The organism is Rhodococcus cercidiphylli (assembly GCF_033042225.1).
Classification (GTDB): Bacteria; Actinomycetota; Actinomycetes; order Mycobacteriales; family Mycobacteriaceae; genus Rhodococcoides.
Map to the genome: position 1 here is coordinate 521,986 of NZ_JAWLKE010000002.1, position 57,671 is coordinate 579,656.

The window sequence follows — 57,671 nt, forward strand, 5'->3', positions numbered from 1 at the left end:
CGCTGCAGGATGCACGTAACCTCGTCCGTTACGCCGGAATGCGCCCGGACCGCGACATCATCCAGGTCGATCCCGCACTGAGCTACGGACTCACCGAGTACCTGCGAATCCAGAAGATGCTCAACGACCATGGCTGGTCTTCACGCCAGTGCATTCCGCATGGCGGACACCAGTTCTCGTTGCACATCGCAGCAGCGCTCAAGCTCGGTGGCAACGAGTCCTACCCCGGCGAGTTCCAACCCACCGGCGGATTCGCCGACGGGGCGGTGGTCGAGAACAGCCGCGTCGGACTCACCGAGACCCCCGGCATCGGGTTCGAGGGCAAGGCTGCCTTCTACGAGGTACTCCGCAAACTTCACTGACCGAATGTAGCTCCACGCGGCAGAGCTACTCCGGCAAAACCGTAGCTCCGGGTAGCTCTGCCAGCGTCCCGAAACTCGTTGTCTTGCTGTAACTTCGATCAAATTCTAACGAAGCTGCGGCGCGTACCGCGGCAAGAATGCTGTCTCAGGCCTCGGTCGACAGCTGCAGGCAAGACCGGGGCGATGAGTGCTGGCGCTTCAGACCCCCTTTCGAACCGCGAACTATTTCGATACAGGCCAAGGAGGGCCGCGACCGTGGGAACAATCCTCATCACCACCGACTATCTCGCGCCCGGCGATCAGGTGGACGACTTGCTACGGGCCGCCGGTCATCGAACAGTGCACAGTCCGGCGATCGGTCGGCGTCCCGAGGGCGCGATGGCTGATCTGCTGCTCTCTGCCGACGCGGCGCTGATTGCCGGCGAATCGGTCACTGCTCAGATGCTCGAAACAGCGACATCGCTACGCGTCATCGCGCGCAGCGGCGTGGGATACGACTCGATCGACGTCGCTGCAGCGACTGCCCGAGGGATTGTTGTGTGCAACACCCCCGGTGCCAACAAGAATGCCGTCGCAGAAATGACCATGGCCCTGTTGCTGATGTGCGCCAAGCGCATCGGTGAAACTGTGGACGGCGTCAAGAACGGCACCTGGCCCCGACACGACACCCGAGAACTTCGAGGTGCCACCCTGGGCGTCATCGGGCTGGGGCCCAGTGGTCGAGCAGTGGTCGAATTGGCGCGGGCATTCGGCATGTCCGTTCTGGTTTCTACTGGCCACCCTGCCTCCGACCTCGACGTCGACTACGTCGCCAAAGACGATCTCCTGACGCGATCGGATTTCGTCACATTGCATGCACGAGCGCAGTCCGCCGGTGCGCCGATCATCGACCGAGAAAGCCTTGCGGCGATGAAGTCGTCGGCGTACCTGATCAATACAGCTCGCGGTTCGCTCGTCGACGAACCCGCACTCATCGACGCTCTACGGTGCGGCGACATTGCGGGTGCCGGGCTCGACGTGTTCGCCTGCGAACCCGTCGACGTCGACAACCCCCTCCTGAAGATGCCCAATGTTGTGTCGCTATCCCATCTGGCGGGTCAAACCCGCGAAGCACGCGCCGAAGCAAGCCTTGCCGCCGCACGCGACATTGTCGCAGTGTTGGATCGCCAGCACCCACAAGGCGCGGTCAACACCGTCGAGACGGCAGCGAGGTGATTCGAAGCCGATCGCAGCCCAGAGATTCAGCGTGAACGGCGCGGGAAGGCCTAGCCGTCGGCAGGTTTCCCCAATCTTCGTGGGCTGCCACAGAATAGATAGATCGGTGTCTTCCGTGCCGGAATGAACTGCTCTGGTCCGACGATTTCCCTGGCGCGTGTGAGTATCAAGAACGCACATGCGTACACCTTGGACACTGGAATCGTAAAAGACCGGTCATTGAAAGAATTGGCCCACCGACTACGCCGCAGCCTTTTCCGGGCCGGATGAATCTTTGTGGGGCGTCCCGCATCCGCCGTGGCAAGTCCCGTGTCCTGCTGAACGTTGCGCGCAGCGTTCATGCAAGCAATTTCGTGCTCTACATCCACCGGACCGTGTTTCGAGTGCCGCTCGCGAACGTTCGGTGAATGAACGCAACCACCTAGAAGGGTAGAACATGTCAGCGTATTCCGCGAAACGGGTCTGGGACGAACTCTGGGAGTCCCATCGGCAAGTCAAGAAATTCGTAATGTTCTCCGTCGGTCGGGGCTCCTACAGTTCCGAACCGGTCGGGGCGCGGTCGGGTGGAAGCTCGCCGGCTTCGATGTATCGACCGGATCGACCTCGCAGTGAGGAGCAAGCGCCGAAGAGCGGGCCTCCCGGCGGCTACACCACTGCTCGGCTGGTCGGCCTCGCTCTGGGTCCGCTCCTGTTCGTGTTGACCCTGCTGTTCTTCCGGTCGGAAGGGCTCTCATCAGGAGGCGTCGCTGTTCTGGCCTCCACGTTGTGGATCGCAACATGGTGGATCACCGAGGTCGTGCCGATTCCGGTGACCTCACTGCTGCCTGTGGTGCTACTTCCTCTCACCGGAGCGGTCGATGGAGACCTTGTTGTCTCCGCGTACGGCAACGACATCATCTTTCTGTTCCTCGGCGGCTTTTCTCTGGCCATCGCCATGGAGAAATGGAACCTCCACAAACGGATCGCACTGACCATCGTCGCGATGATCGGTACGAGCCCACGACGGATCATCCTCGGATTCATGGTTGCCACCTCCTTCCTCTCCATGTGGGTTTCCAATACCGCGGCAACAATGATGATGATTCCTGTCGGCCTCGCAGTCGCTTACCAAGCTGCACAGGCCCTCAAAGACGGTGAATACGTCGATGAGATACCGAAGTTCGAGAAGTGCATCGTCTTCGCCATCGGTTATTCCGCGACCATCGGGGGACTCGGCACACTCATCGGCACTCCCCCGCTGGCTGTTCTTGCCGCCGTATCCGGGGAACTGTTCGGGCAGACCATCAGCTTCGGTGCATGGATGCTTATCGGCGTTCCGATCGTCATCCTCCTCCTTGCCTTCACCTGGTTCTACCTGACCTTCGTCGTGTACCGCTTCGGGTTTGCCGAACTCCCGGGCGGCAAAGATGTGATCCTGCAAGAAAAATCACTGCTCGGAAGACTCTCCACCGAAGAAAAAGTAGTTCTCGCAGTCTTCGTCAGTACGGCGTTCATGTGGATCACTCGCGGGTTCATTTGGGATGACCTGTTGCCCGGTATCAGCGATGGAATGATCGCAGTCACCGCGGCCATCGTGTTGTTCATGATGCCCACACGCAGCAACAGCGGCGAAACGCGGATCCTGCAATGGGAGGACTCCAAGAAGATCCCGTGGGGAATTCTGCTGCTGTTCGGCGGCGGGTTGGCCATCGCTGCAGGGTTCATCGACACCGGGCTCTCGGAGTGGGTCGGGGACCAGCTACTGGTGCTCGACGGCCTCAACATCGTGCTCGTAGTGATCGTCGCGGCGGCGCTAGTTCTTTTCTTGACGGAGATCACCTCGAACGCTGCAACGGCGACCATGATTCTTCCCGTCATGGCAGCCTTTGCTCTGGCTTTGGGTGTCCATCCCTACTTGCTGATGGTGCCCACCGCGATGGCCGCAAACTGCGCTTTCATGTTGCCCGTGGGCACACCCCCGAACGCAGTCATGTTCGGAACCGGGAAAATCGCCATCATGGACATGGTGCGAATCGGGTTCTGGATCAACCTCGCTGCGCTTTTCCTCCTCGTGGCAGCAACGTTCTTCTTCTTACCTCACGCCTGGGGAATCGACCTGTTCACCGCGCCACCCGAGTTCCAATAGCAGGCTCCGATGGTCCAACTGCTCGACGACCCGGATGCTCGGTGATCCAGCTCGCGTGGAGCGTGTGAACCGGAAAGTCCGATAGACCGATCACGGCCGACCGGTGGCACATAGCTGGACAACGGAGGCAATCGGGCAGTCTCACTGGAGGATTCACCGAGATCGGATCGGTGGCTCCAGTGAGACTGCCTGTCTGGGCAAATCGATCAGTACGAATCAAGCGCTGTCACATGTCGCCAGCCTGCAACGAGAACGCTTCGTCGGCAGCGAGGTGGTCGTCGAAATAGTCTGCGTGCAAACAGGATCGAGTTCCCGGATGCTCCGAGTGCATCAGAGCGTCGATCCAACCGGTGCCACCGGCCTCCAACTCGGCCACATCACGCCGCGGCCCAATTCCTGAGTTACCAACCAATTCAGAGAAAGGTTAGTCAGTGCGCAACGATTTCGGGGTAATCGCACTGCCCCGGCCGACAGCTGACGTATGGGACTGGCAACTGAAAGCCGGGTGCCGCGACCACAGCACTCGGACGTTCTTCCCGCCGCACGGTCTCAGGGGACGTTCTCGCGCACGGGCCGAAGACGCGGCAAAACGAATATGCCAGCCCTGCCCCGTACGCGATCAATGCCTCCGCTATGCACTCGAGAGCGGTGAACCGTATGGGGTGTGGGGAGGCTTGACCCCGATCGAACGGTTTCGGGTGCGTAGCCCGTCCCAGTCGGCCTCACCCGTGGAACGCGCGGAAGAACCCAACACCCAGAGCCAAGGTGTCCGTCCGTTTGCACCGCACTCGATCGGAATGCCGCGCAGGCCCTATCTGAGGCCAGCGCGTGACCGAAGCGCCGTTCAGCGCTGAATGAGCAGGAGCCGGTCGAGGAGCGTCAACAGCAGGACGTGACATCGTCCGGTGCGAGCGTCACGAAACAGTGGAAAGGTGATCGCAATTGCGACAGGCACGGAGAGATCACACGATCCCGAGCGCATCCGTGCGTGTCCGGCCCTCCGGACCGCGTGGGAAGTCGCTCGTGAGGTACGAGCTTCGCGCCAAACGCCGGCGCTGATCGTCTAGTCAGGACCGCATGTCTCGACCACGCTCTCGGCTCTACGGCATGTGTGGACGAAACCCGACCCAGTCCGGCCGTACTGGAACCCAACGCGATCCCGACGAGAGAGACCGGTAACCGAAGCAGTAACTGAATCGTGAATGTGCCCGCACTCCCTCGTATCGAGTGCGGGCACATTTGTTGAGGCCTTGGACGACAGGACTATCCGGCGGTCACCACGTTGCGGACGGAGCCGATGCCATCGATACTCACTTCGATTGTCTGGCCTTCCGTCAGGTACTCGCGAGGTGTTCTGTTGTGACCGTTGCCGGCTGGCGTTCCGGTGAGAACCACGTCACCAACCTCGAGAGTCATGAACGTCGAGATGAGTGAGATCAATTTCGGCACCGAGAAAATCATCTGGTCGATGCATCCGTCCTGCACCAGAACGCCGTCGATCATCGTACGGATCCGTGCATCGGGCGAAACGTCCTCGTATGGAACGATCCACGGCCCCAACGGAGTGGTGGAATCCCAGGCCTTGCCCTGCAACCACTGTGCGCTCAAACTTTGGAAGTCACGCACGGTCACGTCGTTGGTGACCGTGCAACCGAGAACATGATCTATCGCGCTCGATTCCGGGATGCGCCGGCCGCGGCGACCGATCACGATCGCCAACTCGCCTTCGGCATCCACCGCCACCGACTCCGAGGGCATCTCGATCGGATCGTATGCGCCGACCAGACAGGACACGAATTTCGTGAAGAAGACCGGGTAGGCGGGGGCTGCAACGCCGACGGGGAGGGCATCGTAATAGTTCATGCCCACGCCGATGATCCTCGATGTGTCGGTAACCGGGGGAAGCAGCCTGACATCGGCTGTGGGCACAGATCGGCTGTATTCGGGGTGTGAAGTGCCGCGACGCAGATCGCCTACCGAACCTGCATCGAGGGGGAAGATCGTCGTGTCTCGACGCCACCCGACCGATACCTCGCCGCTGTATTCGTAACGAACGTAAGCCATTTCTCAGGTGCTCATCGGATGCATTGGGGTCACCGAGCCGGTCGTCAGCCGGATCAACTCTCGGGTGATGTTGTCGCCGAGGGTGTTCGTGGTGGCCGATCCGCCCATATCGGGAGTAAGTGAGTCTCCTCCGTGGGCGAGCACGCTTTCGATTGCGCTCATCACCGCTGCCGCCGCCTCGGTCTCTCCCAGATGATCGAGCATCATCGACGCACTCCAGATCTGCCCGATGGGATTTGCGATTCCCTGTCCTGCAATGTCCGGCGCCGACCCGTGAACTGGCTCGAACAGACTCGGGAACGTCCGCTCGGGGTTGATGTTGCCGCTCGGGGCGATCCCGATGGTGCCGGTGCATGCGGGACCCAGATCGGAAAGAATGTCACCGAACAAGTTGCTTCCGACGACCACGTCGAACCAATCCGGGTGCATGACGAAATTGGCCGCCAGGATATCGATGTGATACTTGTCGACGCGGACGTCCTGGTATCCGGTGGCCATAGCTTCGACCCGCTCGTCCCAGTACGGCATGGAGATGGAAATTCCGTTGCTCTTCGTCGCCGACGTCAGGTGCTTCTTGGGGCGAGTCTGTGCAAGATCGAACGCGTACTTGAGAATTCGGTCGACTCCCGTGCGGGTCATCACCGTTTCCTGGGTGACGATCTCGCGATCGGTCCCGTCGAAAATCTTACCGCCGATAGACGAGTACTCACCCTCGGTGTTCTCACGTACGACGTAGAAGTCGATATCACCGGGCTCACGGCCAGCGAGCGGGCTCGGCACTCCGGGTAGAAGTTTGACCGGCCGTAAGCTCACGTACTGGTCGAAGTGACGGCGGAACTGGAGCAGGCTCCCCCACAGCGACACATGGTCGGGAACCACTTCTGGCCACCCGACAGCACCGAAGAAGATCGAGTCGAAAGACACGAGCGTGTCGAACCAGTTGTCGGGGAGCATCTGGCCGGTCCGCAGAAAGTAATCGGCGCTGGCGAAGTCGAAATACTCGAAGTCGAGCGAGAACTCGAACACCGACGCAGCAGTTCGAAGGACCTTCAGCCCTTCCGGAACTACTTCTTTTCCGATGCCGTCACCGGGAATGACAGCAATGCGATGTGTTGCGCCCATAAGGGGATCTCCGTTCGTGGAAAAGCTCGATCAGACTGATTGAATGCCCAGTGCACGTGCGTGTTCGATCAGGGCCCGTGCTCGCCCGAGACGGGGCGGATCGCTTCCGTCGCGTATCACCGACCCGCGGGACTCGAATTCGGCGAGGAACTCCGCAGCCCAGGTCAGATCCGCGGAGGCGGGGCTCATGGACGTGTTGATCGTCGACAGGTGATCGATACTCACGCACAGCTTTCCCGTCATACCCAGCGCTACGGCGAGAAGCGACTGCTCCTCGACCTCGGACGATTCGACCGAGACCGTCGGCCCGTCGATCGGCCCCGGTAGTTTGCCGATTCGACTGGCAACGACCAGTTTGTTCCTCGGATACGACATCGCGCTGTCGTGTGCGCTTGCACCGGTATCTCGGCGGTAGTCACCACTGCCGAAGGCCAGCCGGAAGGTGCCTCGTGCGCAGGCGATGGCCGTCGACTCCTCGACACCGAGCGCGGACTCGATAAGGGCAATCACGGGGATACGCCCACCCAGACGATCGAAGGTCTCCGACACTTGGGAGCAGGCCTCAGTCTTGGCCAGCACGACTCCACTCAATCCCGGCAAGTTGCGAAGCTGATCCACGTCATCCGACCAGTGCTCCGACAACCGATCGTTGATGCGAACCCATGCGCAATTGTGGCCGAGCCAGTTCGTGACGTGGGTGCGTGCGATCGACTTGAACCGTGTGTCCACGGCGTCCTCGACGTCGAGGATGATCTGATCGGCCGACGCCCGCGCCGCGTCATCGAAGGCATCGGGGCGGTTGCCGTTCACCAGCATCCACGACCGCGAGCGCTCCGAGCTCACCCGTGACTGCACACCACTGTGCTGCCGCATCGTCGTGACCTACTTCCTGTCGAGGCCGGATCGGCGAGGTCCGGCCTCACCCGGTCCTGCGCTCCACTCATCTGAGTCACCGTATCGAAGTAAGTCTTGCATCTTATAAGAACGTCCGCAAGGGGCACCGCTGCAATATCGAACCGTGCTGAGATCGTGTTTCGAACGACACGGTGCGCGAAATGCAATTTACGTTGACGACTTCTGAGAACGCTTCGTCGGGACGTAACTCTTGTCAAATCACCCGCCTACCTGCCAAGCCTGTTTCAGCTCACCCTTTTCGACTAGAGGAACTGAAAGGTCGCGTGTGCCGAACAGGTCAGACAGTCCCAGTTGTGACAGCCTCGTGACACCGAGCCACCCGCAGAGACGAGCATTCATCACGAAAACCGACCCTGAGCTGCACGAATGCGGAGACACTACGACGAAGCATGTAGTTCCCGCGCGGATCTGAAATCCGCTGCCTAAGTAGTCCACTCAGATCCTTGGTTGGCCGCTGACGTCCACGCTACCACCCGAAAAGCACTGTCCTAGTCCAGAAATCTGGATCCATATGGACTCCGGTGCCCCCAGTCGGACTCGAACCGACACTTGACGGATTTTAAGTCCGCTGCCTCTGCCAATTGGGCTATAGGGGCCACCGCCGGAGGTTCGCTCCGGCGGTGATGATCATATCGGGCTACTACGGGGCCGGGATGACCGGCGGGACGAACTCGGAGGTCATGCCGAGAAGCCACACGAGCAGCAGGACCACCGGGAAGTGAAAGATGAACTGCAGGAACGTGAATCCGATCAGATCGCGCGCTCGCAGTCCCAGAACCGCCAGCAAGGGCAGCATGAAGAACGGGTTGATCAGGTTCGGCAGCGCCTCGGCCACGTTGTAGATCTGGACGGTCCATCCGAGGTTCATCTGCACGTCGGTCGCCGACTGCATCACGTACGGCGCTTCGACGAGCCACTTGCCACCACCGGAGGGAACGAAGAGTCCGAGTACGACGGTGTAGATCGCGATGACCACCGCGAAGCCTCCACCGGATCCGATCTCGGTAAAGAAGGTCGCCAGATGCTCGGAAATCGTGATGCCTCCCCGGCCCTCCGCTTCGGTGAGCATGGCCGCCATCGCGGCGTAGAGCGGAAACTGCACCAGGATCCCGGCAGTAGCGGGCACCGCTTTGCTCACGGAATCGAGGAAGCGCCGCGGGGTGCCGTGCAGCACGAGCCCGAGCATCAGGAACACCAACAAGTAACCGTTGAGGCTGCTGACCACCGACAGCACCGGTAGCGTCAACAGCTGGGAGACAAGCCATCCCAGTGTCATCGCGCCCACGAAAAGGGGAAGAATTCGGCTGTACTCGAGCCACTCCCCTGGTCGACTGCGCGGAGCAGGCTCGGTCACGGTGTCGTCCAAATTGACGTTCATGTCCTCGGCCGTTTTGATCGCCGCGCCCTTGGGCGCCGAGAAGTGCGCGATGGCCACGGTGAGGACGATGATGATCACGCACATCAGCAAGGACTGCCACGTGAAGATGGTGGTTCCGAAGTCGAGTACACCCGTCACCGAAAGCAGCGTCGCCGGAAGCGAACTGGCCGTCGCCTGCAGCTGAGCAGCCGAGGACGACATACCGAGTGCCCATACGGCTCCGAGCCCCATGAATGCCGCCGCCCCGAGTGCGCGGTAGTCCGTTCGCAGATCGTCACGTCGCGCGATGGCTCGGGCCAGGAGACCGGCGAACACCAGGCTCAGTCCCCAGTTCAGGAAGGACACCGAGCAGGACAGCAGCGCCACGAAACTGACTGCGCTACTGGAACTCTTGGGCACCTGCGCCAATCGTGTGATCAATCTGGCGACCGGTGGAGATGTGGCCACGACGTAGCCGGTGAGAACGACCATCGCCATCTGCAGCGTGAAGGCAGTCAGGTCCCAGAAGCCGTTTCCGAACGCGTCGACCACATTCTGCGGAGACGACCCGTTGGCGAAGGCAGCGACAGCAACGACCACCACACCGACAAGCGCGAAGATGTACGCATCGGGGAACCACTTCTCGGTTCCCCTGGCGAGCATCTGCGCGACACGCGCCAGACCTTTCTCGGCCGGTGCCTGGTCGGGTGGGGCCTGCTCGGCGCGTGACGTCATCGGTGGTCCTCACCTCGAAGGAAGCCGTGACGTGGGCCACAGCGCCTGTAAGGCTTCACCGAATCACGCAGCGATGCAACCTACATCGCCGCAGGCCGCATCTGCAGAATTGCAGATCAGATCTTGATCGACATCGCGATTCCGTCGAGGATGTCGTGCTCACTGACCGTCAACGAGCTCACGGCACCGCGTCGCTCGAATTCCTCGGCCAATACGCTGCACACAATTGCACCGCCGCCGATGACGTCGACCCGACCGGGATGCATGGGGCCCAACGCACTTCGCTGCGTATGCGTCATGCCGATCAGTCGCTCGCACACCTCGAAGAGCTGATCGAACGGCACTCGCGAGAGGTGCACGGCGTCGGCGTCGTACTCGGGTAGTTCCTTGGCGATCGCGGCGATGGTCGTCATCGTGCCGGCCACTCCCACCCAGCTCGACGCGTCGCCGATCGACACTTCCTCGAATGCTTCCGCCAATTTCTCGCGGGCATACTCACGCGCACCGTTGATTTCGTCGGCGGTGGGCGGGTCGCTGTGCAAGAAGCGCTCGGTCAGTCGCACACAGCCGATGTTCGCCGAGAAGGCGGATTTCACGCCTTTCGCGTCGCCCAGCACTAGTTCCGTGGAGCCACCGCCGAGATCGACGACGAGGAAAGGCCCTGCAGCAGCATCGAGTTCACCGACGGCACCGGCGAAAGACAACCGCGCCTCTTCGTCACCGGTGATCACCTCGGCCTCGGCACCGGGGATGACCTTGCCCAACACCTCGCGCACCATCGAGAAGAAGTCCTCCCGATTGGACGCGTCGCGGGTAGCCGACGTCGCGACCATCCGCACCGCGGTGGCCCCGGTCTTGCGAATGATCTCCGCGTACTCCACCAATGCCACCCGGGTGCGCTCGATCGCCTCGGGAACGAATGCTCCGGTGGCGTCGACTCCCTGGCCGAGTCGCACGATGCGCATCTCGCGTGCGACGTCGGCGAGAGATTTGCCGTTGTTGTCGGCGACGAGCAGGCGGATCGAGTTGGTGCCGCAATCTATCGCTGCAACCCTGGTCATTGTTTCTCCGCACGTAGTTCTTCGATGGTCGGCCAGTCGGCCGGAATAGCTTTGCCGCGCAACGAGTTCTCGGCGGCCAACGCAACCGACTCATCACCCAGCGGGTTGACGCCCGGACCCTTGGCCAACGAGTGCGCGATCAGCACGTGGAGGCATTTGACCCGATCGGGCATGCCGCCACCGGTGAAATCGGTTCCGAGAGATTCGATCTCGTCACGCTCGGCCAGATAGGACTGATGGGCGCGCAGGTATGCCGCAGCCAATTCCGGGTCGGTACCGAGACGTTCGGTCATCTCGCGCATCACGCCGGCCGATTCCTGCCGGCTCGCCTCGGCCGTCAGCCGCGGGTCCGTCAAATAGAACAGGGTGGGAAAAGGCGTGCCGTCGGGCAGCTTCGGAGCGGTTTTGACCACACCCGGCCTGCCGTCCGGAGATCGGTACGCGATCTCGAGTACGCCACGTGGTTCACGTCCGAGCTGCGATGCGACCGCATCGAGATCTTCCTGCGAGACTGCCGAGGAATTCACCCGACCGGTCCTCCTTCTGGTTCTGGCACCGGCGGCACGGCCGGTGCGGGTTCTGGCTGTACGAGAGGCATCGGTGCAGACGTCGGCTCCGGGGGCTCGTCCGATCCCTGTGGCTGGACCGCGGTGTTCCACAATTCGGTGTACCACGGTCCCTTCGGAGTGTTGTCCACTGCGAGGTCCTCGGAGCTCGGTGAGTAGTCGCCGGGCAGCTGCACCTGATAGGGCGTCTCCCCCGGCATGACGAAACGCAGACGTTCGCGAGCGTCGGCCGCAATGCGGGACGGCTCGTCGAGTTGAGACTTCTGAACCTGCAGGCGGCTGACGTCGTCTTGCAGCGCCTGCCGTTCGGCCAGCACGGATTCGAGCTCACTGCGTTGCGAGAAGTAGGTGCGCAGCGGCACCGCCAGCGTCAGTGCCAGCGCACACACCACGACACCGAGAATGACGGCTCGTCCGGTGGACAGTCCGAAGAACGTCCGCTCGGGCATCTTGGGACGGCGAACACCGACGCGTCGGGGCGCAGCCTTGCCGCCGACCACCGCGTCGCGCACCTGCTCGGAGGGTTCCGGTGGGGTGGCCTGTCGGCCGGAGGCGTTCGCGTCACGCGAGACGCCCCCGGCCTTGGACCGACTCGAAGAGGAGGAACGGCCGCGGGGTCGGGGATCACGTCCACCTGGACTGGTCCCGGACCTGCCGCGCCGTGCCATCATTCACTCTCCACTTCGTGTCATACGAGCCTGTTCGCTATCCCTCGTAATTGAACCGGGGGAAAGACAACTCGCCGGCGTAACGCGCCGCGTCGCCCAGAGCTTCTTCGATACGCAGCAACTGGTTGTACTTGGCGACGCGCTCGCTTCGAGCCGGAGCACCGGTCTTGATCTGGCCGCTGCCGACGGCAACTGCCAGGTCAGCGATGGTGGTGTCCTCGGTCTCGCCGGACCGGTGGCTCATCATCGTCTTGTAGCCGTTGCGGTGCGCGAGATCGACTGCGTCGAGGGTCTCGGTGAGTGTGCCGATCTGGTTGACCTTGACCAGCAGTGCGTTGGCCGCACCCTTGACGATGCCGTCTTCGAGACGCTCGGGGTTGGTGACGAAGAGATCGTCGCCGACGATCTGCACCTTGTCGCCGATGGCCTCGGTGAGCGCAACCCAGCCGTCCCAGTCGTTCTCGTCGAGCGGATCCTCGATGGAGACCAGCGGGTAGGCGTCGACGAGCTCACCGTAGAACGCCGACATCTCCTCGGCGGACTTGGTCTCACGCTCGAAGGCGTAGCCCGTGCCTGCGGTGTAGAACTCGGTGGCCGCCACGTCGAGAGCGAGCGCAACGTCCTGACCGGGCTTGAGGCCGGTCTTGCCGATAGCCTCGAGGATGAGATCGAGGGCAGCCTTGGTGCCGGCGAGGTCGGGAGCGAAGCCGCCCTCGTCGCCGAGGCCGGTGCCCAGGCCCTTGGCCTTGAGCACGGACTTGAGTGCGTGGTAGACCTCCGCGCCCCAGCGCAGCGATTCCTTGAAGGTGGGTGCGCCGATGGGGGCGATCATGAATTCCTGCACGTCGACGCCACTGTCTGCGTGCGCGCCACCGTTGATGATGTTCATCATCGGAACGGGGAGAATGTGCGCGTTGGGGCCGCCGAGGTAACGGAAGAGTTCGAGTCCGGTGGACTCGGCAGCGGACTTCGCGACCGCGAGCGAGACACCGAGCAGTGCGTTCGCGCCGAGGCGAGACTTGTCGGGCGTGCCGTCCAGATCCAGCAGGGCCTGGTCGACGGTGCGCTGCTCGATTGCGTCCAGGCCGATGACGGCCGGCGCGATCTCGTCCAGCACGGCATTGACGGCCTTCTCGACACCCTTGCCGCCGTAGCGGTCTCCGCCGTCACGAAGCTCGACAGCTTCGTGCTCACCGGTGGATGCACCGGAGGGAACGGCGGCGCGACTCAGCGTCCCGTCGTCCAATGCGACCTCGACCTCGATCGTGGGGTTGCCACGAGAATCGAGGATTTCGCGCGCTCCGACCTGCTCAATGATGGCCACGAATGCTTCTCCTATAAACGGGTACCGACGGACTGTGCCGGGTGCAAGACTAGCCGCTCCCCTGCACTGCCCGCGATGCATGGAGGTCCTACGGCCTGGTGCCCACCGAGTACGCGGCCGCACGATCGCGCACATCCCGCAGGTACTGACCCGACAGGTTGTAGGCCATCAACGCCGTCTCCCAGCCCTGCGCGGTCCGCAGATCACCGCCGCGGGCGCACAGGTATCGCGCCGCGGTCAGTGCCGCGTCGTCGATGTTGTCGGGATCGGCGACGCCATCGCCGTTGGCGTCGACGCCCCATTTCTTCCACGTCTCGGGAATGAACTGCATGGGGCCCATGGCCCGATCGAACTCGGCGTCACCGTCCATGACGCCGCCGTCGGTGTCCGGAATCTCGGCGACGCCCGGTCCGCCGTCGAGAGGAATCCCGCGGATCGGCGGTGCGACGAGACCGTCGGGCGCGACCGACGAACCCTGGTAGGTGCCGTGCCGACTTTCGATGTAGCCGATTCCGGCGAGCGTCGTCCATGCGATTCCGCAATCGGCATCCGTCTCGGTCATGATCGCGGCCGCGTGCCCGTACGAGGCCAACGCGGTCACCGAAATGCCCAACGCTTCGGTCTGTGGTTCGGCCCAGGCGAGCAACAGATCGGCCGTCCGCCCGGGCGCGTTGAAATCGATGGCCGGCACTTCGGTGCCGGGTCCGGGCGGGATGCCCTCGGGAATCTCGCGCTCGGGTTCGCCGGTGCCGCACGCCGTCAACGCGAGAAGGACCGACGCTGTGGCGAGCACGCAGATACGGGAGATCACCACTCCATCCTGCACACGCAAGGTAATAGAAAGCTAAAGACGGAGATAACCCCTGGTCAACGCGTATTCGAGCCGGGTTGCAGGGTGTATGTTCTGGTCAGCCCTTACGCCTGAGGGTCGCCTACCCTTTGCGAGGGAAGGCGTACCAATGTTCGACGCACCGCAGGAGCCTGATTCATGCCAGTTCTCGCCGCCGCAGGCTCAGCGCCGTCGATCGCCACCCAAATGTTCGGCAGTGGCTTGATCGGCCTGCGCGAAGGGCTCGAGACCGGCATCGTCGTGATGATCCTCGTCGCGTTCCTCGTCAAAGCCGATCGACGTGACGCGCTCAAGTGGGTCTGGCTCGGAGTAGGCCTTGCCGTCGCCATGGTCGCCGCCATCTTCTTCGTCATCCACTACGGCACGTCCACCGTCACCGGATTGACCGCCGAGATCATCGCCGGAGCGGCGTCACTCGTTGCTGTGGTGATCGTGACGGCGATGGTGCTCTGGATGCGCACCGCCGCGAAGAACATCTCCGGAGAACTGCGGGCGAACATGGAGAAAGCGCTGACCGTCGGGCCCGCCGCAGTGCTGACGCTGGCCTTCTTCGCGGTCGGCCGCGAAGGCGTCGAAACTGCGTTGCTCATGGTCGGGTACGCCGAGAACACCAACGGCAGCCTGTGGCCACTGCTGGGACTGCTGCTCGGAATCGTCCTCGCCGCTGTCCTGACGGTATTCCTCTACTTCGGTGCCGTGCGCGTCAACTTCGCGGTGTTCTTCAAGTACACCGGCATCTTCCTGATCGTCGTCGCCGCCGGGATCCTCGCCTACGGCATCCGCGCACTGCAGATCGGTGGAGTCCTCCCCGGCGGCAGCACCGTCGCCTTCGACATCACCGCACACTTCGACGCCTCGAGCTGGTACGGCACCGTGCTCGCCGGCATCTTCAACTTCCGGCCCGAACCCACTGTGTTCCAAGCGATCGCGTGGGTGCTCTACATCGTGATCGTCCTCTACCTCTTCCTCCGCCCGGTCCGCGTTCCCGCGACACCCGAGCCTGCTCTGCAATCCTCCTGAAAGGCACCACCACCATGCGTCGTACCACCTACGCTCTGGCCGCCGTCGCGGTTCTGCCGATGGCTCTGGCCGGATGCACCGAGAAGTCCTCCACCGAGGCCGCGTCGGGCGATATCGCCGTCACCGCGACCGACTCCTCCTGCGACGTCGGTGCTTCCGAGGGCACCACCGGGAACTCGACGTTCCAGATCACCAACAACGGCAGCAAGGTCACCGAGTTCTACGTCTACGGCGAAGGCGACCGCGTCATGGGCGAGGTGGAGAACATCGGACCCGGCCTGACGCGTCAGCTCATCGTCGCCCTGCCCGATCCCGGCACGTACCAAACCGCGTGCAAGGCAGGCATGGTGGGCGACGGCGTTCGGGCCGACTACGTTGTCACCGGCGAGTCGGTTCGCACCGCAGGCGAGGACGGACTCCTCACCGAGGCTGCGGACGGCTACAAGCGCTACGTCGTCAGTCAGATCGATGCATTGCAGGACACTACGGCGTCGTTCGTGACCGCAGTCAAGGCCGGGGATGTGAATGCGGCCAAGGCCCAGTTCCCCATCACGCGAAGCTATTACGAGCGCATCGAGCCTGTCGCCGAGAGCTTCCCCGACGACCTCGACCCCCGCATCGATCTGCGTGAGCCCGATGTGGAGCCCGGAGCCGAATGGACCGGCTTCCACCGCATCGAGAAGGACCTGTGGACACAGGGACTGCAGCCCGACACGAACGCGATGGCCGATCAGCTCGAGGCCGACATCACCGAGCTCGCAGACAAGATCAAGGCCGAAGACTTCACCATCGACCCGATCCAGGTGGCAGGCGGCGCACAGGGATTGCTCGACGAGGTCGCCAAGACCAAGATCAGCGGCGAAGAGGACTTCTTCTCGCACACCGACCTGTGGGACTTCCAAGCCAACGTCGACGGCTCGCAGGCCGCCATCGCCGCCGTCCGCCCCATCCTCGACGAGCGCAACGCCGAGCTGGGCACCGCGATCGACGCACGCTTCGCCGAACTCGATGCCGAACTCGCCAAGTACCGCAACGGCGACGGCTTCGTCTTCTACGACACCGTGACCGAGCCGCAGCGCCAAGAACTGTCCAACAAGATCGACGCATTGTCCGCCGAAGTGAGCCAGGTGCAGGGTGTCGTTGCAGGACAATAAGACCGGCCAGTTCTCCCGGCGGCGCCTCTTCGGTGCCGTCGGCACCGGTGCTGCACTCGTCGGAGTCGGGGCCATCGCGGGACACGCGACGGCGTCGGGTGCCGAGGTTCCGACATCGGATGTCGTCGAATTCCGCGGAGAGCACCAGGCCGGAATCGTCACCCCGGCGCAGGATCGCATGCACTTCGTCGCCTTCGACATCACCACCGACTCCCGCGACGAATTCGTTGCGCTGCTGAAGAAGTGGACGCTGATGGCCGAGCGTCTCACTCGCGGAGAGGAGACGTTCGACGGCGGTGCCGTCGACGGCGGCGAATACAACCCGCCCACCGATACGGGCGAAGCTCTCGGTCTGACGGCGTCGTCGCTGACGTTGACCATCGGGTTCGGTCCGAGCCTGTTCGATCGCTTCGACCTGGCATCGAAAAGGCCTGCTTCCCTTGCCGATCTGCAGCACTTCCCTGCCGACAACCTCGATCCCGCACGCTCCGGCGGAGACCTGTGCATCCAGGCCTGCGCCGACGACCCCCAGGTGGCCGTCCACGCCATCCGCAACCTCGCTCGCGTCGGATTCGGCACCGTGTCGGTCAAGTGGTCGCAACTCGGGTTCGGCCGCACCTCATCCACCTCGACCACCCAGGCGACCCCGCGAAACCTGTTCGGCTTCAAGGACGGAACGGCCAACCTCAAGGCCGAGGACCCGACACTGCTGAACGACAACGTATGGGTTTCTGCCGACGACGATCAGGAATGGATGGCCGGCGGCTCCTACCTCGTGGCGCGTCGAATCCGCATGCTCATCGAATCCTGGGACCGCACCACGTTGAAGGAACAAGAGCGAGTGATCGGGCGCAGCAAGGGAACCGGTGCGCCGCTGGGCCAAAAGGACGAATTCGACGCCCTCGACTTCGAATCCCAAGGTCCTGAGGGCACCTTCATCGACAAGACCGCGCACGTGCGCTTGGCGTCGAAGGAAAACCTCGGTGGCGTCCAACTCCTGCGTCGGGGATACAACTTCACCGACGGATCCGACGGCTTCGGCCACCTCGACGCCGGACTGTTCTTCATCGCCTACTGCCGCGACCCACTGACCCAATTCGTCCCGATGCAACTGGCACTCTCGCGCAAGGACGCACTGAACGAATACATTCAACACGTCGGGTCTGCGGTATTCGCCTGCCCACCCGGCGTCGAAGAATCCGAGTATTGGGGTTCGACACTGTTCGAGTGATTCTCTCGCCGGCCCCGCCACCCCCGTCCGCGTCAATGGACCCTTGCATACGTCTGACCGCTGCAAGGGTTCATTCACGCGAGAACCCGGTCCGCGTGGATGGCACACTGCATACGTCTGACCGCTGCAATGGTCCATTGACGCGGTCGAGCGGTGAGTTTGTACAGTCGGCTCGGTCCATACGTCGTACGTCCTATCATCGACTTCGGGAGCACACATGGGACAGCTTGTTCGGGTACAGAACTTCACCGTGTCGAGCGACGGAATCGCTGCGGGGGTCGACCAGAGCTTCCAGAGCCCGTTCGGACTCGACCATCTGGCCCTGATGGGATGGTACTTCGGCACCGCCAGCTTTCCTGGAAACGCCGGTTCGGGTGGTAGTCGCGGACTCGACGACTACTTCGCCCGCGACTTCGCGAACAACATCGGTGCCGAGATCATGGGCCGGCACAAGTTCGGACCCCAACGCGGACCGTGGACCGACCACGAATGGCAGGGCTGGTGGGGTGACGAGCCGCCGTTCCACACTCCAGTCTTTGTGCTCACCCACCACGAGCGACCCTCGATCACGCTCTCCGACACAACGTTTCACTTCGTCGACGGGGAGCCCTCCGAAGTACTGAAGCAAGCAAAGGAGGCAGCCGACGGTAAGGACGTGCGACTCGGCGGCGGCGTCACCAGTATTCGGGAATTCCTCGACGCCGATCTCGTCGACACCATGCACATCGTCGTCTCGCCCATCGAATTCGGCTCGGGCCTGAAGCTGTGGGATTCACCCGACGAGTTGAACGACAGATTCGAGCACGAGGTCGTCCCCAGTAGCAGCGGCATCACTCATCACTTGTTCTGGCGCAGGTAGCCGGGCCGGATCAATGCCACTTTGTTGCACTCTGACCGACTGAACCCCACATTGATCCCAACCCGAGGGACGAGGGTACGGAGAGAGAGCGGGCGGGGTGGTGAGCCCTCAGCCTCGCAGACCCCAGTGCTCGATCCAGTCGAGTGCAGACATCTCCCCCGGCCCGATGCCTGCATTGCGGGCGGAGGCTTCGGCATTACGGATCAACACAGCGAAATCCAATACCCGACGCCTCAGCAGGTCCTCGGCACTGTCTCCACCGTGCGAGTGATCGACCCCGATGTGTACGACGCGTAGGCCGTCGGGAATCAGCTCGTCGGGCAGGCCTGCCTTGGTGGCCCGTCCGATCACTTTCTGCGCCAGGGCGAGTGACGGCTGAGACAGGGCGATTCCGTCGACGCAGGATCCGCGTGCCTTCTCCGACGCCTTCTTCTCTTCCCAGGCTCGCTCTTGTTCGGCGATGTCGATGGGGCCGTTGCCCGTTCGACCGAGGTGTGGGCTGCGGTGGGTGAGCTTGGCGACCAGTCCTGCGGCGACGTCGTCGACATCGAACGCGTTCTCGGCGGCATCCTGAGCAATTCTGGAATGGAACAGCACCTGCAGCAACAGGTCTCCCAGTTCTTCGCGCAAGTCCACCAGGTTGCCCGCGGCGATGGCGTCGAGCAGCTCGTACGTTTCTTCCAGCAGGTAGCCGCGCAAAGACTCGTGGGTTTGCTGCGCTTCCCATCCGCCGAGGGTGCGCAGCCGATCCATGAGCCGGACCGCTGCGATGAGGTCGTCACCGGGCAGCTTCTCGGCGGCGATGACCCGTTCTCCGCGTGCAATCCGTTCCTGGACGTCGGGGTTGGCGGGATCGGTGCTCACCAGCACCGCGTCGACTGCGTCGGGCGCAGCGGTTCCCGAGAACAGCCACCGCACTCGCACCGGCACTTCTTCGGTGAATTGCACTGCACCGCCGAGAAATTCGACAGCATCCACCGGCACTTGTGTGGGCCGAACAGGGTCGAGCAGAACTACCGTCACCGCTACACCCCCACTGTTTGCTCCAACAACACCGACCGAGATGGCTTACCGTCCAAGGATAGGATGAGATCAGCGATGAACTGCACCAATTCGACGTCGCGTACGCGCGCCGCCCCCACGCCGCCGCCTTCGACGCGCGGCAGTGGCAACTGCACCACACCGGTGGTGGCCCGGTAGGCAGCGCTCGGGTAGAGCCGCTTGAGGCGGATCTGCTTGGAATCGGGTAGGTCCATCGGAGCCAGCTTCACCTGTGTTCCGGCAACATTGACGTCGGTCAGGCCGTATTCCTTCGCGATAAGCCGCAGCTTGGCGATGGAGACCAGGCGGCCGACTTCCTCGGGCAGCGGACCGTACCGGTCGACGAGTTCTTCGATGACCGCGTCGATGCCCTCGGAATCGGCTGCCGCAGCGAGCTTTCGGTAACCCTCGAGGCGCAACCGATCGCTGGTGACGTAGTCCGGTGGGATGTTGGCGTCGACGGGAAGGTCGATGCGCACTTCCTTGGGGGCTTCGTCGGTGGTGATGGGCTTTCCGTCGGCGGCCGCGCGGTACGCCTCGACTGCTTCACCGACGAGCCGCACGTACAGGTCGAATCCGACGCCCGCGACGTGACCGGACTGCTCTGCTCCCAGAACGTTTCCGGCACCGCGGATTTCGAGGTCCTTCATCGCCACCGCCATACCGGCACCGAGGTCGGAGTTCTGCGAGATGGTCGCCAATCGGTCGTAGGCCGTTTCGGTGAGCGGCTTCTCGGGCGGGTACAGGAAGTACGCGTAGCCACGCTCGCGGCTACGGCCCACTCGACCGCGCAGCTGATGCAACTGGGACAGGCCGAGCGAATCGGACCGCTCCACGATCAGGGTGTTGGCGTTGGAGATGTCGAGGCCGGTCTCGATGATGGTGGTACACACCAGGACGTCGGTCTCGCGCTGCCAGAACCCTTGCACGGTGCGCTCGAGTGTTTCCTCGTTCATCTGACCGTGCGCCGTCGCCACCCTGGCCTCCGGGACCAGATCGCGAATCTTCTTGGCGGCCTTGTCGATCGAGCTGACTCGGTTGTGCACGAAGAACACCTGGCCGTCACGCAGCAGCTCACGCCTGATGGCCGCGGCGACCTGCTTGTCGTTGTACGCGCCCACGTAGGTGAGCACCGGGTGCCGCTCCTCGGGCGGAGTGAGGATGGTCGACATCTCGCGGATGCCGGCGAGGCTCATCTCGAGCGTTCGCGGAATAGGAGTCGCAGACATCGTCAGGACGTCGACGTGGGTTCGGAGCGACTTGATGTGCTCCTTGTGCTCGACGCCGAAGCGCTGCTCCTCGTCGACGATGACCAACCCGAGGTCCTTCCAGGCGACACCGGTCTGCAACAACCGGTGCGTACCGACGACGATGTCGACCGTACCGTCGGCCAGCCCCGCCATGACCTCTTTGGATTCGGAGCCGTGAGTGAAGCGCGAGAGCCCCTTGACGGTCACCGGGAACGACGCCATGCGAGCAGTGAAGGTCTGCAGATGCTGTTGCGCCAGAAGTGTTGTCGGCACCAGCACGGCGACCTGCTTGCCGTCCTGCACCGCCTTGAATGCGGCGCGAACCGCGATCTCGGTCTTGCCGTAGCCGACGTCACCGAGAATGACGCGGTCCATCGGAACCGCCTTCTCCATGTCGGCCTTGACGTCGGTGATGGCCGTCATCTGGTCGACCGTCTCGGTGAATCCGAACGCATCTTCCATCTCGAGCTGCCACGGGGTGTCGGGTCCGAAGGCATGCCCGGGAGCTGCCTGACGAGCCGCGTACAGCTGCACCAGCTCGCCGGCGATCTCGCGAACTGCCTTGCGCGCCTTGCGTTTGGTGTTGGCCCAGTCGGATCCGCCGAGCTTGCTCAGAGACGGCAGCTCGCCGCCGACGTAACGCGAGAGCTGATCGAGCGAGTCCATCGGGACGAAGAGTCGGTCTCCAGGATGGCCGCGCTTGCTGGGTGCGTACTCGACGACGAGGTATTCGCGTCGAGCACCACCGATGGTGCGTTCGACCATCTCGACGAATCGACCGATGCCGTGCTGATCGTGCACGACGCTGTCGCCGGCGACGAGCGCGAGCGGATCGACCTGATTACGACGCTTCGCCGGGAGCTTACGTCCCTCGCCCGCTGCGGCCACGCGGTTGCCGGTCAGGTCGCTCTCGGTGACGACCACGAGTTTCGCGTCGGGAAACACCAGACCGTCGTGCAACGATCCACACAGGACGTTCACGATGTCGGCGACCGGGACCGCACCGGAATCGAGATGTGCCGCAGGCACTTCGGCCTCGGCGAGGCGTTCGATGATGCGGGTGGCGGTACCGGCGCCCGCGACCGAGATGACCGCACGACCACCGGTGGCGATATGGGCTCGCAGCGTGGCGAACAGGGCCGTCAGTGCTTCCTCGGACCCACGGACCTCCGGGACCGAATCGACGGCGAGTTCGACTTCTTCGCCGTTTCCGGATGCCAACGGGCTGATGGTCCACCACGGCCGACCGTGCACCTGAGCCGACTCCCGAACCTGTCGCAGCGAACGGTAGGCCGAGGCACCGAGATCCAGTGACGCACCTTCGAGGCTGGAGGTGTCCAGGGTGGAGGTATCGAGCGGCGCAACTCCACCGATCGATGCTGCCGTCCAGGATGCTTCGAGGAACTCCTGGCCCGTGCGTACCAGATCGGTTGCGCGCGTGCGGATTCGCTCGGGGTCGCAGAGCAATACGTGTGTACCTGCGGGGAGAGTATCGGCGAGCAACTGCAATTCACCCGGCTGCAGCAGCGGCAGCAACGCCTCCATGCCCTCGACCGGGACGCCGGCGGACAGCTTGTCGAGCATCTCGACCAACGCGGTGTCGCCGGCGTTGTCGGCTGCGAGTACCGCGGCGCGGTCGCGAACTTCCTGGGTGAGAAGCAACTCGCGGCACGGCGGAGCGATGACGAGATCGACCTCGTGATCGGGCAGCGAACGCTGATCGGAGACCGCGAACGCGCGAAGCTCGGTGATCTCGTCGCCCCAGAATTCCACACGCACCGGGTGATCTGCCGTCGGCGAGAAGAGGTCGAGGATGCCGCCGCGGACGGCGAACTCACCGCGCTTGCCGACCATGTCCACGCGCAGGTAGCCGAACTCGACGAGTCGATGGATCAAGCCGTCGAAGTCGATGTCCAGGCCGACCTTCAGGGTCACGGGTTCGATCTCGCCCAGACCGGGTGCCATCGGCTGCACCAACGAGCGGACGGTGGTGACGATGACGCGCAGAGGATCGCCGTAATCGGTGTCGCCGGGGCGAGCGAGCCGGCGGAGTACGTCCAGCCGCTTGCCCACGGTGTCGGCGCTCGGTGAGAGTCGCTCGTGCGGAAGCGTCTCCCACGACGGGAACATGACAACGCCGCCGCCGAGGATCTGGCGCAGTTCGTCGGTGAGATCGTCCGCTTCACGTCCGGTGGCGGTGACGATCAACAGCTGCGTGTGCTGAGCGATCGCGGCGGCAACGAACGGGCGAACCGAGTGCGGTCCGATGAGCGTGTGCTCGGCGGTTCCGATCGCATCGGCGACGGCCACCATGGACGAATCCGTCAGCGCGACGCTGGCCAGACCCGAGAGTTGCAGCGCCGCGTCGGGAACGATCGGGGCCGGCCCGGATGGAGAAATGGCAGGCAGAGAATCGGAAGACAACAGCAATGCTCCTAGAAGCGATTCGAGGCGACGGCTGCTTACGCACAGTCCTCAGCGAGTCTATGGGAGCACACCGACAGCCCGGCAGGCGGGAGACGCCGACGGACTACCTCAGAGCTGCGTCCAACATCGCCGCGAGAGACTCGGCAGCAGCAGCCGAGTCGTACTCCGGGTCGTGCAGGCGCTCGGTGACGATCGCATCGATTCCCCCGCCGACGATGATGGCCAGGGTGCGCGAATCGATGCCGGCCGTCCCGCGAGCCCGGACGGATGCGTCGATGAGGTCGGCCAACGGACGCCATCGGTCTTCCGGGGTGTGCCCCAGAGCCGAGTTGCCGAGCGCCTCGACCAACATCCGGGTGTGCGTCGGGTGATCGCGTAGGTGGCCGATCATCGCACGCACGTACGCCTCGGGTCCCTTCCGCGCGTCGACGGCCTCGACCGCGGCAGCCACGTCCTCGACCAGCGCTGCGAGAACGAATCGATACGCCGCGTCGATCACCGCATCCTTGGTCCGAAAGTGATACAGCACAGCCGCTTTCGTGATTCCGGCACTGTCCGCGATGCGCGCGAGCGAGACCTTCGCATACCCGTGCCGGGCGACCGCGTCGATCGTGACGTCGATCAGCTGAGCGCGTCGCGCGCGCTCGATGAAGCTCGGTTCTCTCGTTGCCACGCTCGCCAGCCTACCGTACGGTTGAATTACTTACCGATCGGTTAAGAGATCCCGAATGAACGTCCGAGCAGCGAGCACACGGCGTCGATACCTGAAGATCACCGCCGGGGCATTGACCGTCGGCGCGCTCGCCCTCGCGTTCGCACTCCGGTCGCCCTCACCGGTCGGCCACTGGAACAGCGCAGCGAGCGAGGACAGATTCCTCGCCGCCTACGACCGCGCGTTCGAAGATCTACCGAATCCTGCGGAGACGCTCGACATCAGAACCGACTACGGCGTCGTCCGCGTGTATCGGTTCGATGGCACGGGAACCTCCACCCACCCGCTGCTCCTTCTGCCGGGCCGTTCCTCGGGCACGCCGGTTTGGGCGGCCAACCTGCCCGGCCTGCTGACCATCGGTGACGTCTACACCGTCGACCTGCTCGGCGAGCCGGGACGGAGCATCCAGGAACGGCCGATCTCCAGCGACGAGGACCAGGCTGCGTGGCTCGACCAGACACTCGAGGCGCTACCCGCCGATCAGGTCCATCTCGTCGGGCTGTCGATCGGCGGGTGGACCGCGACGAACCTGGCGGTGCACGACAGCACCCACCTGGCCACTCTCACTCTGATAGACCCGGCCCAGACCTTCGCCGACATTCCCTGGGGCACTGCGATTCGCGCCCTACCGGCGGCCGTGCCGTGGCTTCCGAAATCCTGGCGGGACAGCTTCAACTCCTATACCGCAGGCGACGCGGAGGTCCAGGACGTTCCTATCGCAGACATGATCGAAGCCGGTATGCAGGGCTACTCGCTGAAACTGCCGCAGCCCACGCGCATCACCGACAAGGAACTCGCGACACTCGACGTGCCCGTGCTGGCAATCATCGCGGGCAGGTCGGTGATGCACGACGCCGAGGAAGCCGCTACCACGGCCGAGAGAACTCTGCCCGATGGGACAGTCCATCTCTATCCCGACGCCTCACATGCGATCAACGGTGAATACCCGGATCGACTGCGCGACGACGTAGCGGCTTTCGTTGCGAAGAACTCGTGAGTTACGGGCCGAAGCGGATGACTCGACGCGCTGCGAATTCGCGGAAGTAGTCCAGCTTGTTGGCGGGGACCAGAGCCGGGAGAAGGTAGTACCAGAGACGCTCCATGCGCGACGGCAGTTCCTCGGTGGTGGAGGTGGCAACCGCAACCATGTGCACGCCGGCCAGGATCTCGAGCACGAGCGAACCGATGGTGCGCGAGTCCGAGTTGGGGTCGATGTCGCCTTGCGCGATGGCCTTGGCGGCGAGCTTGTCGAACGACTCGCTCCACCCGGCCATGACATTGCCCTCGGTGCCGCGGTAATCGCCGATCTGATGGCTCAGCCGGAGCATGGCCGAGACCATGGGGTCGCTGACCGAAAGGTCGACGACGATGTAGGAGATGCCGATCGCCGCCTCGAGTGCGGGGATGCGACCGTCGTTGAACTGCATGCACGCAGTGGTCAGCCGAGCGTTGCCCTCGTCGATGACCGCACGCGCGAGTTCTTCCTTGGAACCGAAGTGGAAGTACAGAGCGCCTTTGGTGACCTGGGACTGAGAGATGATTTCGCTGAGACTCGCGTTCGCGTACCCCAGGCGCAGAAATACGTTCGCTGCGCCCGCGAGCACGGTGTCGCGGGTTATTTCAGCGCGGGCCTGCCTGACCATGGGATCCGCCTTCGCAATTCTGAACTGCCACTGCGCAAATTACGCCCGAACGGTACCACTGACTTGCTTTACGTCTCGTGCCAACATGCATCGGTCCGATCGAGCCTTACGCCGTGTGTGACACAGCTCTCATGACCGACAAAGGGGACGATACCCCCTCTTTAACCGCGAAGAGACGAAACCGAGTTCTCATTCCTCGGTCAATCGAGGGTCGGCTTCCAGATTCGTCAGCCCGTTCCAGCACAGGTTGACCACATGCGCCGCAACCACTTCTTTCGACGGTGTCCGCACGTCGAGCCACCACTGCGCCGTCATCGACACCATTCCGACCAGCGCCTGGGCGTACATCGGCGCGAACTCGGGATCGAGTCCGCGGCGGGAGAAATCCCCGGCCAGCATGTGCCCTACGCGACCGATGGCCTCGTTGAGCAACGACGAGTACTTGCCGTCCTCGGCAGCCGCAGGGGAATCGCGCACGAGAATGCGGAAACCGTCGGTGCGGTCCTCGATGTAGGTGAGCAGTGCAAGTGCGACGCGTTCGACGCGAATCCGTGAGCGATTGAGGTCGAGTGATTTGGTGATCATTCCGAGAAGCGTCGACATCTCCCGATCGACGATGACGGCGTAGAGACCTTCCTTACCGCCGAAGTGCTCGTAGACGACCGGCTTGGACACGTTCGCTCGTCCGGCGATCTCCTCGACCGAGGCGGCCTCGTACCCGCGTTCGGCGAACAGCGTGCGCCCCACCTCGATCAACTGCTCGCGCCGCTGCGTCCCTGTCATTCGGACCCGAGGTGAGCGTTCCTGCTCCGAGGCTGCGCCTGTCATCGAAAACCGCTCCCGTTACCGACCCTGCATTTTCGACGCCGGAATCGACGCCTCCCCCACACTAACGATGTCCGATCCATCCGTTTGTCCCTGCGGGAGTGGAGCCTGCAGGAACGACCCGGAGGGCGGGAGTGGAGCCTGCAGGAACGACCCGGAGGGCGGAATCTTCATCGCGGTTCGACTCACCACCACCTCGCGTGCGAGGATCGTTGCGCTCAGTGGGAGCGCAGCGGCAAACGAATGAGTCGTTCGATTCGTCGGCCACTGGCGAAACCGCTGGCCGTTTATCCGCCGTGGTGTAATGGCAGCACCTCTGATTTTGGTTCAGATAGTTCAGGTTCGAGTCCTGGCGGCGGAGCGAGCAACATCATTCGTGCATACCGTCTTCGCGTTACCGCCTGAGGAGCTCAATGCCTGTGCAGACCGCCGTGGTCGTTCTCGCTGCGGGTGCAGGTACCCGAATGCGGTCGAAGACTCCGAAAGTTCTGCATCCCCTCGCCGGCCGCACCATGCTCGCGCATGCCCTCCACGCGGCCGCCGACCTGGGTCCTGACCACCTGGTGACCGTCGTCGGACACGATCGCGAACGAGTGACCGAGGCCGTCCAGGACCTCGCGGCCACCTTCGGGCGCACGATTCACACCGCAGTCCAGGATCGCCAGCTCGGCACCGGACATGCCGTGCAGTGCGGCCTGGCCGCCCTGCCCGACGATTTCGAGGGCACGATCCTCGTCACCGCCGCCGACGTGCCCCTGCTCGACGGCCATACTCTCAAAGCTCTGCTCGACGAGCACCTGAGCGCCCCCAGGCCCGCTGCCGCCACGGTGCTGACCTTCGTCCCGGACGATGCGAACGGCTACGGCCGTATCGTCCGCACCGACGACGGCGAGGTGGCCGAGATCGTCGAGCACGCCGACGCCACCCCGGCTCAGGTGCTGATCGGTGAGGTCAACTCCGGCGTCTACGCGTTCGACGCCGTGGCGCTGCGTACCGCCCTGGGCAAACTCAGCACCGCGAACGCCCAGCACGAGCTGTATCTGACCGACGTCGTCAAGATCAGCAAGGCCGACGGCAAAGCCGTCTACGGCACCCAGCTCGCCGATCCCGATCTGGTGGTGGGCGTCAACGACCGCGTCCAGCTGGCGCACGTCACCTCCGTGTTGAACCGTCACATCGTCGAACGACACATGCGGGCCGGCGTCACCGTCGTCGATCCGTCGACCACCTGGATCGACATCGACGTCACCCTCGGCGCGGACGTCCGCATCGAACCCGGCGTCCAGCTCCACGGCAAGACCCACATCGCCGACGACGCGGTCGTCGGACCGGACTCGACCCTGCGTGACGTCGAGATCGGCGAGCGCGCGTCGGTCGTGCGCACCCACGCCGAGCAGACGGTGATCGGACCGGATGCCACCGTCGGACCGTTCACCTACCTGCGTCCCGGCACGGTCCTGGGCGAGGGCGGCAAACTCGGTGCCTACGTGGAGACCAAGAACGCGACGATCGGCCGCAACACCAAGGTCCCGCACCTCACCTACGTCGGCGATGCCACGATCGGCGACCACAGCAACATCGGTTGCTCCAACGTCTTCGCCAACTACGACGGTGTCAACAAGAGCCGCACGGAAATCGGATCCCATGTGCGGACCGGTTCCGACTCGACGTTCGTCGCTCCCGTTCATGTGGGCGACGGCGCTTACACCGGTGCAGGAACAGTGGTTCGGGACGATGTTCCTCCCGGCGCGCTGGCCGTCTCCGGTGGCAAGCAACGCAATATCGAAGGCTGGGTCATCGACAACAGGCCCGGAACCGAAGCTGCGAAAGCAGCGGCGCTCGCAGATCGTGATCGGCAAGAACAAAAGGACGGCGAAGAGCAGTGACCACCCCTAATTGGATCGACAACCAGAAGAACCTGATGTTGTTTTCTGGTCGAGCACATCCGGAGTTGGCCGAGCAGGTCGCCAAGGAACTCGGGATCGACGTCACCCCGCAGACCGCGCGTGACTTCGCCAACGGCGAGATCTTCGTTCGCTTCGAGGAGTCGGTCCGCGGATCGGACGCCTTCGTGCTGCAGTCGCATCCGTTCCCGCTCAACACGTGGCTGATGGAACAGCTCATCATGATCGACGCGCTCAAGCGCGGATCGGCCAAGCGCATCACCGCGATCCTGCCGTTCTACCCGTACGCGCGTCAGGACAAGAAGCACCGGGGACGCGAGCCCATCTCCGCTCGTCTGGTCGCGGATCTGCTCAAGACCGCCGGTGCCGACCGCATCATCACCGTCGACCTGCACACCGATCAGATCCAGGGCTTCTTCGACGGCCCCGTCGATCACATGCACGCACACAGCCAGCTCGCCGATCACATCCGGGCGACCTACAGCCTCGAGCACATCACCGTGGTCTCCCCCGACTCCGGCCGCGTGCGCGTCGCCGAGAAGTGGGCCGACTCGTTCGACGGTGCGCCGCTGGCGTTCATCCACAAGACACGTGACCCGTTGGTGCCCAACCAGGTCAAGTCCAACCGCGTCGTCGGTGACGTCGAAGGCCGCACCTGCATCCTCATCGACGACATGATCGACACCGGCGGCACCATCGCCGGTGCCGTGAAGGTGCTCAAGGAAGCCGGAGCCGGTGACGTCGTCATCGCCGCCACCCACGGAGTTCTGTCCCACCCGGCCGCCGAGCGGCTCGCGAACTGCGGTGCCAAGGAAGTCGTCGTCACCAACACCCTGCCGATCAGCGACGAGAAGCGCTTCGCAACGCTGACCGAGCTCTCGATCGCGCCGCTGCTGGCTCGCACCATCCGCGAGGTCTTCGAAAACGGCTCCGTCACAAGCTTGTTCAACGGCAGCGCATAGCCTTTTCGGGTCACTCCGCAGGCTCCACTGCCGACCTTCGGGTCTGTTTCACTCCGCCCCGCCCACTCTCCGTCCGCTCTGCATGAACTACGTCACGTCCGTGACCGGAACCTGCAGCTCGCGAGACGGGGGTGTGCGGGGCGGGTTTCGTTGTCACCTAAGATGACTCGTCGTGATCGACGCAGACTCTCCCCACGGCCCGGCTGGAACTACTACGGTCAGAATTGCCCGATGGACGCCGGGCGGGTGCGTCTGGTGCGGTAGCACCGACAGCGTCGAGGACTTCCGAAACGAGCCGCGCTGTGGTCTGTGCCGCGAGAAGGAAGCCGTCATCGACGAGGCCAAGCACTTCATCGGGATGTACGGCCTGCGGCCCCTGGGCGGCACGCTGGCGTCCGAGGACGAGGAGGAGCGCGAGTACCGCGTCACCGCTCGGGATGCGCGTGAGGTGCTCAACCGCATTCGGCTCGAGAAGCTGCCCGATCCTGCCGCCGTCCGCAAAGCCTTGCGCCCCAGGGCCGCTGCCGCGGGCAACGCACCGGCCTCCACGACGTCCGGAACGCCCGCGAAGGCACCGACGAAGAAGTCGCAGGCCGGCGTCACCGGGATCGATGCGATCGAACTGCAGTCCCGTGTGCAGAAGTTGCTCGGCCAGCTCACCTCCGTCGACGAGCAGATCAGCGCGCTCGACGGCGTTCAGGGCCTGCCGGCACGTGCGCGCATGAAGGATCTCGAACGGCAGCGCACCACTGTCCTGTCGACTCTGGCCGCGCTCGAGAAGGCTCGTCGCCGCACCAACTGATCCACGTAGTCTGATCGAGTGCTGCGCAAGCGTTCGATCTCACGGCAGGTGCTCGACGTCGCCTACGCCGTCGTCTTCGTTCTGCTCATGATGCCGTCCACGCTGGACGGCCCGTACGGTTCCGCAGGCTTCGGCGTCCTGGTCGGTTTCGGCGTCGCGCTGGCAGTTCGGCGACGGTCACCGCGACTGTCGTTAGCACTGGCCTGGGTGCTGGCCGTCGTGCAGATGATCAGCGGGGTACTCCCCCTCTCGGCGGACATCGCAATCTTCGCGATTCTGTACTGCTCGGCCGCGTACGGCGACAACGTGCTTCGACGCCTCGGGCTCGCTTCGGCCGTCGCCGGTGGCGTGATAGCGGCTCTGTACCTGGCGTTCGTGGACGGCAATCCGTTCGGCCCGGCCACGGAAGAGGGCTTCCAGGAACCCCGACTCCTGCAGTTCGCCTTCCTCCTCGTCGGCCTGTGGGCGATGCTCGGGTTGTCCTGGGCCCTGGGTCGCTTGGCCTATGCCCGGCGCACCGCCATCGAATCCGCACACGCACGTGAGCTCGCCGAAGTGCATCAGGCCCGCGCCGAACACGAAGTGGCAATTGAGCAGGAGCGCAACAGAATTGCCCGCGACATGCACGACATCGTGGCGCATTCGCTCGCCGTGGTGATCGCGCAGGCCGACGGTGCACGCTATGTGCGCGCCGTCGACCCCGCTGCCGTCGACACTGCCCTGACGACCATCTCCGACACCGCGCGCGAGGCGCTGTCCGACGTTCGGGTGTTGCTCGGACAGCTGCGCCACAGTCAGGGCGATCTCCCGAACCCCACCCCCGACGATCTCGAGCGCCTGTTCGACCAAGTGCGTGCGACCGGCCTGACCATCGACTCGTCGATCGACACCACGTCGGTGTCGTTGGGTGCCGGTGCGCACCTGGCGCTCTACCGGATCGTGCAGGAATCGCTGACCAATGCCCTACGTCACGGCGATCCCGACAAGCCGGTGATCGTCACCATCGAATCCGACTCCGCCGGCATCGAACTGACGGTGTGCAACAGCGTGCCCTCGGCGCGTTCGACGTCGGAATCGGGCGGCCACGGAATCGCCGGTATGAAAGAACGCGCCAGCCTCGCCGGTGGCATGTGCACCGCGTCCGGCGACGGGTCGTCGTGGACCGTGACAGCCTGGCTTCCTGCAGGCGGCTCATCCACGAAGGGAATCAGCTGATGTCCGATCGAATCAAGGTAGCGCTGGTCGACGATCAGCAGTTGTTCCGCGCGGGCATCCGCATGCTCATCTCCTCGCAGCCCGATCTGGAGTTCGTCGGTGAGGCGGGCAACGGGAAGGAAGCCGTCGAGCTCGCCGCGTCGGCACGTCCCGACGTGATGCTCATGGACGTCCGGATGCCTGTGCTCGACGGTATCGCCGCGACCGAGCAGATCGTGGCCGGATCCGATACTCCCCCGCGGATTCTGGTGCTGACGACGTTCGACCTCGACGAGAGTGCGGCGCGAGCGATTCGTTCGGGGGCAAGCGGATTCGTACTCAAGGATGCCGACCCGGAATTTCTGCTCGCGGCGATCCGGACGGTTCATGCAGGCAACTCGGTGATCGCCGCGTCGGCGACGACGGGTCTGCTGGCGCATTTCACGCCGACACCGGTGGTGCCGAAGGTGCCGGCCGAGTTCGCCACCCTCACGGCGCGGGAGAAGGAACTCTTCCGACTCACCGCCCGCGGGCTGAGCAACTCCGAGATCGCCGAGATGGAATTCCTCAGCGAGGCGACGGTGAAAACGCACATCAGTCGCATCTTCGCCAAGCTGCACCTGCGTGACAGAGTGCAGTTGGTGGTCTACGCATTCGAGCACGGACTCAACTCGCCTTGACCTGCTTGGGACTGACACCGAAGTCATCCTGTAGATGTACGACGCAGAGACTCGCGCCTGATTACTCGGGGCCGCTGAGTTCATAGCGTTGTGGGCATGACGATCACAGCAGGCCCTGTTGCCCGGGCATTCCAAGTCAGCAAACATTTCGGCGACTCGTCCAATCCGGTGAGCGCCCTCGACAACGTCTCTCTCGACATTCACGGTGGCCAGTTCACCGCCATCATGGGACCGTCCGGTTCCGGCAAATCGACACTCATGCATGTGATGGCGGGATTGGACAACGCCAGCTCGGGTCATCTGATGCTGGCCGGTGCGGACATCACCTCGGCGAACGACGACGCACTGACCACGCTGCGACGCAAGCAGGTCGGCTTCATCTTCCAGTCCTTCAATCTCGTTCCCACCCTCGATGTTCGGGGCAACATCCTGCTGCCGTTCGAGCTCGACGGCCGTGCACCCACCGCCGAGGAGGCGGCCTGGATCGAGCAGCTAATCGACACCCTGGGGTTGCAGGCGCGGGTGAACCACCGGCCGCATCAGCTCTCGGGTGGGCAGCAGCAGCGCGTCGCGATCGCCCGCGCGTTGGGGACCCGTCCACATCTGATCTTCGCCGACGAACCCACCGGCAACCTCGATTCCCGCACCGGCCGTGAGGTTCTCGGCCTACTCGCCGCGGCGGTGCGCGAGTACGGCCAGTCGATCGTGATGGTCACCCACGACCCCATCGCGGCAAGCTACGCCGATCGCATCGTCTTCCTCGCCGACGGGCACATCGTCAACGAACTGGGACGTTCGAGTGCGGAACAAATTTCGAGCTACATGCTGGGAATGGAGAGCGTCCGATGAGTGGGTTGACATCGGCTCAGGCGTCGAAGGAGCACGGTGCCAGTCTTCTGGTGACCTCGCTCGCGTCGTTCTTCGGTGTGGTGTTGATTCAGGCAACGGCGTTTCTGGTCGACATCTTCGGGGATACCGACGGTGCTGCCGTCACTGCGCTGTACAGCGTGGCGCTGGTATTCATCGGTCTCGCACTGTATGTCGCGGCGGTGGTCACCTCGAACACGTTCGCGACGATCGTCGCGGGCCGCACCCGCACCATCGCTCTTCTGCGCTTACTGGGTGCACGGGCGCGTGACCTGCGTCGATCGGTGGCCAGGGAAGGCTTTCTCGTCGGATTGTTCGGTGGTGCACTCGGTTTGGTTGTCGGTGTCGGAGCGAGTCATCTGGCCCGAGCCGTTGCGGTCTCGGCCGGTCAGCTGCCGGACGTGCAGTACACGTCCGTCCAACCGCTGGTGATTCTGCCGGTGGTCATCGTGGTGCTGACGACGACCCTCGCGTCGTACGTCGGGTCTCGAAAGGTGCTGGACGTGACTCCTGTTCAGGCAACGGGGGGTGCCGTGGACACGGGAGTGGAGGCTCCGCGGTCGCGTCGAATCAGGACGGGCATGTCGATCGTGCTGATCGCCGGCGGAGTGGCACTGCTCGGGCTCGGAATCCTGATCGGGATGGTGAACCCGACGGGTGTGCTGGTCGCGTTCCTCGGCGGTGTCGCCTCGTTCACCGGCATCATGGTCGGTGCCTATCGAATTCTGCCCGCAACGCTGAGGCTGGTCGGGAAACTGTTCGGCCGCGGACCTGCAGCAAGACTGGCCTCGGCCAACGCAATTCGCTATCCGGATCGCAGCACCCGCACCGCGGTGGGATTGCTGATCGGGGTGACGCTGGTGACCACGTTCGCGGTCGCGATGTACAGCTACCGGACGATGCTCGTCAACGAGTTCGACGAAGCCTCCGTCGACCAGGTCCTCACCGTGACAGTGGGAATCATGACCGGACTGATCGGCTTCTCGGCCGTGATCGCGGCGGTCGGGATGGTGAACAACCTGCTGCTGAGCATTCTGCAGCGCACCCGGGAGATCGGTCTGTTGCGTGCACTCGGATTCACCCGCAAGCAGATTCGGTCGATGATCGTCTCGGAGAGCAGCCAGATGGTGGTGGCCTCGATGGGCTTCGGGCTGATCCTCGGCATCGGATACGGCTGGGCCGCAGCACAATCGCTGCTCGGCTCACTGGATTCACGCGGACTCACGGCCCCCACTCTGCCGTGGTCCGTCATCGCCGGAACCGTGCTGTGCGGTGGCCTCCTCGCACTCGGGGCATCACTGACTCCGGCACGACGGGCGAATCGAATTTCGCCGGTGGTCGCGTTGGCGGATGCCTAGCCTCGTGTTCGACAGTGCTGGGTGATGCCGGCCGGGCAGGGTTGCGCACTATCGCCGCCGATCGACGGGATTCCGTCGATCGGCGATCGTTGTGTGCACTGGTGCCCACTCTGCCGGGCACTGCCTGTGGATAACGTCATCGAGTTATCCACAATTGCGAGATTGCCACTGTTGCAGAGGCTCCCCAGACGCAACGGTGTAGCCATGGGGGTTTACACAGTGCAGCAATTGGTGGCGCAAGGGCTCAGTACGAGCGGCATTTCGAGACGATCGCGGTCGGGGGAGCTCGTGCGCCTGCTGCCGAAGGTCTACGCGACGGAGAAACCGGACTACCTCGGACTGTGCACCGGTGCGCTTCTGTGGAAACCGGACGCCGTGTTGAGCCACGAAAGTGCGGCCTGGTTGTGGGGACTGATCGATTACGAACCGCGACTCGTCTCTGTCACGGTGGCCCCGAACGTCCAGTCGAGATCGGTGCCGTGGGTTCGAGTTCATCGCCGACGCCTCGTCGAGGTCCAGCTCCACCGAGGCCTGCGAGTGGTGTCACTGGAGCAGACATTCGTCGACGTCGCGACCTCGTTGTCAAAGCCCGATCTCGAGAAATTCTTCGACGACGCCATCGACCATCATCTGCCGTGGCGACGGGTTGCCGCACTGTGTGACACGGCAAAGGGAATGCACGGGATGGCTTCCGTCCGGAAGCAGCTTCGAACGTGCTGCCCCAGAACACGATCAGAGCCGGAGCGAGTGGTAGCGCGGGCGTTGACAGCCCGCAACTTCACGATGGAGATCAATGCGCGCGTCGGGAAGTTCTACGGCGACCTGGTCGACTTTTCCGCACGAGTGATCGTCGAAATCGATGGCCGAGAGTTCCACACGGATCCCGCCACGTTCAACAACGATCGTCGACGCCAGAACGAGTTGGTGCTCGATGGATGGTTGGTGCTCCGCTACTCGGCGGCCACGGCGCTTGCCGACCTCGATCGCGTCGTGGACGAAATCATCGCCGTGGTGCGGCGTCGTCGGAAGTCGATCGCAGCAACGGACCGCCGACTGCCCTGAGTACGCGGCTGCGGCGGGCAGGGTTGCGCACTATCGACGCCGATCGACGGAATTCCGTCGATCGGCGATCGTTGCGTGCACTGGTGCCCACTCCGGCGGACCCGCTACCCGTCCTTCCGCGCAAGAATGAGTGCGAAGCGGGAGTCGGCGTCGGACCAGAGATGTTCGACGCCGAATCCCGCCGCAGCGAGTTCTTCGGTGATGCCCTCCGGCCGGAATTTCGCCGAGATCTCGGTGCGCAGGTCCTCACCGGCGTCGAAGTGCACGTGCAGATCGAGGTCGGCGAGGTACACCTCCTGCGGCGCGTTGGCCCGTAGCCGCATCTCGATCCACTCCTGCTCGGCATTCCACAGCGCGACATGCTCGAAGGCATCGGGATCGAAGTTGCCACCCAGGCGAGAGTTGATCACCGACAACACGTTTCGATTGAACTTCGCGGTCACTCCTGCGGCGTCGTCGTACGCCGGAACGAGCACGTCCGGGTCGATCACCAGGCCGACACCGAGCAGCAGGTGCTCACCGGAATCGAGGGCGTCGGCGATGGCTCCGAGAAACTCCCGGCGTTCCTCGGGGATCAGGTTGCCGAGCGTTCCGCCCAGGAATGCAATCGTACGAGCCTGGCCGCTGGGCAGATTGTGCAGCGTGTCGGTGAAATCGCTGACGATGCCGCGCACCTCGAGCGCCGGGAACTCGTGCGAGATCTGCTCGATGGCACCTTCGAGGGCCGTGACGGATACATCCTGCGGTACATAGGTTTCGAGCGATCCATGCTTCACCCCGGCGGAGAGCAGGATTTTCGTCTTCTCCGACGAGCCGGAGCCCAGCTCGATCAACATCGTCGATCCGGTTGCTTCCGCGACGTCCAGAGCGTGCTCCTCGAGGAGGGCGCGCTCGGTACGCGTCGGGTAGTACTCCGGCAGCACCGTGATCTGCTCGAAGAGCTCGCTGCCCAGTGCGTCGTAGAAGTACTTGGGCGAGAGCCACTTCGGGTCGGCAGTGAGACCGTCCCGCACGTCCTTACGCAACTCGTCGAGCAATGCTGTGTCGGCCAAATGTACGTCCACCGTGCTCATGACGCTCCTTTTATGATTCCAGGCTGGAAATGGTGAGATCGGTTGTCGTGGCGACGACCATCCGTCGGTCGTCGATGAAGATCCAGTCGGGTCGATCGTCGAGGGGTTCGGAGGCGATCGTCACCGAATCCTCGGTCCGCAGAACCGACAGCGAATGATGCACCGCCGTGGCGTACATGCTCTCGCCGTCCGACAGCAGAAAATTCAAGCGCGCCTTGGGCGAGGTTGCGAGAACCCTGCCGACCAGCATGCGCAGTGCCGACTCGGGATCGTGGGTGCGCAGCAGGTTCTGCAGCACGACCCACAGAGCGGCGGCATCGGTCGGCGCAGGTAATGCGAGCGCGTCGACGTGCGGCACCTCCGACCACAGGTCGGCCATCGACTGCGGCCAGCCGAACACCACACCGTTGTGGCTGAATGCCCAACGGCCGTCGGTGAAGGGGGCGCAGGCGGTGCGCTCCACCGGCATTCCCACGGTCGCCGATCGCACCGCCGCGATCACCGACGTCGAATCGATCTGCGGCAGAACATCGTCCACCGCCGGATCGGTCCAGATGGGCATGGGATTGCGGTAGCTGTGCACCGCTGCGTCGCCGTCCCACCATGCGACACCGAATCCGTCGGCGTTGATGGTGCCGCCGCCGCGCATGTCGCTGGGGGCATACGCCTGCACACGCAGACTGTGTTCACCTTCGGTGAGCACTCCCCCGACGGACGTGCAGGGGCCGAGATACCCGAGATGACGGCACATTCAGCTGGACTCGACGTCGCGGGCCAACCGGAATCCACTGAAGATCTGACGGCGGATCGGGTGGTCCCAGTTACGGAACGTGCCCCGGCACGCCACCTCGTCGGTGCCGAACGACCCGCCGCGCAACACCTTGTAGTCGCCGCGGAGAAACACCTCGGAGTACTCGGCGTACGGGAAGGCCTCGAAGCCGGGGTACGGCTCGAAATCGGAGGAGGTCCACTCCCACACGTCACCGATGAGTTGGTGCACGCCTGCTGCAGAGGCACCGTCGGGATACGCGCCGACGTCTGCCGGTTCCAGATGCCGTTGATTCAAATTGGCATGTGCCGCAGTGGGTTCGGCGTCGCCCCACGGGTAGGCGTTGCTGGAGCGGGTCTCGGCGTCGAATCGCGCAGCCTTCTCCCATTCCGCCTCCGTCGGCAGACGCTTGCCTGCCCACCGCGCGTAGGCGTCGGCCTCGAACCAACACACGTGCACGACGGGCTGATGCGGTCGCACCGGACGGCGCACTCCGAAACTCCGACGCCACCAGGTGCCGTCGGAGTCGGACTCCCAGAACTGCGGCGCGGTCAGGTTCGCGTCGACGCGATGCTGCCACCCCTTGTCGGTCCACAACTCGCGGCGTTCGTAACCGCCGTCGGCAATGAAGTCCATGAACTGCGCGTTGGTGATCGGGGCCCGGTCGATGGCGAACGTCGGTACGTGCACCGTGTGGGCCGGTCGCTCGTTGTCGAGAGCCCACGGATCGAGCGAGGTCCCCATCGAGAACGATCCACCGGCGATGACGGCCTCGCCCGACACCGGTGTGACCGAACTGGGAGGCGCAGGAGCGGTCAGAACCGCAGGTCCCGAACGTAGTTGATGGGTCGCGAGCATGGTCTCGTCGTGTTGCTGCTCGTGCTGGGCGATCATGCCGAACGCGAAGCCATGTTTCTCGACCGGCCTACCCTCGAAAGTGCTGTGGTCGAGCACATCCCAGGCCTTGTCGCGGACGGTCTGGACGTAGACGCGCGCCTCGTCCGGAGTGAGCAGCGGAAGGGACGTACGCGAGGAACGAGTGTGCTTGAAGGCGTCGTACAGCTCGTCGATGTCGGGACGCACCGGATCCCGTCCACCGACATCGCGGACGAGCCAGAGCTCTTCCTGGCTACCGATATGGGCGAGATCCCAGACCAGCGGGCTCATCAACGGCGAATGCTGCGACATCAGTTCGGTCTCGTCCACGCAATCGGTGAGCGCCGCACTGCGGGCTCGGCTGCGCGTGAGTACGGTTTCTATCCTGCTCCTGAGTTGTTCGGCGCTCACACCGATTCCTTTCGAGTCCGAAGTTCCCGTGCCGCCGTGTCGAGTTCGCTGGGGGGCTCGCCGGCACTGCATCGTCGAGACGCTGCCGACAAATGGTCGGAGAACTCGCCACCGACCTCCGCTGCGAGGTCGAGCAATTCGGTTGCGGCTGTGCGGAGCTCGCGATCTGCCAGCCCGACGCGGGCCGCGTCGAGCCACCGTCCCGCCGTGCCGCCACCGATCTCGGTGGCTCGGGCCACCAGTTCGGGGGTGGACAGCAGCGCCTCGAACGCCGCCGCCGGAACCACCCACTGCCCGTCCGGTTGCGCGTCGAGATAGCGAATCTCGAAGTGCCCGCAGGCGCGCACCTGAGGGAACAGGGTGGTCAGGTGATAGTCGAGATCGCTGTAGGTCGGCGGGCGTCCGACGATGCCGGGATCGTCCACCCACTGCGCGAACGTGGTACCCGGCGGCGCTTCCCAGTTCTGCGTGACGCCCTGGATGCAGAGCAACGGAACGTCGAGTGCCCACCGTGCGTAGTCGGTGATCGGGTCGCCGGTGTTGGGCACCGACGTTCTGCTGGAATCCGTTCTGCTGGAATCGAGTTCGAGCCAGGTTCGCATCCGCTGGGATGCCCAGCGTCCCGCGGGTGCACCGGAAAGTTCGGGAGAGCGAGCGAACGCAGCCACGAAGGCAGGACCGATGACGTGGAGCATGTGCCAGCGCGCGGCGACCTCGGCACGATCACGACCCGCGTCGACGCTCACTTGAGCCGCTGCGGTGTTGCACATCATCAGCTTTCCGAAGGGGCCGATGGTGGTGAACCGATTCTCCATCGCGCAGTACCGCGGTAGCACGAGGAGACGTTCGGGTGCCCGAGCAGTATCGGCCGGAACGGACGCGATGTCGATGCCGGCCTTACCGAGAATGTCCCGCAGCAGCCGCGCATCGGCGTCGAGCATCGGTGCGAGTTGGGAAACGGATAGATAAGGCGAACTGGACAATTCGACCTGACCGCCGGGTTCGACGGTGACGATGCTGCCGCCCGGCAACGACAGGGCGGGTGACTCGGGATCGATACTGCGCGGGGAGTGAACACCGAGCGCAGCGGCCAGAGCTGGGAGGGTCGGACGCGTTCCGTCGTCGAGGGCGGTGAGCCACTCGAGTTCGGCACCGATGAGAGCCGGTGGCCCCAGCTTGAAACACACCTTCGATACATATGCCTCTGCTGCCGGGCGCGAGCTCAGCCCGAGAGACTTCTCGTTGGACGACACTCATTCCTTCTTTCCGCACTCAACACGTTCTCCGCTCGGAGTACGTACCCAGCAGCGGGGATCGAAAACGCCGCGATCCCTCGTCTGATCGAGGCTACCGATTGTGGAACTCTGGTGCCCGAGAGTTCGCTACCGAAAGGACGACCGATGCTCGATCACGACCGCATTCGACGCGACACCCCCGGTGCGTCGGGCCGGGTCTTTCTCGACAGCGCCGGATCGTCTCTACCTCCGAGCGTCGTCCTCGATACCGCGATCGCGCACCTGCGCCGGGAAGCGGAAATCGGTGGCTACCGGGCCGCGAACGAACGACTCGATGATCTCGCCGCGGTCAAGACCTCGATCGGAACCTTGATCGGAGCCCCGGCGTCGAGCATCGCATTGAGCGATTCTGCGACCCGGGCCTGGACAGACTTCTTCTACTCGGTGCCGCTGTCCCCCGGTGACCGAATACTGCTGTGCGAGGCCGAATACGCCAGCAACGCGATCTCCGCCCTCCACCGCGCCGAGGTCACCGGCGCAACGGTGGAGATCGTCCCGAGTGACGAATCGGGACGCATCGACGTACACGCACTGGAATCGATGCTCGACGACCGGGTGAAACTGGTCTCGGTGGTGCACGCCCCAACCAACGGCGGACTGATCAATCCGGCCCGTGCCGTTACCGATCTCGCGCACCGCCACGGCGCACTGGTCCTGCTCGACGCCTGCCAGTCCATCGGGCAGATGCGCATCGACGTCGAGGAATTGGGAGTCGATGCCCTCTCGGCCACCGGCCGCAAATGGCTGCGCGGCCCCCGCGGAACCGGCTTCCTCTATCTGCGACCGGGATTGGCGTCGACGCTGCATCCGCCGGCCCTCGACCTGCACAGCGCTCAATGGGTCGACCGACAGACGTACCGAATGGCCGACGATGCCACACGATTCGAGTTCTGGGAATGCGACGTCGCGGCCAGACTCGCGCTCGGGGCGGCCGTCGACTATCTCCTCGAGCTCGGCGTCGACCAGGTCGAGGAAGCCGTTGTCGAACGTGCCGAATACCTGCGGGCCGGGCTCCGGAAGATCCCCGGAGTGACCGTGCACGACCTCGGCGACCGCAAGAACGGCATCGTCTCGTTCACCGTGGACGGCGAAGATCCCGTGGCCGTGCGCGACCGACTCGGGGAGCGCGGGGTGACCGTGACCGTCAGCCACCGCAGCTCGACCCGCCTGGACATGACCGGCCGGGGGCTCGACGCGGTCGTGCGTGCATCTCCCCACTATTTCGTCACGTTCGCCGAACTGGACACGATGCTCGCTGCGCTCGCAGGTGAGTGACACTTCGTAGCAGGGGTCGACGTTCCGTACACGTAGAGGGCCACACCGATTGCCGAGATCACCAGCCCACCGAGTCCGAGCCAGGTGATCGCGTCGTCGAACATGAGCCAGGCCCACAGCATCGTCGTCGGCGGGGTCAGGTAGAGCAACACACTGGCGCGGGTGGGCCCGTTGCGACGCACCACGAACAGGTACGCGCCGTACGCACCGAAAGTCGAGAGCACGACCGTCCACGCGACAGCTGCCCAGAAGCCCATCGTCATGGGCGGTGCGACATCACCGGCCAACGCGCTCCATGTCATGAAACCGGCTGCGCTGATAGAACATTGGATGGCCATCGCCAGCGCGATCGGCTCCTTCGGTGCCAGCACTCGTTGACCGATCGTGCCCATCGACAGAGCCAGCATCCCGGCCGCCGGTAGTAGATAGACGAGCCAGGCGAGGTCGGCACCGGACAGGTCCCCCAGCACCACCAGCGAGACACCTGCGATGCCGACGACGAGTCCCAGACTCTGCCGTCCTCCGACGCGTTCGGCGAAGATCCTGCTCGACGCCGTCGCGACGACCAGCGGCTGAAGTGCGGCGATCAATGCGGCGACTCCCGGTGGCACACCCATACCGATCCCGGTGATCGTGGCACCGAGGTAGAGGAACTGACAGAAGAGGCCGAGGACCGCGTGGATTCGGATGGCGCGCCAGGTGGGGGTCAGCCTGCGATATCGGCACCAGACGATCAGTAGAACCGCAGCCGCGACATAACGCCAGGCCAGCAGTGTGTGGGCGGGCGCTTCGGCCGTTCCGAGTTCGGCTCCGATGAAGCCCGAACTCCACAGCACCACCAGTGCCGTACCTGCGACGGCGTCGACATTCGCTTTCATGCTGTGATGTAAACACACAGGTCTGTATACTTGCAGTGCACCTGCTTCTCACCAGCGCTTCCGGAAGGCAACCATGCTCGACAAGCCCCTCACCCCCGCCGGAGAACGCATCCTCGCCGTCGCCAGCGAGCTGTTCTACGCCCGCGGCATTCGAGCCGTCGGAGTCGACCTGATCGCGGAGGAGGCAGGCACCACGAAGAAGACCCTGTACGACCGATTCGGATCCAAGGACGGCCTGGTACAGCGGTACCTCACCCGTCGATACGCTCTGTGGTGCGATCACGTGACGGAATTCGTCGATGCCCTCGAACCCGGCGACGCCCGCATCCTCGGGGTGTACGACGCCCTGGACGTCTGGATGCGCGACAACTATCGCGGCTGCGGATTCGTCAACGCCTTCGCCGAGTTCGGCGGCACCGACAGCCCGGTGCTCGCGATCATCGAGTCCGAGAAAGCCTGGACCAGATCGTTGTTCGCGCGACTGGCCACCGAAGCCGGATACCCCGATGCCGAACAGCTGGGAACCCGACTGTCGGTGCTGCACGAGGGCGCGGTGGTCATGGGGACGGCAGGAGCTCGCGATGACGCCATCGTGGTCGCGCGGGGCATCGCGTCGGATCTGCTCGCTGCGCTCGCAGGTGCACGTCAGTAACTGCGGTCGTTACGCCGGCTCCACTGCGGGCTCGTAGCAGGGGTCGAGCTTCCACGCACGTGACGTGGTCGTGTATTGTTTCCCAGGTTGTCTCGGCGAGGGTAGATCCGAATAGTTCCGGATCCACCGTTATCGACGCGGCTCGGCCCCGTTGGCCGCGCTCGTTCGTGTCCGCCCCGACGAGCTTGACCGCCCGACGAAGTACGCCGCACGAACCACATTTATCAGGAGCATCCAGCACCATGGCATCGAAGGTAAACAATCTCACCGCGCTCGTCCGCACCGAATTCGGCAAGGGCGCTGCCCGCCGCACCCGTCGCGACGGCCTCGTTCCCGCCGTTCTGTACGGACACGCTACCGATCCCCAGCACCTCGCGCTCGACGCTCGCGCGTTCGCAGCCGTGCTGCGTAACGACGGCACCAACGCCGTGCTGACCCTCGACATCGACGGCAAGTCGCAGCTGGCGCTGACCAAGTCGATCGTCGTGCACCCGATCCGTCGCAGCATCGAGCACGCCGACCTCCTCGTCCTGAAGAAGGGCGAGCGCGTCACCGTCGAGGTCAACATCATCGTCGAAGGCGATGCAGCGCCCGGCACCCTGGTCGTCACCGACTCCACGTACATCGAGATCGAGGCCGACGCCCTGGAGATCCCGGAGAACTTCGTCATCTCCGTCGAGGACAACCAGATCGACACTCAGTACTACGCAAAGGACGTCGAGCTGCCCGAGGGCGTCACCCTGATGTCCGACCCCGAGCAGCTGCTCGTCAACGTCGTCGAGGCACCGTCCGAGGAAGAGCTCGAAGCCGACGGCGAAGGCACCGAGCCGATCACCGAAGAGGGCGAGGCCGAAACTCAGGAAGAGGCCGAGAGCCACGAGGATTCGGACGACGAGGAGAGCAAGGACAGCGACAGCTGATCTCGCTCCACCGACCGCGTACGACGCGCTGCTCCCACACCGGGAACAGCGCGTCGTTCGTTTCGAAGGCGTGATGCGACAATGACGAGCGTGAGTGTTGACCCCGTGAGTGCCGAAAGTACAGCGCATGCCCTGATCGTCGGCCTCGGCAACCCCGGCCCACAGTACGAAAAGACCCGCCACAACGTCGGTTTCATGGTCGCCGACGCCCTTGCCGGACGCATCGGCGGGGCGTTCTCCTCGCACAAGAAGTCCAACTCCGACGTCGTCCAGGCCCGCCTCGGTTCTCGCTCGGTGATCATCGCCAAGCCGCGGACGTTCATGAATCTCTCGGGCCAGCCGGTGGCTGCGTTGGCGCGTTTCTTCTCGATCGAACCGGCGAACATCGTGGTGGTGCACGACGAGCTGGACATCGACTTCGGTGCTCTGCGACTCAAACTCGGCGGCGGCGAGGGCGGCCACAACGGACTCCGCTCGATCTCCCAGCACCTGAGCACCAAGGACTACCTGCGCGTGCGCGTCGGAGTCGGGCGGCCCCCGGGCCGAATGGATCCGGCGTCGTTCGTGCTCAAGCCGTTCTCGGCAGCCGAACGCAAGGATCTCGGCATCGTCGTCGAGGAAGCCGCGGACGCCGCGGAACTGCTGCTCTCTGCCGGACTGGAAGCGGCGCAGAATCGGGTGCACCCGCGCTGAACCTCACACCCCTGTTGTGAGGTGCGCGCCTGTTCTCGCGTCCGAGCACACGCGCGCACCCCACACAAAGGGTGTGAGGTCCCCGCCGTTCGTGTCAGTTCAGTAGCGACGCCGAATTCGCCCGTCGCAGTTTGCCGCTCGACGTCTTCGGAATGCTGCCCGGCCCCAACACCGCAACGGTTCGCGGTCGCACACCCACCTCCGAGTGCACCGCGTGGATCACTTCCCGTTCGATGCGTTTGACCTCGTCCGGCTTGTCGATGTCGTTGGTTTCGACTGCCACAGCAAAGCTTTCGCGCTTCTCACCGGCATCGAGCCGGATGGCGACGGCATTGCCCGGCCGCACACCGGCAACAGTGCCCGCGGCCCGTTCGATGTCGGTGGGATAGATGTTGCGACCACCCATGATGATGACGTCCTTGATACGTCCGCAGACGACCACCAGTTCGTCCTCGGTGATGTAGCCGACGTCGCCGGTATCGAGCCAACCGTCAGCGTCGAGCGTCGACACCGGTCCTTCGACGGTGATGTAGCCGGGCGTGACGGCCTTGCCCCGCACCTCGATGATGCCCACGCCGCGGGCAGTGAGCACCTGCCCCTCCTTGTCGACGACGCGTCCCTCCAATCCGGGAACGAACTTGCCGAGCGTCGCGAGGGAACGGGTGTTGCCGCGGGTCGACGGGACGGCGCGACCGAGGGTCTCGAGCAGGTCCGCGTCGACCACATCGATCACCTGTCCCTGATCGGGATCCGGAATCGACACTGCGAGAGTCGTTTCCGCCATTCCGTAGACCGGAGCCAGAGCGAGTGGGTTGAGCTTGTACGGGGCCCCGGCCTCGGCGAGCGCGATCATGGTGTCCGGGTCGACCGGCTCGGCTCCGTTCCAGGCATAGCGCAGAGTTGACAGATCGAGATCCAGATCGTCCTCGGCCTGACGCAGCCGCCGGGCCAGCAGCGAGTACGCGAAGTTCGGTGCTGCGGTGACGGTTCCGCGGTACTTGTGAATCAGCTTGGCCCACAACAGCGGCGAGCGCAGGAAGTCCAGTGGAGTGATGCTGACGACCTCGGCGCCGACCTGCATCGGCACCGACAGAAAGCCCACCATCCCCATGTCGTGGAACAGTGGCAACCAGCTGACCATCACATCGGAATCGACATCGAATTCGATGCGATCGATCATGGCGTAGGCATTGACGTAGAAGTTCTCGTGCGTGATCCGCACGGCCTTCGGCGAACCGGTCGAGCCGGACGTCAGTTGCTGCAGCGCGATGTCGGACTCGGCCGTCGGCACCGGATCGATATCGCGACCGGTCTTCATGTCCTCGATCTTCAGCACGGTGATGCCGCGCTCTTCGAGCACGGGTGCGGCGATGTCGAACGGTGCCCCGAGAATCACGGCCTTGGCCTCGATCATCCGCACGACGGTCTCGGTGTCCTCGCCCCAGACGGCGAGGTCGGTCCGCGGAGTGGGCTGGTGCAGCATCGTCACCGATCCCCCGCGCATCCACGTCGCCTGGCACGCCGGCGCTATGTCCACCGGCTGACCGGCCAGAATCCCGATCGCGTCCCCGTGTTCGACGCCTGCGTCGGCCAGAGCCCCGGCCATTCGCCGCGCCTGCTCGTGGATCTCACCCCAGGACTGCCGAAGCGCCTCGTCGGGCTCGCCGGTCACCAGACCGTGCTTGCTGGTGCTCGCGGTCTCGAACATCTCTTCGGTGAACTTGCTCAACGCACGTCTCCTCGTGAGGGATCTCCCGGCCTACCGTTCACAGTAGGCACTCCCGCCCCGACCGAGGGGAACAACGGGCCGCGTATCCTTTGATTTTGCCCCGGCCACTCTTTCGGTGCCGCCCTTGCTACGAGAATGAGGTCTTCGTGAGTACCCCGTCCAGCACCCCCGACGTCGACGCAACGCTCGAAGGGTCCGGACCGGCTGCGCTCGACGAGTCCGGAACCACCCGCGGCCAGGCCAAAGAGCTCGAGACCGAGGTCGCGAGGCGTCGAACATTCGCGGTGATCTCGCACCCCGACGCCGGTAAGTCGACGCTCACCGAAGCCCTGGCCCTGCATGCACGTGTCATCTCCGAGGCCGGTGCCATCCACGGCAAGGCCGGCCGCCGCTCCACCGTCTCCGACTGGATGGAGATGGAGAAGGCTCGCGGTATCTCGGTGAGTTCGACTGCGCTGCAGTTCAATTACCAGACCTCACCCGACGCCGAGATCACCAACGTCATCAACCTCGTCGACACCCCCGGCCACGCCGACTTCTCCGAGGACACCTACCGCGTGCTGACCGCCGTCGACGCGGCCGTGATGCTCATCGACGCCGCCAAGGGACTCGAACCGCAGACCCTCAAGCTTTTCCAGGTGTGCCGGCAGTTCGGCATCCCGGTCATCACCGTCATCAACAAGTGGGACCGCCCGGGCCAGTCGCCGCTCGAGCTGCTCGACGAGATCGAGTCGCGAATCGGCCTGACGCCGACGCCTCTCTACTGGCCAGTCGGGATCGCCGGTGATTTCCGCGGCCTGCTCGACGTGCAGGACGGCAGCTACATCCGATTCACCCGCACCGCCGGTGGCGCGACCATCGCTCCCGAGGAATTCATGACGGCCGAGGCCGCCGCCGAACGTGAGGGCGTCGACTGGGACACCGCCGTCGAGGAGCGCGATCTACTGATCTCGAGCGGTCAACAGCACGATCAGGAGATGTTCCTGGCCGGCCAGACGTCGCCGGTGATCTTCGGCTCCGCGATGCTCAACTTCGGCGTCCGGCAGATTCTCGACACCCTCGTGGCCCTCGCGCCGTCACCCGGCCCGCGTGACGACGTCTCCGGCGGCGTACGCGAGGTCACCGACCCGTTCAGCGCCGTCGTGTTCAAGGTGCAGGCGGGCATGGACACCGCGCACCGCGACCGACTGGCATTCATGCGCGTGGTGTCCGGAGTGTTCGAGCGCGGCATGGTCGTCACCCACTCGCAAACCAAGAAGCCGTTCACCACCAAGTACGCGTTGACGGTGTTCGGTCGCGATCGTACGACCGTCGAGAACGCCTACCCGGGAGACATCGTCGGCCTGGTCAACGCGACCGCGCTCGCCCCGGGGCACACGCTCTACACCGACAAGAAGGTCGAGTTCCCGCCCATTCCGTCGTTCGCACCCGAGCACTTCTCGGCACTGCGCGTCGACAGCGCCGACAAGTACAAGAAGTTCCGCCGCGCCGTCGAGCAACTCGATTCCGAGGGCGTCGTTCAGGTGCTGCGCAACGACATTCGCGGCGACGCGTCCCCCGTGCTCGCTGCCGTCGGGCCCATGCAGTTCGAGGTGGTCACCGCACGCATGAAGACCGAGTTCGGCGTCGACGCTCGGATGGAACCGCTCGGATACTCACTTGCTCGACGCACCGATGCAGCCTCGGCCGTCGAACTGGGTCGCCAACGCGGTGTCGAGGTCTTCACTCGCACCGACGGCGCGTTGTTGGCACTGGTGAGCGACAAGTGGCGTCTGCAGTACATCCAGAAGGAAATGCCCGAGCTGACCCTCGAACCGCTCGTCGCCGCGGGTGATCAGTAGCAACCCGTGCTGATCGATCTGCTCGACGCAGAATTCTCCGTTCTGGGGCACCCGATTCTGTGGCGTGAGGTGGTCGGCAACGGTTTCGGCTTGCTCTCGGCGATCGGGGGAACGCGACGCGTCGTGTGGGCGTGGCCGGTGGGGATCATCGGAAATGCGCTGCTGTTCACCGTTTTTCTCGGCGGCGTGTTCCATACTCCGCAGGCACTCGATCTGTACGGCCAGGCCGGGCGACAGCTGATGTTCATCGCCGTGAGCGTCTACGGGTTGATGCGCTGGCTGCGCGATTCGAAGCGGTCCGGGGCCGCGGTTCTGCCGCGGTGGGGCACGGCGCGGGAGCGGACGGCGATGCTCGTCGTCGCGATCGTCGGCACGGTGGTGTTCGCGCAACTGTTCGGCTACCTCGGCTCGTTCGGCAAGTGGGCCGACGCATGGATCTTCACCGGATCCATGCTGGCTACCTTCGGGATGGCCCGTGGACTCACCGAGTTCTGGCTGATCTGGATAGCGGTGGACATCGTGGGCGTTCCGCTGCTGATCGTCGCCGGGTTCTATCCGTCCGCGGTTCTCTACCTCGTGTACGCCGCGTTCGTGGCCTGGGGATTCGTTGTGTGGTTCAGGATCCAGAACAAGAACTTCGGTCAAAAAATGGCGTCGTAAACAATCGTGATGCTACTCTCAGCCTGTCCGAACAAACTTCGAGTACGTTTCTGCGTGCTCGACGCCGAGTAGCCCGTCCTGATCGATACCCGATCGTGACATCTCGGCGCGGAACCACCTGGGAATCACGATGAAGTGGAAAACGACATGACAAAGGGATCGAACTACCCATTGGCCGGGATCAAGGTCGGTGGCGCTCCCGCGCATCGTTTGGCGACGCCGCCGAAGTCCGACTCCGCTTCACCCGCCGGTGGCCGCACCGATTCTTCGGCGGCAGCGCCCGCCGAGAAGGCGGTCGAGACCCTGTCCACCGAGAAGTCGGAGGCAGTGGTCACGTCCACCGAGAAGGCGTCCGCAACAACGCCTGCACCAGCAACGTCGTCCGACACGGATTCAACGACCCCCCGCGCGGATCGACGTCGTCCAGAGAAGCCCGCCACGGAATCGAACGAGGTTGAAGTGACTACAAGCGATCAGATCTCAGAACACGGCCTGCCCACCAACGGCCGCTCCACGTCTCACGGCTCCACCGCCTCGCCGTCGCTCGGGCGTGGCCAGGGACCCGACCGTCGCACCGCCATGGGTGTCGCCTCGGTACGCATCGCGGGACGCTTGACCCAGAACGAGCTCGGCAGCCGCACCGGCGACATCCGCACCCCCGACACCTCCGTCGGCCCCGACGAGCTGCTCCAGCTCCTCGGCGAATACCTCGTCTCGGGTGGCCTGCAGAACCCCGAGATCCACGTGCGCTCCAACGGCCAGACCATCGTGCTGGACCTGCAGAACCCCGCCAAGGGCTACCGCTGACCCGTACCGGTCACAGCAGCTGCTGGAATGCCTCTGGTCGCACCATCTCGAGCACCAGAGGCTTCCATTGCGGCGCTCGGTCCTTGTCGACCAACACTGCACGAACACCCTCGGCGAAGTCCGGTTCGGTGATGATCCACGTCGCCATCCGCAATTCCCGATCGAGGCATTCACGCAACGTGCTGTCTGCTCCGCGTGCGATCAGCGCGTCGGTGGCCATCAGAGACGTCGGCGACAGCGTCGCCAACTGAGTCTTTGTCGTCCGCGACCACGGTGTGTCGCACACCAGTGCGTCGATGATGTCGACGAGCGATTCCTTCTCGAACACCGCTGCCACCGCCTCCGCGTCGAACGACAGCTCGGTCGTCGACGGCGCGGTGGTGTATCGATCCAACACCTCGTCGACGGCAATGCCGGCGAGGATGTCTGCTTTCAGGCTCTCCACCGAGTCGCTGGGGCAGAAGTGCGTCGCCAATCCCAGTGCAAGTGCATCGGATCCGGAGATACGAGTTCCCGTCAGCGCCAGGTACCGTCCGACATGGCCCGGCAGGCGCGAGAGAAAGTAGCTCGACCCGACATCGGGCACGAACCCGATCGCCGTCTCCGGCATGGCCAACACAGCGTTCTCGGTGACGATGCGGATGCTGCCGTGAATCGAAATACCCAGGCCACCGCCGAAAGCCGCAGCTTCGATCACGGCGATGTACGGCTTGGGGTAGTTCGCGATCAGTTCGTCGAGGTCGTACTCCGCCGCGAAATACGCCGGGCCGGCCTCGTTGTCACCGTCGACTACGGCCTGCCGAATCGCCTTGATGTCCCCGCCTGCACAGAATGCCCGGGGTGAACTGCTCGTCACCAGAACCGACGTGACCGCATCGTCGTCTCGCCACGCGTCGAGTGCGGTGCGGATGCCCTCGATCATCGCACCGTTCAACGAGTTCAGAGCCTCCGGCCGGTTCAGGACGATGTGCCCTACGCCGCCCACGATCTCGGCTTCGACAACGGCCACTGTTGACTCCTTCACACGCAGATCGTTCGACGCGTAACAGTAGCGCTATTCGCGAGACTCGACCGACCGCGGACGCGCGTCATCGGGAATGTCGGCGGCGAGACAGGGCCGCTCTTCCGCAGTGAACCACCCTCGATAGAGAAACAGCTGTCCGAGCACCGGACTCTTCACCTCGATCTCGATGCGATGCCGCTCCTCGGCCGCATCCCACCACTCCCGACCGATCGTCACTGCCGACGCCACCTTGGGCAACTTCGGTGCGAGAGGGCCGAGCAGGAATCGCGGCACCTCGCTCTCGAGAATCAGCCCGCCATCGGCATCGACCTCACACCTGGTGTACACCACCATGTCCGAGGAGAAACCCAGATAGTCCAGGGCATACGCGTCGGACTCGGCGGAGGACACCATCACCGAATTCATCCCCTGCGGGCGACCCGCGAAAGCGAAGCGACGCACGAAAGACATTGTCTCGCGACCCAATTCGTCGACATACGCATAGTTGGCAATGGTGAACGGCACGTCCTTGCCGACACCGGCGGGAAAGAGACCGCGCTTGCGTCCGGCCCACAGCAACGGCGGCGGCACCAGTCGAGAATGCGTCATCTCCTCCATCACGCCCACTCCGAACTGAGCGAGATTGTCCGAGGACTGCAATCCGAAGCGCCACTGAACCTTGGGATGCAGACGGGCAAAATCCGAACCGAGTACTTCCGCGACGACCGATGTCATGACCCCAGTATGCGCTGCGCGCACGTGCACGAAACTTAGTAGCAGGCTACGAGTTACTAGTCACATGCGGCTCCGCCGCACTACTCCAACTCGGCGGCCAGTTCCATCCATCGTTCCTCGGCGACATCCTTGTCGGCGAGGACCTGCTTGAGTTCGGTGTCGAGGGCGACGAGCTTGCCCTGCTCGGTGGACGCGTCGACGAGTTCGGCGTGCAACTCGACCTCACGCTTGGAGAGCCGGAGGACGAGCTTCTCGAGCTTGCTGAGTTCCTTACGGGCAGCGCGCTCGGAGGCCGCATCACGGGTGGCTTTGCGCGGCGCACTTCCGGTGGTCAGCGAGTCCGGCGTCGCGTCGGCGGCGAGGACGGCCCGCCTGCGCAGGTACTCCTCGATGCCGCCCGGCAGGTTGGTGAGCTTGCCGTCGCCGAACAGTGCCCACGTGGAATCACAGATGCGCTCGATCAGGTACCGATCGTGACTGATGACGACGAGAGTGCCCGCCCAGCCGTCGAGGATGTCCTCGAGCTGCTGGAGGGTGTCGATGTCGAGATCGTTGGTGGGCTCGTCGAGCAGCAGCACGTTCGGCTCGGCCATCAACACGCGAGTGAGCTGCAGCCGACGACGCTCGCCACCGGACAGGTCTCCGACGGGGGTGCGTTGACGCGCCGGGGTGAAACCGAGCCGCTCCGCGAGCTGCCCGGCAGAAATCTCTCTGTCGCCCAGCGTGATCCGCTCGGCCACTTCCTTGACCGCGTCGAGAACACGCAGCTTCTTGGGCAGGTCGTCCAATTCCTGCTTCAGCCAACCGATCTTGACGGTCTGGCCCTGGATGCGCTTGCCTGCGGCAGGCTGCAGTTCGCCGGCGAGCGTGCGGAGCATCGTCGTCTTGCCCGAACCGTTGACGCCGACGAGACCGACGCGCTCACCGGGAGCCAGACGCCAGGTGAAGTCCTTCACCAATTCGCGGCCGTCGGGGGTCTCCAGGCGCGCGTCCTCGAGTTCGATGACGACCTTGCCGAGACGGCGCTGGGCGAACGAGGACAACGCGACGGAGTCACGTGGGGCGGGAACGTCGGCGATCAGAGCCTCGGCCGCCTCGATGCGGTACTTCGGCTTGGAGGTACGGGCCGGGGCACCGCGGCGCAGCCACGCCAACTCCTTGCGCGCGAGGTTGCGTCGACGTTCCTCGGACGCGTCGGCCTGCCGGGACCGCTCGGCCCGCGCGAACACCCAGTCGTTGTAGCCACCCTCGTAGGCCTCGACGCCACCGCCGACCACTTCCCACGTGCGATTGGCGACGGTGTCGAGGAACCAGCGATCGTGGGTGACGACCACCAGCGCACTGCGACGGCTGACCAGATGCGCAGCCAACCACTGCACGCCCTCGACGTCGAGGTGGTTGGTCGGCTCGTCGAGCACCAGCAGGTCGAGATCCTGAACCAGGGCCGCTGCCAACGCAACTCGTCGACGCTCGCCGCCCGAGAGGTTGTCGATCGGCGCGTCGAGTCCCGAACTACCTGCAGGCCCGAGATCGGCAATACCGATGCCCGTCAGGATGTTTCGCACCCGAGAGTCGCCCGCCCACTCGTGCTCGGCCATTCCGAGCGGGTCGAGGACCACCTGGCCGACGGTCGACCCGGGAGGCAGCACTCCGCGCTGCGTGACCACTGCCATCCGCAGGCCGTTGACCCGGCTGACGCGTCCCGAATCGGGCGGCTCGATGCCCGCGAGCACCTCGAGGGTGGTGGTCTTACCGCCACCGTTGAGGCCGACCATGCCGATGCGTTCACCCTCCTGCACGCCGAGGGAGACACCGTCGAGCAGCGGCTTGACGCCGAAGGACTTGCTGACGTTTTCGAGATTGACGAGATTGACCATCAGGAAAAACCAATCGATTCGCTAGTGACAACACGAGCACCGGGAACCGGTCCACTCGCAACACGGACGGTGCGGCACACGCCTGCACCGGAGAGTTCAGCGCTCACCGACACCGCCGCGTCGGCGTCGGCGCACAGGAACGCGCAGGTGGGGCCCGAGCCGGACACGATGCCCGCCAACGCCCCGGCGGTGACTCCCGCACGCAGCGTGCGACGCAACTGCGGCATCAGCGACACCGCAGCGGCCTGGAGGTCGTTGCCGAGCAATGGCGCGAGTGCACGCGCATCGCCGGAGGCCAACGCATGCATCAGATCCTCGGTGCCGCCGAGGCGAGGCGGATCACCCTTGGCGCGCAGCTCGTCGAGCTCGTTGTAGACGGCAGGCGTTTGCAGACCGCCCTTCGCCAACGCCAGAACCCAGTGAAAACTGTTGCGCGAGAGCACCGGAAGCAGCTTCTCCCCGCGACCGGTTCCGACCGCCGTTCCGCCGTGCAACGAGAACGGCACGTCGCTGCCGAGTTGGGCCGCCACCTCGTCGAGCTCGTCGCGCGAGAGATCGAGGTGCCACATCGCGTTCAGTGCCACCAGAGTGGCGGCAGCATCGGCGCTTCCGCCTGCCATCCCACCGGCCACCGGAATGCCCTTGTCGATGGTGATCTCGACCGACGGCTCTCGCCCGACGCGATGCCCCAGCAACTCGGCGGCCTTCCACACCAGATTCCGCGAATCGGTGGGAACCACCCTCGCGTCGTCGCCGCGCACCCGAACCGAGAGCGTCTTGGCCGGAACCACCGACAGTTCGTCCGAGAGCGAGAGCGCCTGGAACACCGTCGTCAGCTCGTGAAAGCCATCGGGGCGCAGGTCACCGACCGACAGATGCAAATTCACCTTCGACGGGGCCCGAACGACGACGGGTGTGGGAACGACAGACAGCACGAGTAACCACAGTAGTGGAGAAACAGCGACCGAGTTCACCACCAGGGCGGCCTCCGGTGGGTAGTCGATGTGACGTTCAGTGGACTTTTCGGGGGTCAATGTCACATTCAGTGGACTTCGGGGGCCGCAACGATCGGCCGATGCGGACTGTAGTTGTCCGCAATGCGTGGCATCGTGACGTCATGAAGGAAACATCGGCTCGGTTGTTGCGGCTGCTGTCTCTGCTGCAGACGCGTCGGGATTGGGCGGGCGCGGAACTGGCGGAGCGACTCGACGTCACTCCTCGGACACTGCGGCGCGATGTGGACAAGCTGCGCGACATCGGTTACCCGGTCAATGCGACGCCTGGAGTCGGGGGCGGCTATCAGCTCGGTCCCGGTGCCGAGATGCCCCCACTGCTGCTCGACGACGACGAGGCGTTGGCGGTGGCGTTCGGGTTGCAGTCGGCGGCCGGTGGCTCGGTGGCGGGCATCGGCGAGGCGTCGTTGCGGGCGTTGACGAAGTTGCGGCAAGTGATGCCGTCACGCATCCAGCATCGGCTCGACGCCCTGCGGATCGACGTGGTGGATAAGACGCCGCGCTCGGCGGTGGATGCGTCGGTGCTGTCCACGGTGGCGGCGGTATGTCATGCCCACGAGCGGTTGCGGTTCGACTACCGCAAGCACGACGGTTCCGAGTCCAGGCGCGAGGTGGAGCCGTACAGCCTGGTGCGGGCGGGGGCACGCTGGTATCTGCTGGGTTGGGATGTGCTGCGCGAGGATTGGCGGTCGTATCGAGTGGATCGCCTGGATCCGAAGATTCCGACGGGCCCGCGGTTCACGCCGCGGGAGCTGCCGCCGGGCGGTGCGGCGGCGTTCGTCTCGAAGGGAATCGATCGTGCGTTCACTCAGGTTCAGGCGCGGGTCGCGTTGCACGCCCCGATCGAGCAGATCGCTCCGATGATCGACGAGCAATGGGGCACACTCGAATCCATCGACGAGGGCACCTGCGCGGTGGTGTTGGCCGGAGATTCGCTGCCCTCGATCGCGCGGTGGCTCGCAGCGTTCGACACCGATTTCACGGTGCTCGATCCACCGGAACTACGCGAGGAATGCCGCATCGTGGCCGAGCGGCACGCGAGACTGAACGAGCGATACCTGGCGGCGGTTCACCCTCCGGTAACCGGTGCGTGAGTCAATGGGCAGATGACGACACCACTCGGTTTCGATCCGAAGTTCCTGGCCGACATCGACGTTCCGTTGCCCGATCGCGCCGACGTGGTGGTACTTCCGTACACGCACTTCTCGGTGTCCATCGACCCTGCCCGACGCCTCGCCGCGGTCACCGGCGTCAACATCGACGGCGCGAGCCTGCAGGATGTGGGGCGCGGAGACAACTGGCGACTCGACGATCGACTACCGGCAGCGCAGCAGGCCGGCAACGAGTTGTACCGGAACAACGACCTCGATCGCGGGCATCTGGTTCGCCGGCGAGATCCGGTGTGGGGTGAGCGAGCGGTGGCCGAGCGCGCCAACGAGGACACGTTCCACTACACCGTGTGCGCTCCGCAGACGGCCACGCTGAACCAGTCGAAGACACTGTGGCTCGGGCTCGAGGATTACGTACTGGGAAACGCAGAGCAGTACGACCGAAAGCTCTCGGCCTTCAGCGGCTGCATCTTCGCCGACGACGATCCGATCTACCGGGGCGTCGCCATTCCGCGGCAGTTCTTCAAGATCGCGGCCTGGTCGCAGGATTCGGCTCCAGCATGCACCGGATACGTTCTCGACCAATCGCCGTCTCTGGACCCGATACTCGACAAACCGCTGCGGCTCGAGACCGATCCCCCGCCTCTCGGCCCGTACCGGACCTATCAGGTTCCGGTGGCCGACATCGCGTCGATGACAGGCCTGGACGTGGGCATTCTGATCGACGCCGACCGCTACGCGCCAGTGGCTGCTGCCCGCGAGGGCGCGTCGACGTGGACCGAGCTGACTGCCCTGACGGACATCCACCTGTAGAGACGGCCTCAGGCTTCGGTGGCGGCCAAACGGACGAAGGCTGCGGCGTCGATGGTCTCGCCGCGAGCAGTGGGGTCGATCCCGGCCTCACGCAGCCGCCGTTCGGCGGCAACCGGGGAGCCTGCCCACCCGGCCAGGGCTGCTCGTAGGGTCTTGCGTCGCTGCGCGAATGCGGCATCGATCACCGCGAACACGGCCTTGCGATGCGCGGTGTCGGTCGGCCACGGCGGCTCGGCGTACCGATCGATGCGGACCAGCCCCGACTCGACCTTGGGTACCGGCCAGAACACCGAACGGCCCACTGCGCCTGCCCTTTTGACGTCCCCGAAGAATCTGGCCTTGACGCTGGGGATGCCGTAGATCTTGCTTCCCGGTACCGCGGCGAGTCGATCGGCCACCTCGGCCTGGACCATCACCACGGCGACGCGAAGGCTCGGCAGTTCCGAGAACAGATGGATCAGCACGGGAACGGCAACGTTGTAGGGCAGGTTGGCCACCAGAGCGGTCGGCTCCCCCGCAATGTCCGCGGCTCGTACGCGCAGCGCGTCGGCCTCGATCACCGTCAGCCGATCGGCCAGAGTGGGGGCCCGGTCGGCCACCGTCGTGGGCAATCGGTTCGCGAGCTTGGGGTCGATCTCGACGGCGATGACGGCCTCGGCGACATCGAGCAGCGCGAGTGTCAGCGATCCGAGGCCGGGGCCAACCTCGAGGACACTGTCCTGCGGGCCCACACCCGCGGAGGCGACGATGCGTCGAACAGTATTGGCGTCGTGCACGAAGTTCTGCCCGAGCTGCTTGGTGGGGCGTACGTCGAGCTCGGCGGCGAGGGAGCGGACTTCGGCAGGACCGAGCAGAGCCGCAGATCCCCTCACATGTTCGGACACGGCGGAAACTCTACGGGACTAGCGGTAACCCAGGCGCGAGGTGCAGGCAGGCCATGCGCCCCAGCCCTGCGACTTCTGTGTCACCGACGCGATGGCGATCTGCTCCTCGCGGGTGGCGAGGTCGGCACGCGGTGCGTACTTGAGGCCGCCCTGGCGTTCCCAGGTGTTCTGGTCGAACTGCACGCCGCCGTAGAAGCCGTTGCCGGTGTTGATCGCCCAGTTGCCGGTCGCCTCGCACTGCGCGAGCGCGTCCCAGATCGCACCGTTCTCCACCGGCGGCACCTCTGTGCCCGGCTTGGCTCCGACGCGAACGGTCTTCGGCTGCGCGGGTACCTTGACCGTCTCTTCGACCTTCTCGCGACCGACCTCGACGCCGTTCACCATGTTGATCTTCCAGGTGATGTCGGAGACCCCCGGGGCACCCGGGTTCTCGACGACGGTGCGGCTCATGTTCATCGCCGGATCCTCGATGCGCTGCTCAGGAGCATCGGTGTCCGTGGTTTCGGTCTTGGTGACGGTGCGGTCACGCGTGACGACGATCTCGGCGCCGTCGGTGACGGCTGCGTCGGGATCGGGGCTGACGGTGTCGGCTTCCTCGAGCGGCGCGCCCGCAGCTTCGAGGAATTCACGCACGGTCGGTGCGGCCAGGGTGACCGGCGCGGCAGGTGCTCCACCGTCGAGGAGCGAGACCTGCTTGGGCAGTGCCACATCGAGTTCGGTGCCGTCGAGCGGCAGTCGCTCGGAGCGCGAGGCGGAGACGTGCACGTCCTCGGCCAGACCGGTCTGCTGCAGAGCTTCCTCGACGGTCAGAGCGGTGGTCCAGATGTTCTCGGGCTGCCCGTCGACGTTCAGCGTGATCTCGCGGGCGCGGCGCAGGACCACGGTGTCGCCGTCACTGAGATCGGAGTCCGGCGCAGGAACGACCAGATCCTTGTCCGACGGCGCGTAGCCGGCGTCGGCCAGAGCACTGTTGACGTCGGTCTTCATCGTGCTCAGCGAAATC

52 protein-coding genes and 2 tRNA genes (2 of these 54 only partly in view) are annotated in these 57,671 nt (G+C 64.4%); 27 read left to right on the forward strand and 27 right to left on the reverse strand.

The annotated features are described in order from the left end of the window. The 4 genes from R3P95_RS06050 to R3P95_RS06065 all read left to right on the forward strand — a co-directional run. Positions 1–362 carry the end of a mandelate racemase/muconate lactonizing enzyme family protein gene (locus tag R3P95_RS06050; RefSeq protein ID WP_317547678.1) on the forward strand. It extends 802 nt beyond the left edge of the window, so only the last 362 of its 1,164 coding nucleotides appear in the window; its start codon lies beyond the left edge, outside the window; it ends in the stop codon at positions 360–362. A gap of 255 nt (positions 363–617) precedes the next feature. Further along, complete coding sequence (locus R3P95_RS06055; RefSeq protein WP_317547679.1) at positions 618–1,577, forward strand: NAD(P)-dependent oxidoreductase; 960 nt, start codon at positions 618–620, stop codon at positions 1,575–1,577. 583 nt (positions 1,578–2,160) lie between these two features. Then, the gene (locus R3P95_RS06060) at positions 2,161–3,702 is read left to right on the forward strand and encodes an SLC13 family permease (protein WP_317547680.1); all 1,542 of its coding nucleotides are present in this window, start codon (positions 2,161–2,163) and stop codon (positions 3,700–3,702) included. A 431-nt stretch (positions 3,703–4,133) separates the two neighbouring features. Then, on the forward strand, positions 4,134–4,556 hold the full coding sequence (locus tag R3P95_RS06065) for a WhiB family transcriptional regulator (protein WP_317547681.1): 423 nt from the start codon (positions 4,134–4,136) through the stop codon (positions 4,554–4,556). Positions 4,557–4,965: 409 nt separating this feature from the next. On the opposite strand, the gene R3P95_RS06070 is transcribed toward R3P95_RS06065, so the two are convergent. The 10 genes from R3P95_RS06070 to R3P95_RS06115 all read right to left on the reverse strand — a co-directional run bounded on the left by R3P95_RS06070 (position 4,966) and on the right by R3P95_RS06115 (position 14,325). After that, positions 4,966–5,766 (reverse strand): fumarylacetoacetate hydrolase family protein, encoded by an 801-nt coding sequence (locus tag R3P95_RS06070; RefSeq protein WP_317547682.1) that lies wholly within the window; start codon positions 5,764–5,766, stop codon positions 4,966–4,968. Positions 5,767–5,769: 3 nt separating this feature from the next. Next, positions 5,770–6,888 (reverse strand): tartrate dehydrogenase, encoded by a 1,119-nt coding sequence (locus R3P95_RS06075; protein WP_317547683.1) that lies wholly within the window; start codon positions 6,886–6,888, stop codon positions 5,770–5,772. A gap of 30 nt (positions 6,889–6,918) precedes the next feature. Beyond that, positions 6,919–7,761: an HpcH/HpaI aldolase/citrate lyase family protein gene (locus tag R3P95_RS06080; protein WP_317547685.1), complete on the reverse strand. Its 843-nt coding sequence runs from the start codon at positions 7,759–7,761 to the stop codon at positions 6,919–6,921. A 564-nt stretch (positions 7,762–8,325) separates the two neighbouring features. Further along, positions 8,326–8,399, reverse strand: a tRNA-Leu gene (locus R3P95_RS06085). 44 nt (positions 8,400–8,443) lie between these two features. Next, positions 8,444–9,895 carry a short-chain fatty acid transporter gene (locus R3P95_RS06090; protein ID WP_317547686.1) on the reverse strand — a complete coding sequence of 484 codons (1,452 nt, stop codon included), beginning with the start codon at positions 9,893–9,895 and terminating at the stop codon, positions 8,444–8,446. Between the two features lie 116 nt (positions 9,896–10,011). Next, the gene (locus tag R3P95_RS06095; protein ID WP_317547687.1) at positions 10,012–10,956 is read right to left on the reverse strand and encodes a Ppx/GppA phosphatase family protein; all 945 of its coding nucleotides are present in this window, start codon (positions 10,954–10,956) and stop codon (positions 10,012–10,014) included. Next, the gene (locus R3P95_RS06100; RefSeq protein WP_032377244.1) at positions 10,953–11,483 is read right to left on the reverse strand and encodes a DUF501 domain-containing protein; all 531 of its coding nucleotides are present in this window, start codon (positions 11,481–11,483) and stop codon (positions 10,953–10,955) included. The genes R3P95_RS06095 and R3P95_RS06100 overlap by 4 nt, the downstream gene beginning before the upstream one ends. Further along, on the reverse strand, positions 11,480–12,034 hold the full coding sequence (locus R3P95_RS06105) for an FtsB family cell division protein (protein WP_317547688.1): 555 nt from the start codon (positions 12,032–12,034) through the stop codon (positions 11,480–11,482). The genes R3P95_RS06100 and R3P95_RS06105 overlap by 4 nt, the downstream gene beginning before the upstream one ends. A 193-nt stretch (positions 12,035–12,227) precedes the next feature. Then, positions 12,228–13,514 carry a phosphopyruvate hydratase gene (gene eno, locus R3P95_RS06110; RefSeq protein ID WP_094639587.1) on the reverse strand — a complete coding sequence of 429 codons (1,287 nt, stop codon included), beginning with the start codon at positions 13,512–13,514 and terminating at the stop codon, positions 12,228–12,230. Positions 13,515–13,602: 88 nt separating this feature from the next. After that, positions 13,603–14,325 (reverse strand): lytic transglycosylase domain-containing protein, encoded by a 723-nt coding sequence (locus tag R3P95_RS06115; RefSeq protein ID WP_317547689.1) that lies wholly within the window; start codon positions 14,323–14,325, stop codon positions 13,603–13,605. Positions 14,326–14,502: 177 nt separating this feature from the next. Between R3P95_RS06115 and efeU the strand changes: the two genes are divergently transcribed. From efeU to R3P95_RS06135, 4 genes are all read left to right on the forward strand, one after another. Continuing rightward, complete coding sequence (gene efeU, locus R3P95_RS06120; RefSeq protein WP_317547691.1) at positions 14,503–15,384, forward strand: iron uptake transporter permease EfeU; 882 nt, start codon at positions 14,503–14,505, stop codon at positions 15,382–15,384. 14 nt (positions 15,385–15,398) lie between these two features. Next, positions 15,399–16,538, forward strand: a complete 1,140-nt coding sequence (gene efeO, locus R3P95_RS06125) for an iron uptake system protein EfeO (protein WP_317547692.1) — start codon at positions 15,399–15,401, stop codon at positions 16,536–16,538. Beyond that, positions 16,519–17,769, forward strand: coding sequence for an iron uptake transporter deferrochelatase/peroxidase subunit (gene efeB, locus R3P95_RS06130; protein WP_317547693.1), 1,251 nt, complete (start codon positions 16,519–16,521; stop codon positions 17,767–17,769). Before efeO ends, efeB begins: the two co-directional genes overlap by 20 nt. 217 nt (positions 17,770–17,986) lie before the next feature. Beyond that, on the forward strand, positions 17,987–18,628 hold the full coding sequence (locus R3P95_RS06135) for a dihydrofolate reductase family protein (protein ID WP_317547694.1): 642 nt from the start codon (positions 17,987–17,989) through the stop codon (positions 18,626–18,628). A 108-nt stretch (positions 18,629–18,736) separates the two neighbouring features. Here the strand turns inward: R3P95_RS06135 and R3P95_RS06140 are convergent, their stop codons facing one another. The 3 genes from R3P95_RS06140 to R3P95_RS06150 form a co-directional block, all read right to left on the reverse strand. After that, on the reverse strand, positions 18,737–19,651 hold the full coding sequence (locus R3P95_RS06140) for a MazG family protein (RefSeq protein WP_317532654.1): 915 nt from the start codon (positions 19,649–19,651) through the stop codon (positions 18,737–18,739). A gap of 2 nt (positions 19,652–19,653) precedes the next feature. Next, positions 19,654–23,232 carry a transcription-repair coupling factor gene (gene mfd, locus R3P95_RS06145; protein ID WP_317547808.1) on the reverse strand — a complete coding sequence of 1,193 codons (3,579 nt, stop codon included), beginning with the start codon at positions 23,230–23,232 and terminating at the stop codon, positions 19,654–19,656. A gap of 217 nt (positions 23,233–23,449) precedes the next feature. Then, a complete protein-coding gene (locus R3P95_RS06150; RefSeq protein ID WP_317547695.1) occupies positions 23,450–24,019 on the reverse strand; it encodes a TetR/AcrR family transcriptional regulator in 570 nt (189 codons plus the stop codon). 55 nt (positions 24,020–24,074) lie between these two features. Here R3P95_RS06150 and R3P95_RS06155 point away from each other — a divergent pair, with 55 nt between their 5' ends. Further along, the gene (locus R3P95_RS06155; protein ID WP_121870611.1) at positions 24,075–25,055 is read left to right on the forward strand and encodes an alpha/beta fold hydrolase; all 981 of its coding nucleotides are present in this window, start codon (positions 24,075–24,077) and stop codon (positions 25,053–25,055) included. Position 25,056: 1 nt separating this feature from the next. Here the strand turns inward: R3P95_RS06155 and R3P95_RS06160 are convergent, their stop codons facing one another. Further along, positions 25,057–25,701 carry a ScbR family autoregulator-binding transcription factor gene (locus tag R3P95_RS06160; RefSeq protein WP_149405181.1) on the reverse strand — a complete coding sequence of 215 codons (645 nt, stop codon included), beginning with the start codon at positions 25,699–25,701 and terminating at the stop codon, positions 25,057–25,059. Positions 25,702–25,890: 189 nt separating this feature from the next. After that, on the reverse strand, positions 25,891–26,529 hold the full coding sequence (locus R3P95_RS06165; protein ID WP_094613864.1) for a TetR/AcrR family transcriptional regulator: 639 nt from the start codon (positions 26,527–26,529) through the stop codon (positions 25,891–25,893). Positions 26,530–26,816: 287 nt separating this feature from the next. Here R3P95_RS06165 and R3P95_RS06170 point away from each other — a divergent pair. From R3P95_RS06170 to R3P95_RS06210, 9 genes are all read left to right on the forward strand, one after another. After that, a tRNA-Gln gene (locus R3P95_RS06170) sits at positions 26,817–26,887 on the forward strand. A gap of 52 nt (positions 26,888–26,939) precedes the next feature. Continuing rightward, positions 26,940–28,412, forward strand: coding sequence for a bifunctional UDP-N-acetylglucosamine diphosphorylase/glucosamine-1-phosphate N-acetyltransferase GlmU (gene glmU, locus R3P95_RS06175; protein WP_317547696.1), 1,473 nt, complete (start codon positions 26,940–26,942; stop codon positions 28,410–28,412). After that, positions 28,409–29,392, forward strand: a complete 984-nt coding sequence (locus R3P95_RS06180) for a ribose-phosphate diphosphokinase (RefSeq protein ID WP_121870612.1) — start codon at positions 28,409–28,411, stop codon at positions 29,390–29,392. Before glmU ends, R3P95_RS06180 begins: the two co-directional genes overlap by 4 nt. Positions 29,393–29,564: 172 nt before the next feature. After that, positions 29,565–30,194 carry a hypothetical protein gene (locus R3P95_RS06185; RefSeq protein WP_231893907.1) on the forward strand — a complete coding sequence of 210 codons (630 nt, stop codon included), beginning with the start codon at positions 29,565–29,567 and terminating at the stop codon, positions 30,192–30,194. Between the two features lie 18 nt (positions 30,195–30,212). Continuing rightward, a complete protein-coding gene (locus tag R3P95_RS06190) occupies positions 30,213–31,409 on the forward strand; it encodes a sensor histidine kinase (protein ID WP_317547697.1) in 1,197 nt (398 codons plus the stop codon). Beyond that, positions 31,409–32,068 carry a response regulator gene (locus R3P95_RS06195; RefSeq protein WP_068049838.1) on the forward strand — a complete coding sequence of 220 codons (660 nt, stop codon included), beginning with the start codon at positions 31,409–31,411 and terminating at the stop codon, positions 32,066–32,068. The genes R3P95_RS06190 and R3P95_RS06195 overlap by 1 nt, the downstream gene beginning before the upstream one ends. Positions 32,069–32,164: 96 nt before the next feature. Next, positions 32,165–32,917, forward strand: a complete 753-nt coding sequence (locus tag R3P95_RS06200) for an ABC transporter ATP-binding protein (RefSeq protein ID WP_300520976.1) — start codon at positions 32,165–32,167, stop codon at positions 32,915–32,917. Beyond that, the gene (locus tag R3P95_RS06205) at positions 32,914–34,293 is read left to right on the forward strand and encodes an ABC transporter permease (protein ID WP_317547699.1); all 1,380 of its coding nucleotides are present in this window, start codon (positions 32,914–32,916) and stop codon (positions 34,291–34,293) included. The genes R3P95_RS06200 and R3P95_RS06205 overlap by 4 nt, the downstream gene beginning before the upstream one ends. 204 nt (positions 34,294–34,497) lie before the next feature. Beyond that, positions 34,498–35,355, forward strand: a complete 858-nt coding sequence (locus R3P95_RS06210) for a DUF559 domain-containing protein (RefSeq protein ID WP_317547700.1) — start codon at positions 34,498–34,500, stop codon at positions 35,353–35,355. Positions 35,356–35,459: 104 nt separating this feature from the next. Here R3P95_RS06210 and egtD read toward each other — a convergent pair whose 3' ends face one another. From egtD to egtA, 4 genes are read right to left on the reverse strand one after another with little or no spacing between them, the layout of a single operon-like run. Continuing rightward, entirely contained in the window at positions 35,460–36,428 is a 969-nt protein-coding gene (gene egtD, locus R3P95_RS06215; protein WP_317547701.1) for an L-histidine N(alpha)-methyltransferase, read from the reverse strand. Between the two features lie 10 nt (positions 36,429–36,438). Beyond that, on the reverse strand, positions 36,439–37,179 hold the full coding sequence (gene egtC / locus R3P95_RS06220; RefSeq protein ID WP_317547702.1) for an ergothioneine biosynthesis protein EgtC: 741 nt from the start codon (positions 37,177–37,179) through the stop codon (positions 36,439–36,441). Beyond that, positions 37,180–38,484 carry an ergothioneine biosynthesis protein EgtB gene (egtB, locus tag R3P95_RS06225; protein ID WP_317547703.1) on the reverse strand — a complete coding sequence of 435 codons (1,305 nt, stop codon included), beginning with the start codon at positions 38,482–38,484 and terminating at the stop codon, positions 37,180–37,182. Then, positions 38,481–39,737: an ergothioneine biosynthesis glutamate--cysteine ligase EgtA gene (gene egtA / locus R3P95_RS06230; protein ID WP_317547704.1), complete on the reverse strand. Its 1,257-nt coding sequence runs from the start codon at positions 39,735–39,737 to the stop codon at positions 38,481–38,483. The genes egtB and egtA overlap by 4 nt, the downstream gene beginning before the upstream one ends. Positions 39,738–39,884: 147 nt before the next feature. On the opposite strand from egtA, the gene R3P95_RS06235 reads away from it, so the two are divergent. Beyond that, a complete protein-coding gene (locus tag R3P95_RS06235; protein WP_317547705.1) occupies positions 39,885–41,054 on the forward strand; it encodes an aminotransferase class V-fold PLP-dependent enzyme in 1,170 nt (389 codons plus the stop codon). On the opposite strand, the gene R3P95_RS06240 is transcribed toward R3P95_RS06235, so the two are convergent. After that, positions 40,997–41,932 carry a DMT family transporter gene (locus R3P95_RS06240; RefSeq protein ID WP_317547706.1) on the reverse strand — a complete coding sequence of 312 codons (936 nt, stop codon included), beginning with the start codon at positions 41,930–41,932 and terminating at the stop codon, positions 40,997–40,999. The two genes, R3P95_RS06235 and R3P95_RS06240, sit on opposite strands and share 58 nt — an antisense overlap. A gap of 73 nt (positions 41,933–42,005) precedes the next feature. On the opposite strand from R3P95_RS06240, the gene R3P95_RS06245 reads away from it, so the two are divergent. The 3 genes from R3P95_RS06245 (at position 42,006) to pth (ending at position 44,197) form a co-directional block, all read left to right on the forward strand. Then, positions 42,006–42,584 (forward strand): TetR/AcrR family transcriptional regulator, encoded by a 579-nt coding sequence (locus R3P95_RS06245; protein ID WP_317547707.1) that lies wholly within the window; start codon positions 42,006–42,008, stop codon positions 42,582–42,584. 242 nt (positions 42,585–42,826) lie between these two features. Next, positions 42,827–43,504 (forward strand): 50S ribosomal protein L25/general stress protein Ctc, encoded by a 678-nt coding sequence (locus tag R3P95_RS06250; RefSeq protein WP_317532641.1) that lies wholly within the window; start codon positions 42,827–42,829, stop codon positions 43,502–43,504. 90 nt (positions 43,505–43,594) lie between these two features. Further along, positions 43,595–44,197 (forward strand): aminoacyl-tRNA hydrolase, encoded by a 603-nt coding sequence (gene pth / locus R3P95_RS06255; protein WP_317547708.1) that lies wholly within the window; start codon positions 43,595–43,597, stop codon positions 44,195–44,197. Between the two features lie 94 nt (positions 44,198–44,291). Here the strand turns inward: pth and R3P95_RS06260 are convergent, their stop codons facing one another. Next, positions 44,292–45,926: a fatty acyl-AMP ligase gene (locus tag R3P95_RS06260; protein WP_149405168.1), complete on the reverse strand. Its 1,635-nt coding sequence runs from the start codon at positions 45,924–45,926 to the stop codon at positions 44,292–44,294. 146 nt (positions 45,927–46,072) lie between these two features. On the opposite strand from R3P95_RS06260, the gene R3P95_RS06265 reads away from it, so the two are divergent. The 3 genes from R3P95_RS06265 to R3P95_RS06275 all read left to right on the forward strand — a co-directional run bounded on the left by R3P95_RS06265 (position 46,073) and on the right by R3P95_RS06275 (position 49,234). Next, positions 46,073–47,767 carry a peptide chain release factor 3 gene (locus R3P95_RS06265; protein ID WP_317547709.1) on the forward strand — a complete coding sequence of 565 codons (1,695 nt, stop codon included), beginning with the start codon at positions 46,073–46,075 and terminating at the stop codon, positions 47,765–47,767. 6 nt (positions 47,768–47,773) lie between these two features. Beyond that, complete coding sequence (gene pnuC, locus R3P95_RS06270) at positions 47,774–48,427, forward strand: nicotinamide riboside transporter PnuC (RefSeq protein ID WP_317547710.1); 654 nt, start codon at positions 47,774–47,776, stop codon at positions 48,425–48,427. 147 nt (positions 48,428–48,574) lie between these two features. Continuing rightward, the gene (locus R3P95_RS06275; protein WP_269594658.1) at positions 48,575–49,234 is read left to right on the forward strand and encodes a hypothetical protein; all 660 of its coding nucleotides are present in this window, start codon (positions 48,575–48,577) and stop codon (positions 49,232–49,234) included. A gap of 10 nt (positions 49,235–49,244) precedes the next feature. Here the strand turns inward: R3P95_RS06275 and R3P95_RS06280 are convergent, their stop codons facing one another. The 4 genes from R3P95_RS06280 to R3P95_RS06295 all read right to left on the reverse strand — a co-directional run bounded on the left by R3P95_RS06280 (position 49,245) and on the right by R3P95_RS06295 (position 53,784). After that, on the reverse strand, positions 49,245–50,243 hold the full coding sequence (locus tag R3P95_RS06280) for an enoyl-CoA hydratase/isomerase family protein (RefSeq protein ID WP_317547711.1): 999 nt from the start codon (positions 50,241–50,243) through the stop codon (positions 49,245–49,247). A 45-nt stretch (positions 50,244–50,288) separates the two neighbouring features. Next, entirely contained in the window at positions 50,289–50,972 is a 684-nt protein-coding gene (locus R3P95_RS06285) for a DUF4166 domain-containing protein (RefSeq protein WP_317547712.1), read from the reverse strand. Positions 50,973–51,052: 80 nt separating this feature from the next. Next, positions 51,053–52,849 (reverse strand): ABC-F family ATP-binding cassette domain-containing protein, encoded by a 1,797-nt coding sequence (locus R3P95_RS06290; protein WP_094639565.1) that lies wholly within the window; start codon positions 52,847–52,849, stop codon positions 51,053–51,055. Beyond that, entirely contained in the window at positions 52,849–53,784 is a 936-nt protein-coding gene (locus R3P95_RS06295; RefSeq protein ID WP_094633226.1) for a 4-(cytidine 5'-diphospho)-2-C-methyl-D-erythritol kinase, read from the reverse strand. The genes R3P95_RS06290 and R3P95_RS06295 overlap by 1 nt, the downstream gene beginning before the upstream one ends. 182 nt (positions 53,785–53,966) lie before the next feature. Between R3P95_RS06295 and R3P95_RS06300 the strand changes: the two genes are divergently transcribed. Both R3P95_RS06300 and R3P95_RS06305 read left to right on the forward strand, forming a co-directional pair. Next, complete coding sequence (locus tag R3P95_RS06300; protein ID WP_317547809.1) at positions 53,967–54,956, forward strand: helix-turn-helix transcriptional regulator; 990 nt, start codon at positions 53,967–53,969, stop codon at positions 54,954–54,956. A gap of 12 nt (positions 54,957–54,968) precedes the next feature. Beyond that, positions 54,969–55,784, forward strand: coding sequence for a DNA/RNA non-specific endonuclease (locus R3P95_RS06305; protein ID WP_317547715.1), 816 nt, complete (start codon positions 54,969–54,971; stop codon positions 55,782–55,784). Between the two features lie 8 nt (positions 55,785–55,792). Here R3P95_RS06305 and rsmA read toward each other — a convergent pair whose 3' ends face one another. Together rsmA and R3P95_RS06315 are read right to left on the reverse strand one after the other, a co-directional pair. After that, positions 55,793–56,668, reverse strand: coding sequence for a 16S rRNA (adenine(1518)-N(6)/adenine(1519)-N(6))-dimethyltransferase RsmA (gene rsmA / locus R3P95_RS06310; protein ID WP_317547716.1), 876 nt, complete (start codon positions 56,666–56,668; stop codon positions 55,793–55,795). A gap of 18 nt (positions 56,669–56,686) precedes the next feature. Then, a protein-coding gene (locus tag R3P95_RS06315; protein ID WP_317547717.1) for a transglycosylase family protein crosses the window boundary here: on the reverse strand, positions 56,687–57,671 show its 3' portion. The gene runs 143 nt beyond the window's last position; the window shows 985 of its 1,128 coding nt (coding positions 144–1,128); its start codon lies off the right edge, out of view; its stop codon occupies positions 56,687–56,689.

Bases quoted from the DNA above. Each gene is read 5' to 3' on its own strand.
- R3P95_RS06160 (WP_149405181.1), bottom strand. From the start codon at position 25,701: ATGGTCAGGCAGGCCCGCGCTGAAATAACCCGCGACACCGTGCTCGCG.
- R3P95_RS06165 (WP_094613864.1), bottom strand. From the start codon at position 26,529: ATGACAGGCGCAGCCTCGGAGCAGGAACGCTCACCTCGGGTCCGAATG.
- R3P95_RS06195 (WP_068049838.1), top strand. From the start codon at position 31,409: ATGTCCGATCGAATCAAGGTAGCGCTGGTCGACGATCAGCAGTTGTTC.
- mfd (WP_317547808.1), bottom strand. From the start codon at position 23,232: ATGGTGGCCGTCGCCGATGCGATCGGAACCGCCGAGCACACGCTCATC.
- glmU (WP_317547696.1), top strand. From the start codon at position 26,940: ATGCCTGTGCAGACCGCCGTGGTCGTTCTCGCTGCGGGTGCAGGTACC.
- R3P95_RS06090 (WP_317547686.1), bottom strand. From the start codon at position 9,895: ATGACGTCACGCGCCGAGCAGGCCCCACCCGACCAGGCACCGGCCGAG.
- R3P95_RS06245 (WP_317547707.1), top strand. From the start codon at position 42,006: ATGCTCGACAAGCCCCTCACCCCCGCCGGAGAACGCATCCTCGCCGTC.
- egtC (WP_317547702.1), bottom strand. From the start codon at position 37,179: ATGTGCCGTCATCTCGGGTATCTCGGCCCCTGCACGTCCGTCGGGGGA.
- R3P95_RS06305 (WP_317547715.1), top strand. From the start codon at position 54,969: ATGACGACACCACTCGGTTTCGATCCGAAGTTCCTGGCCGACATCGAC.
- R3P95_RS06200 (WP_300520976.1), top strand. From the start codon at position 32,165: ATGACGATCACAGCAGGCCCTGTTGCCCGGGCATTCCAAGTCAGCAAA.
- R3P95_RS06095 (WP_317547687.1), bottom strand. From the start codon at position 10,956: ATGACCAGGGTTGCAGCGATAGATTGCGGCACCAACTCGATCCGCCTG.
- R3P95_RS06240 (WP_317547706.1), bottom strand. From the start codon at position 41,932: ATGAAAGCGAATGTCGACGCCGTCGCAGGTACGGCACTGGTGGTGCTG.
- R3P95_RS06205 (WP_317547699.1), top strand. From the start codon at position 32,914: ATGAGTGGGTTGACATCGGCTCAGGCGTCGAAGGAGCACGGTGCCAGT.
- R3P95_RS06060 (WP_317547680.1), top strand. From the start codon at position 2,161: ATGTATCGACCGGATCGACCTCGCAGTGAGGAGCAAGCGCCGAAGAGC.
- efeU (WP_317547691.1), top strand. From the start codon at position 14,503: ATGCCAGTTCTCGCCGCCGCAGGCTCAGCGCCGTCGATCGCCACCCAA.
- egtD (WP_317547701.1), bottom strand. From the start codon at position 36,428: ATGAGCACGGTGGACGTACATTTGGCCGACACAGCATTGCTCGACGAG.
- R3P95_RS06210 (WP_317547700.1), top strand. From the start codon at position 34,498: ATGGGGGTTTACACAGTGCAGCAATTGGTGGCGCAAGGGCTCAGTACG.
- R3P95_RS06155 (WP_121870611.1), top strand. From the start codon at position 24,075: ATGAACGTCCGAGCAGCGAGCACACGGCGTCGATACCTGAAGATCACC.
- R3P95_RS06235 (WP_317547705.1), top strand. From the start codon at position 39,885: ATGCTCGATCACGACCGCATTCGACGCGACACCCCCGGTGCGTCGGGC.
- R3P95_RS06080 (WP_317547685.1), bottom strand. From the start codon at position 7,761: ATGCGGCAGCACAGTGGTGTGCAGTCACGGGTGAGCTCGGAGCGCTCG.
- R3P95_RS06250 (WP_317532641.1), top strand. From the start codon at position 42,827: ATGGCATCGAAGGTAAACAATCTCACCGCGCTCGTCCGCACCGAATTC.
- R3P95_RS06135 (WP_317547694.1), top strand. From the start codon at position 17,987: ATGGGACAGCTTGTTCGGGTACAGAACTTCACCGTGTCGAGCGACGGA.
- R3P95_RS06075 (WP_317547683.1), bottom strand. From the start codon at position 6,888: ATGGGCGCAACACATCGCATTGCTGTCATTCCCGGTGACGGCATCGGA.
- R3P95_RS06290 (WP_094639565.1), bottom strand. From the start codon at position 52,849: ATGGTCAATCTCGTCAATCTCGAAAACGTCAGCAAGTCCTTCGGCGTC.
- efeO (WP_317547692.1), top strand. From the start codon at position 15,399: ATGCGTCGTACCACCTACGCTCTGGCCGCCGTCGCGGTTCTGCCGATG.
- R3P95_RS06285 (WP_317547712.1), bottom strand. From the start codon at position 50,972: ATGACATCGGTCGTCGCGGAAGTACTCGGTTCGGATTTTGCCCGTCTG.
- R3P95_RS06275 (WP_269594658.1), top strand. From the start codon at position 48,575: ATGACAAAGGGATCGAACTACCCATTGGCCGGGATCAAGGTCGGTGGC.
- R3P95_RS06300 (WP_317547809.1), top strand. From the start codon at position 53,967: ATGAAGGAAACATCGGCTCGGTTGTTGCGGCTGCTGTCTCTGCTGCAG.
- R3P95_RS06070 (WP_317547682.1), bottom strand. From the start codon at position 5,766: ATGGCTTACGTTCGTTACGAATACAGCGGCGAGGTATCGGTCGGGTGG.